The organism is Paracoccus onchidii, from assembly GCF_028294535.1.
GTDB classification, from domain to species: domain Bacteria; phylum Pseudomonadota; class Alphaproteobacteria; order Rhodobacterales; family Rhodobacteraceae; genus Paracoccus; species Paracoccus onchidii.
Genome location: NZ_JAQBIE010000008.1, coordinates 57672 through 115342, shown reverse-complemented (window position 1 = coordinate 115342; position 57671 = coordinate 57672). Strand labels below are relative to the sequence as shown.

At 62.0% G+C, this 57671-nt stretch carries 52 protein-coding genes (2 of these 52 cut by a window edge); 29 read left to right on the top strand and 23 right to left on the bottom strand.

What is annotated here, in order from left to right:
* The 3 genes in view from PAF17_RS07515 to PAF17_RS07505 are tightly spaced (each overlapping or abutting the next) and all read left to right on the top strand, a layout consistent with a single transcriptional unit that may run on beyond the window.
* Positions 1-502 carry the 3' portion of a carbohydrate ABC transporter permease gene (locus PAF17_RS07515; protein WP_271888483.1) on the top strand. It extends 338 nt beyond the left edge of the window, so only the last 502 of its 840 coding nucleotides appear in the window; its start codon lies off the left edge, out of view; its stop codon occupies positions 500-502.
* Entirely contained in the window at positions 499-1527 is a 1029-nt protein-coding gene (locus PAF17_RS07510) for a Gfo/Idh/MocA family protein (RefSeq protein ID WP_271888482.1), read from the top strand. The genes PAF17_RS07515 and PAF17_RS07510 overlap by 4 nt, the downstream gene beginning before the upstream one ends.
* Positions 1524-2519, top strand: a complete 996-nt coding sequence (locus tag PAF17_RS07505; protein WP_271888481.1) for an ABC transporter ATP-binding protein — start codon at positions 1524-1526, stop codon at positions 2517-2519. Before PAF17_RS07510 ends, PAF17_RS07505 begins: the two co-directional genes overlap by 4 nt.
* Positions 2520-2564: 45 nt before the next feature.
* On the opposite strand, the gene PAF17_RS07500 is transcribed toward PAF17_RS07505, so the two are convergent.
* The 4 genes from PAF17_RS07500 to PAF17_RS07485 are packed head-to-tail and all read right to left on the bottom strand — an operon-like array spanning position 2565 to position 6155.
* Positions 2565-4058 carry a tripartite tricarboxylate transporter permease gene (locus tag PAF17_RS07500; protein ID WP_271888480.1) on the bottom strand — a complete coding sequence of 498 codons (1494 nt, stop codon included), beginning with the start codon at positions 4056-4058 and terminating at the stop codon, positions 2565-2567.
* 1 nt (position 4059) lies between these two features.
* Positions 4060-4491: a tripartite tricarboxylate transporter TctB family protein gene (locus PAF17_RS07495; protein WP_271888479.1), complete on the bottom strand. Its 432-nt coding sequence runs from the start codon at positions 4489-4491 to the stop codon at positions 4060-4062.
* Complete coding sequence (locus PAF17_RS07490) at positions 4488-5453, bottom strand: Bug family tripartite tricarboxylate transporter substrate binding protein (RefSeq protein WP_271888478.1); 966 nt, start codon at positions 5451-5453, stop codon at positions 4488-4490. The genes PAF17_RS07495 and PAF17_RS07490 overlap by 4 nt, the downstream gene beginning before the upstream one ends.
* Positions 5454-5474: 21 nt before the next feature.
* Positions 5475-6155 carry a GntR family transcriptional regulator gene (locus PAF17_RS07485; RefSeq protein WP_271888477.1) on the bottom strand — a complete coding sequence of 227 codons (681 nt, stop codon included), beginning with the start codon at positions 6153-6155 and terminating at the stop codon, positions 5475-5477.
* Positions 6156-6227: 72 nt separating this feature from the next.
* On the opposite strand from PAF17_RS07485, the gene PAF17_RS07480 reads away from it, so the two are divergent.
* From PAF17_RS07480 to PAF17_RS07445, 8 genes are all read left to right on the top strand, one after another.
* Complete coding sequence (locus tag PAF17_RS07480; RefSeq protein ID WP_271888476.1) at positions 6228-7181, top strand: hydroxymethylglutaryl-CoA lyase; 954 nt, start codon at positions 6228-6230, stop codon at positions 7179-7181.
* Complete coding sequence (locus tag PAF17_RS07475) at positions 7174-8376, top strand: CaiB/BaiF CoA transferase family protein (RefSeq protein ID WP_271888475.1); 1203 nt, start codon at positions 7174-7176, stop codon at positions 8374-8376. The genes PAF17_RS07480 and PAF17_RS07475 overlap by 8 nt, the downstream gene beginning before the upstream one ends.
* 74 nt (positions 8377-8450) lie before the next feature.
* Positions 8451-9647, top strand: coding sequence for a M24 family metallopeptidase (locus PAF17_RS07470; RefSeq protein WP_271888474.1), 1197 nt, complete (start codon positions 8451-8453; stop codon positions 9645-9647).
* 174 nt (positions 9648-9821) lie between these two features.
* A complete protein-coding gene (locus PAF17_RS07465) occupies positions 9822-11423 on the top strand; it encodes an ABC transporter substrate-binding protein (RefSeq protein WP_271888473.1) in 1602 nt (533 codons plus the stop codon).
* A 74-nt stretch (positions 11424-11497) separates the two neighbouring features.
* Positions 11498-12505 carry an ABC transporter permease subunit gene (locus PAF17_RS07460; RefSeq protein WP_090733762.1) on the top strand — a complete coding sequence of 336 codons (1008 nt, stop codon included), beginning with the start codon at positions 11498-11500 and terminating at the stop codon, positions 12503-12505.
* The gene (locus PAF17_RS07455; protein WP_271888472.1) at positions 12502-13401 is read left to right on the top strand and encodes an ABC transporter permease subunit; all 900 of its coding nucleotides are present in this window, start codon (positions 12502-12504) and stop codon (positions 13399-13401) included. The genes PAF17_RS07460 and PAF17_RS07455 overlap by 4 nt, the downstream gene beginning before the upstream one ends.
* A 4-nt stretch (positions 13402-13405) precedes the next feature.
* A complete protein-coding gene (locus PAF17_RS07450) occupies positions 13406-14245 on the top strand; it encodes an ABC transporter ATP-binding protein (protein ID WP_271888471.1) in 840 nt (279 codons plus the stop codon).
* A complete protein-coding gene (locus tag PAF17_RS07445; RefSeq protein ID WP_271888470.1) occupies positions 14242-15087 on the top strand; it encodes an ABC transporter ATP-binding protein in 846 nt (281 codons plus the stop codon). The genes PAF17_RS07450 and PAF17_RS07445 overlap by 4 nt, the downstream gene beginning before the upstream one ends.
* 174 nt (positions 15088-15261) lie before the next feature.
* Here PAF17_RS07445 and PAF17_RS07440 read toward each other — a convergent pair whose 3' ends face one another.
* Both PAF17_RS07440 and PAF17_RS07435 read right to left on the bottom strand, forming a co-directional pair.
* Positions 15262-18054 carry a bifunctional aconitate hydratase 2/2-methylisocitrate dehydratase gene (locus PAF17_RS07440; RefSeq protein ID WP_271888469.1) on the bottom strand — a complete coding sequence of 931 codons (2793 nt, stop codon included), beginning with the start codon at positions 18052-18054 and terminating at the stop codon, positions 15262-15264.
* A 141-nt stretch (positions 18055-18195) separates the two neighbouring features.
* Positions 18196-19092: a LysR family transcriptional regulator gene (locus PAF17_RS07435; RefSeq protein WP_271888468.1), complete on the bottom strand. Its 897-nt coding sequence runs from the start codon at positions 19090-19092 to the stop codon at positions 18196-18198.
* Positions 19093-19241: 149 nt separating this feature from the next.
* On the opposite strand from PAF17_RS07435, the gene PAF17_RS07430 reads away from it, so the two are divergent.
* Together PAF17_RS07430 and PAF17_RS07425 are read left to right on the top strand one after the other, a co-directional pair.
* Entirely contained in the window at positions 19242-19868 is a 627-nt protein-coding gene (locus tag PAF17_RS07430; protein WP_271888467.1) for a glutathione S-transferase family protein, read from the top strand.
* Between the two features lie 30 nt (positions 19869-19898).
* Positions 19899-21560, top strand: coding sequence for an FAD-binding oxidoreductase (locus tag PAF17_RS07425; protein ID WP_271888466.1), 1662 nt, complete (start codon positions 19899-19901; stop codon positions 21558-21560).
* A 52-nt stretch (positions 21561-21612) separates the two neighbouring features.
* Here the strand turns inward: PAF17_RS07425 and PAF17_RS07420 are convergent, their stop codons facing one another.
* The 9 genes from PAF17_RS07420 to iolG all read right to left on the bottom strand — a co-directional run bounded on the left by PAF17_RS07420 (position 21613) and on the right by iolG (position 32094).
* Positions 21613-22392 carry a TIM barrel protein gene (locus PAF17_RS07420; protein ID WP_271888465.1) on the bottom strand — a complete coding sequence of 260 codons (780 nt, stop codon included), beginning with the start codon at positions 22390-22392 and terminating at the stop codon, positions 21613-21615.
* Between the two features lie 33 nt (positions 22393-22425).
* On the bottom strand, positions 22426-23220 hold the full coding sequence (iolB, locus tag PAF17_RS07415; RefSeq protein WP_271888464.1) for a 5-deoxy-glucuronate isomerase: 795 nt from the start codon (positions 23218-23220) through the stop codon (positions 22426-22428).
* 11 nt (positions 23221-23231) lie between these two features.
* Positions 23232-24128, bottom strand: coding sequence for a myo-inosose-2 dehydratase (gene iolE, locus PAF17_RS07410; protein ID WP_271888463.1), 897 nt, complete (start codon positions 24126-24128; stop codon positions 23232-23234).
* Positions 24129-24173: 45 nt separating this feature from the next.
* Complete coding sequence (iolD, locus tag PAF17_RS07405; RefSeq protein WP_271888462.1) at positions 24174-26006, bottom strand: 3D-(3,5/4)-trihydroxycyclohexane-1,2-dione acylhydrolase (decyclizing); 1833 nt, start codon at positions 26004-26006, stop codon at positions 24174-24176.
* A gap of 88 nt (positions 26007-26094) precedes the next feature.
* Positions 26095-28002 (bottom strand): bifunctional 5-dehydro-2-deoxygluconokinase/5-dehydro-2-deoxyphosphogluconate aldolase, encoded by a 1908-nt coding sequence (locus PAF17_RS07400; RefSeq protein WP_271888461.1) that lies wholly within the window; start codon positions 28000-28002, stop codon positions 26095-26097.
* Positions 28003-28107: 105 nt separating this feature from the next.
* Complete coding sequence (locus PAF17_RS07395) at positions 28108-28887, bottom strand: ATP-binding cassette domain-containing protein (protein ID WP_271888460.1); 780 nt, start codon at positions 28885-28887, stop codon at positions 28108-28110.
* A 1-nt stretch (position 28888) separates the two neighbouring features.
* The gene (locus tag PAF17_RS07390; protein WP_271888459.1) at positions 28889-29995 is read right to left on the bottom strand and encodes an ABC transporter permease; all 1107 of its coding nucleotides are present in this window, start codon (positions 29993-29995) and stop codon (positions 28889-28891) included.
* 58 nt (positions 29996-30053) lie between these two features.
* Positions 30054-30974: a sugar ABC transporter substrate-binding protein gene (locus PAF17_RS07385; protein WP_271888458.1), complete on the bottom strand. Its 921-nt coding sequence runs from the start codon at positions 30972-30974 to the stop codon at positions 30054-30056.
* Positions 30975-31101: 127 nt separating this feature from the next.
* Complete coding sequence (iolG, locus tag PAF17_RS07380; protein ID WP_271888457.1) at positions 31102-32094, bottom strand: inositol 2-dehydrogenase; 993 nt, start codon at positions 32092-32094, stop codon at positions 31102-31104.
* A gap of 184 nt (positions 32095-32278) precedes the next feature.
* Between iolG and PAF17_RS07375 the strand changes: the two genes are divergently transcribed.
* Positions 32279-33292 carry a LacI family DNA-binding transcriptional regulator gene (locus PAF17_RS07375; protein WP_271888456.1) on the top strand — a complete coding sequence of 338 codons (1014 nt, stop codon included), beginning with the start codon at positions 32279-32281 and terminating at the stop codon, positions 33290-33292.
* A 12-nt stretch (positions 33293-33304) separates the two neighbouring features.
* On the opposite strand, the gene PAF17_RS07370 is transcribed toward PAF17_RS07375, so the two are convergent.
* Positions 33305-33811 carry a hypothetical protein gene (locus PAF17_RS07370; protein ID WP_271888455.1) on the bottom strand — a complete coding sequence of 169 codons (507 nt, stop codon included), beginning with the start codon at positions 33809-33811 and terminating at the stop codon, positions 33305-33307.
* A 178-nt stretch (positions 33812-33989) separates the two neighbouring features.
* Here PAF17_RS07370 and PAF17_RS07365 point away from each other — a divergent pair, with 178 nt between their 5' ends.
* The gene (locus PAF17_RS07365) at positions 33990-35624 is read left to right on the top strand and encodes a thiamine pyrophosphate-binding protein (RefSeq protein WP_271888565.1); all 1635 of its coding nucleotides are present in this window, start codon (positions 33990-33992) and stop codon (positions 35622-35624) included.
* A 10-nt stretch (positions 35625-35634) separates the two neighbouring features.
* A complete protein-coding gene (locus PAF17_RS07360; protein WP_271888454.1) occupies positions 35635-36846 on the top strand; it encodes a CaiB/BaiF CoA transferase family protein in 1212 nt (403 codons plus the stop codon).
* A gap of 24 nt (positions 36847-36870) precedes the next feature.
* On the opposite strand, the gene PAF17_RS07355 is transcribed toward PAF17_RS07360, so the two are convergent.
* The 3 genes from PAF17_RS07355 to PAF17_RS07345 form a co-directional block, all read right to left on the bottom strand.
* The gene (locus tag PAF17_RS07355) at positions 36871-38061 is read right to left on the bottom strand and encodes an OpgC family protein (protein ID WP_271888453.1); all 1191 of its coding nucleotides are present in this window, start codon (positions 38059-38061) and stop codon (positions 36871-36873) included.
* 39 nt (positions 38062-38100) lie between these two features.
* Positions 38101-39465 carry a tetratricopeptide repeat protein gene (locus PAF17_RS07350; RefSeq protein WP_271888452.1) on the bottom strand — a complete coding sequence of 455 codons (1365 nt, stop codon included), beginning with the start codon at positions 39463-39465 and terminating at the stop codon, positions 38101-38103.
* Positions 39466-39536: 71 nt separating this feature from the next.
* A complete protein-coding gene (locus PAF17_RS07345; RefSeq protein ID WP_271888451.1) occupies positions 39537-40052 on the bottom strand; it encodes a YHS domain-containing (seleno)protein in 516 nt (171 codons plus the stop codon).
* A gap of 166 nt (positions 40053-40218) precedes the next feature.
* On the opposite strand from PAF17_RS07345, the gene PAF17_RS07340 reads away from it, so the two are divergent.
* The 4 genes from PAF17_RS07340 to PAF17_RS07325 all read left to right on the top strand — a co-directional run bounded on the left by PAF17_RS07340 (position 40219) and on the right by PAF17_RS07325 (position 43617).
* Entirely contained in the window at positions 40219-40572 is a 354-nt protein-coding gene (locus PAF17_RS07340; RefSeq protein ID WP_271888450.1) for a CidA/LrgA family protein, read from the top strand.
* On the top strand, positions 40565-41284 hold the full coding sequence (locus PAF17_RS07335) for an LrgB family protein (RefSeq protein ID WP_271888449.1): 720 nt from the start codon (positions 40565-40567) through the stop codon (positions 41282-41284). The genes PAF17_RS07340 and PAF17_RS07335 overlap by 8 nt, the downstream gene beginning before the upstream one ends.
* A gap of 111 nt (positions 41285-41395) precedes the next feature.
* The gene (locus PAF17_RS07330) at positions 41396-42886 is read left to right on the top strand and encodes an aldehyde dehydrogenase family protein (protein ID WP_271888448.1); all 1491 of its coding nucleotides are present in this window, start codon (positions 41396-41398) and stop codon (positions 42884-42886) included.
* Positions 42886-43617: a sulfite exporter TauE/SafE family protein gene (locus PAF17_RS07325; RefSeq protein ID WP_271888447.1), complete on the top strand. Its 732-nt coding sequence runs from the start codon at positions 42886-42888 to the stop codon at positions 43615-43617. The genes PAF17_RS07330 and PAF17_RS07325 overlap by 1 nt, the downstream gene beginning before the upstream one ends.
* Before the next feature lie 63 nt (positions 43618-43680).
* Here the strand turns inward: PAF17_RS07325 and PAF17_RS07320 are convergent, their stop codons facing one another.
* The 3 genes from PAF17_RS07320 to PAF17_RS07310 all read right to left on the bottom strand — a co-directional run bounded on the left by PAF17_RS07320 (position 43681) and on the right by PAF17_RS07310 (position 46795).
* Positions 43681-44934 carry an ABC transporter permease gene (locus tag PAF17_RS07320; protein ID WP_271888564.1) on the bottom strand — a complete coding sequence of 418 codons (1254 nt, stop codon included), beginning with the start codon at positions 44932-44934 and terminating at the stop codon, positions 43681-43683.
* Positions 44935-44944: 10 nt separating this feature from the next.
* Positions 44945-45745 (bottom strand): taurine ABC transporter ATP-binding protein, encoded by an 801-nt coding sequence (locus PAF17_RS07315; RefSeq protein WP_271888446.1) that lies wholly within the window; start codon positions 45743-45745, stop codon positions 44945-44947.
* Positions 45746-45814: 69 nt separating this feature from the next.
* Positions 45815-46795 (bottom strand): taurine ABC transporter substrate-binding protein, encoded by a 981-nt coding sequence (locus PAF17_RS07310; RefSeq protein WP_271888445.1) that lies wholly within the window; start codon positions 46793-46795, stop codon positions 45815-45817.
* A gap of 264 nt (positions 46796-47059) precedes the next feature.
* Between PAF17_RS07310 and PAF17_RS07305 the strand changes: the two genes are divergently transcribed.
* Positions 47060-48439 (top strand): aminotransferase family protein, encoded by a 1380-nt coding sequence (locus PAF17_RS07305; protein WP_271888444.1) that lies wholly within the window; start codon positions 47060-47062, stop codon positions 48437-48439.
* Between the two features lie 99 nt (positions 48440-48538).
* Positions 48539-49984, top strand: coding sequence for a MocR-like pyridoxine biosynthesis transcription factor PdxR (gene pdxR / locus PAF17_RS07300; protein ID WP_271888443.1), 1446 nt, complete (start codon positions 48539-48541; stop codon positions 49982-49984).
* Positions 49985-49991: 7 nt separating this feature from the next.
* On the opposite strand, the gene PAF17_RS07295 is transcribed toward pdxR, so the two are convergent.
* The gene (locus PAF17_RS07295) at positions 49992-51020 is read right to left on the bottom strand and encodes an Ldh family oxidoreductase (protein WP_271888442.1); all 1029 of its coding nucleotides are present in this window, start codon (positions 51018-51020) and stop codon (positions 49992-49994) included.
* A gap of 100 nt (positions 51021-51120) precedes the next feature.
* Here PAF17_RS07295 and PAF17_RS07290 point away from each other — a divergent pair, with 100 nt between their 5' ends.
* The 7 genes from PAF17_RS07290 to PAF17_RS07260 form a co-directional block, all read left to right on the top strand.
* Positions 51121-52635, top strand: coding sequence for an aldehyde dehydrogenase (NADP(+)) (locus PAF17_RS07290; RefSeq protein ID WP_271888441.1), 1515 nt, complete (start codon positions 51121-51123; stop codon positions 52633-52635).
* A 172-nt stretch (positions 52636-52807) separates the two neighbouring features.
* The gene (locus PAF17_RS07285) at positions 52808-53617 is read left to right on the top strand and encodes a transporter substrate-binding domain-containing protein (RefSeq protein ID WP_271888440.1); all 810 of its coding nucleotides are present in this window, start codon (positions 52808-52810) and stop codon (positions 53615-53617) included.
* A 67-nt stretch (positions 53618-53684) separates the two neighbouring features.
* A complete protein-coding gene (locus PAF17_RS07280; protein ID WP_271888439.1) occupies positions 53685-54350 on the top strand; it encodes an amino acid ABC transporter permease in 666 nt (221 codons plus the stop codon).
* A gap of 11 nt (positions 54351-54361) precedes the next feature.
* Positions 54362-55015 (top strand): amino acid ABC transporter permease, encoded by a 654-nt coding sequence (locus tag PAF17_RS07275; protein ID WP_271888438.1) that lies wholly within the window; start codon positions 54362-54364, stop codon positions 55013-55015.
* Positions 55008-55730 carry an amino acid ABC transporter ATP-binding protein gene (locus PAF17_RS07270; protein WP_271888437.1) on the top strand — a complete coding sequence of 241 codons (723 nt, stop codon included), beginning with the start codon at positions 55008-55010 and terminating at the stop codon, positions 55728-55730. Before PAF17_RS07275 ends, PAF17_RS07270 begins: the two co-directional genes overlap by 8 nt.
* A gap of 7 nt (positions 55731-55737) precedes the next feature.
* Positions 55738-56970: an NAD(P)/FAD-dependent oxidoreductase gene (locus PAF17_RS07265; RefSeq protein ID WP_271888436.1), complete on the top strand. Its 1233-nt coding sequence runs from the start codon at positions 55738-55740 to the stop codon at positions 56968-56970.
* 3 nt (positions 56971-56973) lie between these two features.
* On the top strand, positions 56974-57671 hold the 5' portion of the coding sequence (locus tag PAF17_RS07260; RefSeq protein WP_271888435.1) for a 4-hydroxyproline epimerase. It continues 304 nt past the right edge of the window; 698 of the gene's 1002 nt are visible here — the first part of the coding sequence; it begins with the start codon at positions 56974-56976; the stop codon falls past the right edge of the window.

Sequence of the window (57671 nt, the reverse complement as noted above, 5' to 3'; positions counted from 1 at the left end):
CATGGCCCTGGGCATCATGATCCCGATCCGCATCGGCACGGTTGCCATTCTGGAAATGATGGTCGCCGCGGGGCTGGTCAATTCGCTTTGGGCGCTGATCCTTGTCTATACCGCGCAGGGGCTGCCGCTGGCGATCTTCATCCTGTCCGAATTCATGCGCCAGGTCAGCGCCGATCTGAAGGATGCCGGGCGCATTGACGGGCTGAGCGAATATACCATCTTCCTGCGTCTGGTGCTGCCATTGGTGCGCCCGGCCATGGCGACCGTGGCGGTGTTCAACATGATCCCGATCTGGAACGATCTGTGGTTTCCGCTGATCCTGACCCCGGCCGAGCATGTGAAGACGCTGACGCTTGGATCGCAGATCTTCATTGGCCAGTATGTCACCAACTGGAATGCCGTTCTGGCGGCGCTGTCCATGGCGATCATTCCGGTGCTGGTGCTTTACGCCATCTTCTCGCGGCAACTGATCCGCGGCCTGACCTCGGGAGCCGTAAAATGACCCGTGTATTGATCGTCGGATTGGGCAATATGGGGCTGACCCATGCCATCGCTCATCATCGGCTTGGATCACAGATCGTCGGGCTGGTGAACCGCTCGGACATTGCCCTGCCACCCGAGCTGCAGGGCTATCCGCGCTATCACTCGTTTGATCAGGGGCTGGCCCAGAAGCCAGATCTTGTCGTCATCGCCACCTATTCCGACAGCCATGCCGATTACGCCTGTCAGGCCATGCGCGCCGGTGCCCATGTCTTTGTCGAAAAGCCGCTGGCAACGACTGTCGCGGATGCGGAACGCGTCTTGTCCACGGCACGGGATCTGGGGCGCAAGCTGGTTGTCGGTTATATCCTGCGCCACCACCCGTCATGGATCCGCCTTGTGCGCGAGGCCCGCGACCTTGGCGGCCCCTATGTCTTTCGCCTGAACCTGAACCAGCAAAGCAGCGGCGCGGAATGGGAAACCCATAAATCGCTGATGCGGACGACCTCGCCCATTGTCGATTGCGGTGTCCATTATGTCGATGTCATGTGCCAGATCACCGACGCCGTGCCGGTCAGGGTTCACGGGATCGGCCTGCGCCTGAGCGGCGAGATTTCAGAGCAGATGTATAATTACGGCCAGTTCCAGGTTGTCTTTGCCGACGGCTCTGTCGGCTGGTACGAGGCCGGCTGGGGTCCGATGATGTCGGAAACCGCGCATTTCGTCAAAGACGTCATCTCGCCCAATGGCTCGGTCTCGATCCGCGCGGACCGGCAGACGCATTCCGCCGATATCGACAGCCACACAAGGGTCGGCGCGCTGCTGTTGCATCATGTCGATGGCGATCAGGTCATCTCGCTTCCCGACGAGCCCGACCACCAGCAGCTTTGCACCGCGGAACAGGCCTATATCCTTCGTGCCATAGAACAGGATCTGGACCTGTCGCGGCACATGACCGATGCGGTCCAGTCGCTGGCCATCTGCCTGGCCGCCGATGAAAGCATCCGCACCGGCACAGCTATTTCTCTGACCAAGGCCGATACATGACCGCACTGATCCTGAAGAACGTCAACAAGTCCTTTGGCAAGGTCAATGTCCTCAGGGATATCAGCCTGACCGTCGAAAAGGGCGAGTTCGTGGTATTCGTCGGCCCCTCGGGCTGCGGGAAATCCACATTGCTGCGGGTCATAGCGGGGCTGGAGGACGCCAGCTCCGGCGAAGTGCATATCGCGGGGCGGCAGGTCGATCACGTCCCGCCCTCGAAGCGCGGCATCGCCATGGTATTTCAAAGCTACGCGCTCTATCCGCATCTGAATGTGCGCGGCAACATGACACTGGCGCTGAAACAGGAAAAGCAGCCCCGCGCCGTGATCGAGGAACGCGTGGCCAAGGCCAGCCGGATGTTGAACCTGGACGATTATCTTGACCGGTATCCGGCCGAGTTGTCGGGCGGGCAACGCCAGCGCGTCGCGATCGGGCGCGCCATCGTGCGGGAACCCGAGCTGTTCCTGTTCGACGAACCGCTATCCAATCTGGACGCGGCCCTGCGGATGAATACCCGGCTGGAGATCGCCAATCTGCACCGCGCGCTGAACGCCTCGATGATCTATGTCACCCATGACCAGACCGAGGCCATGACGCTGGCGGATCGCATCGTCGTGCTACGCGATGGCAAGGTCGAACAGATCGGCACCCCGATGGAGCTGTACAACAATCCCGTCAACCGGTTTGTCGCCGGTTTTCTGGGTTCTCCGGCAATGAATTTTCTGCCCGCATCCTTGCTGGAGGCCGGCGATCCCCGCATCATCGGCCTGCGCCCCGAAGACATGTTTCTAAGCAGTGACGGTCCCTTCAGGGCGCGTGTCAGCCATGTCGAAGAACTGGGCGGCGACACCAATGTCATCGCCATGATCGACACGCATCAGGTCACATTGCGGCTGTTCGGACAGCATCGGATCGGCGAAGGGCAGGATTTGCATCTGGGCTACAATCCCGAAAAGGCGTTCCATTTCGACCCCGAAGGCCATCGCCTGACATAAAGTCGCCCCCGAGCGGCGGCCTCAGGGGCCGCTCGGGGGCGGATCTCAGTCAAGGGTCCTGCTGCGGTCGCGGCGCGACAGATACAGCGACAACACCAGAAAACCGCCGGTCAGCACATAGATGGTCAGCGCGATCGGGCTTTGCACAAGGATGGTGAAATCGCCGCCCGAAATCGACAGGGCGCGGCGCAGGTTGTTTTCCATATCCATGCCCAGCAGCAGGCCCAGCACCACGGGCACCAGCGAAAAGTCCAGCTTGCGCAGAACAAAGCCCAGAATGCCGAAACCGACCATGACCAGCAGATCGAAGGCTGCATGGGTGATCGCATAGACCCCCAGATAGCTGATCGCCACGACCAGCGGCATCAGCCCCCAGACCGGCAGACCCAGAACGCGGGTGAACATGCCGATCAGGGGCAGGTTCAGGACCAACAGGACGACATTGGCCAGATACAGCGCCGCGACCAGACCCCAGACCAGATCAGGGCTGCGCTGGAACAGCAGCGGTCCGGGTTGGATGTTCAGCGATATCAGCATTGCCAGCATCACCGCCGTGGTGCCCGATCCCGGCACACCCAGTGTCAGCATCGGGATCAGCGCGCCACCGCTGGCGGCGTTGTTGCCCGCCTCGGGGGCCGCGACGCCGCGCGGATCGCCCTGACCAAAGCTGCCCTTGTCGCTGATCCGCTTTTCCGCGCTATAGGACATGACCGCGCCAAGCGACGCCCCGGCACCGGGCAGGATGCCGGCGATAAAGCCGATGACCGACCCGCGCAGGCTGGCGCCCAACCCCTCTTTCACGCGCGACAGGCGCGGAAAGACGCGACCCGGCGGGACCAGGCCGCTGCTTTGGGCCTTGCCTTCAAGGAAAAACAGGATCTCGGAAATGGCGAACAGACCGACCAGGGCGACGATGGCGTCGAACCCGTCATACAGGTGGAAGCTGCCAAAGGTATAGCGCGCCACACCGGTCGATGGGTCCAGTCCGACCGTGCCCAGCATCAGCCCCAGCAGCGCCGCCAACAGCGTCTTGCGCGGGTCGGATCCGGTGATCCCGCCGATGGTGGCGAAAGCCATCACATACAGCGCGAAATAATCCGCTGGCCCGAAATAGATCGCGGCCTTGGCCAGCATCGGCGCAAACAGCGTCAGCCCGACGGTCGCCAGCGTCGCCCCGATAAACGACGCCACCCCCGAAATCGCCAGCGCATCCGCGGCCTGTCCCTTTTTCGCCATGGGATAGCCGTCCAGCGTGGTCATGATCGCCGGCTCATCGCCCGGAATGTTCAGCATGATCGCGCTGATCCGTCCGCCATACATGCAGCCGTAATAGACCGCCGACAACAGGATCATCGAGGATGTCGCATCCAGCCCGAAGGCGAAGGTCAGCGGGATCAGGATCGCGACGCCATTGACCGGACCAAGGCCCGGCAAGGCCCCGATCAGCGTGCCCGCGAAACAGCCGCCGATGATCAGCGCAAGATTGATCGGCAGGGCGGCGACGGAAAAACCCGCCCAGAGAGAAGCCAGAATATCCATGTCAGGTAAACCATGTCCCGATCAGCGGCAGGGGCAGCCCCATGACCCGATCGAACAGAAGATACAGCCCCGGCGCGGCGATGGCGGCGGTCAGCAGCCCCTTGATCGGGGGCGCGCCCATCATCAGCGACAGCCCAAGGATCGCTGCAAAGCTGGAGGGCACGAAGCCAAGCGGTTCCAGCAGCAGCGCATAGCCCAGCAACAGCCCGATGGCCGCCGCCTGACGCAGCAAGCCGCCCGCGTCGGACCAGCTTGCGTTGTGACGCGGCCAGATGGCCAGCGACAGGCCAAGGATCATCATCGGAATGCCGATCACGCGGGGAAAGATTGCAGGCCCCAGCGGATCGCCGAAGCCTGCGGTATATCCTGCCGACAGCCAGACATATCCGGCTGCCAACAGGAAAAAGAACGTCCCGGCCAGTCGGTCGGTCACTGAATGACCCCGATCTGACGCGAGATTTCGGCCATCTGCTGTTCCTGTTCGGCGACATAGGCCGCGAACTCGTCCCCGCCGCGCCAGATGGGCTCCAGGCCGCTATTGGTGGCGACCTCTTTCCAGGCGTCCGAGTCATACAGCTTTTGCAGACGCTCGACCCATGCGGCATAGTCCTCGTCGCTGACATCGCCGCCGGTATAGAAACCGCGCCAGTTATAGCCGGTAACGTCATAACCCTGCGACACGGCGGTCGGCAGGTCCGGGAAGGCCGAGATCGGCTCATCCGCCAAGACCGCCAGAACGCGGATGTCGCCGGATTCGATAAAGCCCTTGATCTCGCCCATATCGGTCGAGACGACGCCGACCTGACCGCCCATCATCTGCGTCACGGCGGGGCTGCCGCCATCGAACTGCACCCAGCGGATCGCGGCGATATCCTCGATCCCGGCGGCCTGCGCCAGCATCATCAGGCGGATATGGTCCCAGCCACCCGCGCCGGTTGATCCGGCGGTCGCGACCGAGGTCACATCCTCTTTCAGCGCGGCCATCAGCTCGTCCAGCGTCTGATACGGGCTGTCGGCATCGACGGCGATCACGCCGACATCCGCACCCAGCATCGCCAGCCAGCGCATCGTGTCGATCCCAGCGGGGTATTTGCCCTGCGCGATCTGGGTCACCCCCACGGTCGAGGTGGCGACCAGCAGTTCGGCGTCATCGGCACGCTTGCCCGCGACATTGGCGAAGGCCACGGCACCGACGCCGCCGGGCATGTTGGTCACCTGCACATTGCCATCGACCAGCCCTTCCGAGGACAGGATGCGCCCGACCTCGCGGCAGGTGAAATCCCAGCCGCCACCGGGATCGGCCGGGGCGATGCATTCGGTCGCCATTGCAGGCGCGGCGAACAGCATGGCCGAGGCCAGCCCGACCGCCTTCAGTTTCGTCATCTTCCAGATCATGTTTCCCTCCCTCTGGTTATCTCAATTGCCGATGACGCCGCGGCGTCCGACGAATTTTCGCGCGTCCTCGATCGCCTCGCGCACTTCAAGGCGGACCTCGGCGGAATGGGTCAGAACGGCCTGCGCCGCGCCATCGGCATCGCGCGCCTCGATCAGGTCAAGGATCCGGCTGTGTTCGCGATGAGTCTTGTCGCGCCCCGCCTCGGATGAAAAACTTAGCCAGCGCGCGCGCAGGGTGCGCAGGGTCACATCCTGCAGCGCGGCCTCCAGGCAGCGGTTGCGCGATAGCGCGGCGCAGCGGACATGGAAATCCAGCCCCATGTTCAGCCAGCGTTCCGGCGTGAATTCATCATGGCTGAAATTGATGCTGTCGCGGATCGCGGCGATTTCTTCGGGCGTGGCCAGTTGCGTTGCCAGCCGGATCGCGGCGGGTTCGACGATGTCGCGAAAGGCGAACACCTCTTCGACCTCGGCCATGTCGAACGGCGCGACGATGTAGCTGCGCCCCTCGCGCAGGATCAGGCCGTCGCGCACAAGATGGAACAGCGCCTCGCGGATCGGCGTGCGAGAGACGTTGAACTGTGCCTCCAGCGTGCGTTCGCTGACCGCCTCGCCCGGCACCAGTTCCAGCGACAGGATCGCGAAACGCAGCCGCGACAACAGATCCTGCTGGTCGTGATTATTTGCCTCGCCTGCGGTCATTGACGCCTCCCTCATCGTTGGTATACCACTTCGGCATTCTGATGCAACGGCTTTCGATGGGAGGAAAATCGAATGCTGACCCCAATCCAGGGCTTTCCCGAACGTGCCGTCCTGACCGAGGTCGGGCCCCGCGATGGCCTGCAATCCGAACCGGTTTTCGTGCCGACCGACCAGAAGATCGCGCTGATCCAGTCGCTGATCGATGCCGGGCTGCGGCGCTTTGAAATCACCTCTTTCGTGTCGCCGCGCGCCGTGCCGCAGATGCGCGACGCGGCCGAGGTTCTGGCCGCGTTTCGCGGGCGTGACGATCTGCACCTGACCGCGCTGGTACCCAATCTGCGCGGAGCCGAGGCCGCGATCGAGGCGGGCGCCGATGCGATGGTGCTGTTCGCCTCGGCCTCGGAAAGCCACAACCTGAAAAACGTGAACCGCAGCCGCACCGATTCGCTGGCCGGGTTCGCGGACATCGCCCGGCTGGCCGAAGGCACGGGCGTCGCCCTGCAAGGCGCCATCGCCACGGCCTTCGGCTGTCCGTTCGAGGGCGAGGTCGCGGTTCAGGCCGTGGTCGATCAGGCCAAGGCCTATCGCGATCTGGGCATGAACTACATCACGCTTGGCGACACGACCGGTATGGCGACGCCCGCCAATGTCATTCAGCGGGTTCAGGCGCTGCGCCCGGTGCTGGATGGCGTCGATCTGGCGCTGCATTTCCACAATACCCGCGGGGTCGGGCTGGCCTGTGCCTATGCGGGCCTGTCGATGGGCGTCACCCATTACGAATCCAGCATCGGCGGGCTGGGCGGCTGCCCCTTCGTGCCCCGCGCCACCGGCAATATCGCGACCGAGGATCTGGTCTATCTGTTGCAGGAAAGCGGTGTTCAGTCGGGGGCCGATCTGGACGGGCTGATCGATGCCGCCGGCCTGGCCGAACGGATCATCGGGCGTGAACTGCCCGGACAGGTGATGAAGGCCGGACCGCGCCTGAAAACCGCAACCATGGACAGTGTGAGGACCGCGAATGGCTGAACCGATCAAGGGCCCGCTGGACGGGCTGCGCGTCATCGACCTGACCCGCGTGTTGTCGGGGCCGTTCTGCACCATGATCCTTGGCGATCTGGGGGCCGATGTGATCAAGGTCGAGCCGCCCAAGGGCGATCCCGTCCGCGCACAGGGCACCATGACCGAAGGACATTCCGGCTATTTCGCCGGGTTCAACCGCAACAAGCGGTCGGTCGTGCTCGATCTTTACAGCGACGAGGGCAAGGCCGTCCTGCGCCGCCTGCTGGCCGATGCCGATGTTCTGGTCGAGAATTTTCGCCCCGGCACGCTGGACAAGCTGGGCCTTGGGGCAGCGGCGCTGAAGGAACTGAACCCGCGCCTGATCGTGGCCAGCATCAATGGCTATGGCAGCACCGGACCCTATGTCGATCGCCCGGCCTTCGATTTCATCGCCCAGGCGATGAGTGGCTTCATGGGCGTCAATGGCGAGGCCGACGGCCCGCCGATGCGTGCCGCCGCGCCGGTCAGCGATCTGGTTGCGGGGATCTATGCCGCGCTGGGGATCCTGGCCTCGGTCATCGGGCGCGACAAGACCGGGCAGGGCCAGACGGTCGAGGTTGCGATGGTCAACGGGCTGCTCAGCCTGATGGCCTATCTGTCCTCGGAATATTTCGCGACCGACAAGGTTCCTGCGCGGACCGGTAACGATCATCCGCTGGTCTATCCCTATGGGCTGTTCACCTGTTCCGACGGGCAGATCGCGGTGGCGAACTCGCATGACCAGATCCTGACGCGCTTTCTGGAAACGCTGGATCTGGGCTGGATCATGACAGACCCGCGCTATGACACCAACCCCAAGCGGATGGCCGCGCGTGAAGAACTGCGCGATCTGATCAATGGCCGCATGGCCGGGAAAAGTCAGGCCCACTGGCTGGGCATCCTGAATGCCGCCGGCGTGCCCTGCGGCGTGGTGCAGGATCTGGCGCAGGTATTTTCTGACCCGCAAATCAATGCACAAGAGATGGTTCTTAAAGCTCCGTGGCAAGACGGCCCGTCCCAATCCGTGCTGGGTTTTCCCGTCAAGCTTGGCGCGACACCCTGCACCATCCACCGCCCGGTGCCGCAACTGGGCGGAGGCACCCACGACGTCTTGTCCGAGTTCGGCTTTTCCCGGTCGGAAATCGACGATCTTGTGGCCCGGAACATCGCCGGCCTAGGCTGACGGAGCATGGTGATGGCTCGACAGATCGCGGGCTGGCGGCGTAAGGCTGTCTTATCCTCAGGAAAGGACGCCCGATGACCGCCAGCCCGCAACCGTCGAACAATTCTGATCTGGATCAGGCGCTGAACCGGTTTCGGCCGGTGTTTGCGCAGCCGATCACCGATCAGGCCCATATGGAACGGCTGGCGGCCCTGCAGGCCAGAATCAAGGCAGACGGGCTGGCGGCGATCTGGCTGGATGCGTCGAGTTCGCTGACCTATTTCACCGGCCTCAGGCTGGGCCAGTCCGAGCGGATCCACGGCGCCCTGATCGGCGCCGACGGCCCGCCGACCTATCTGACGCCCGTGTTCGAGGCCCCAAAGCTGCAAAGCATGATGCGCATTCATGGGCCGATGCTGGAATGGGAAGAAGACGAAGATCCGTTCACGCTGGTGGCGGATCACCTTCGTCATTTGTCAGGATCGGATCTGGGAATCGACCCGGCAACGCCGTTCCGCTTTGCCTCGGCGCTGACCCGTGCGCGTGGCGGAAAGGTCATTGATGCCGGCCCCGCTATCGCGGCATTGCGGCAGCTGAAATCACCCGAGGAAATCGCGATCATACAGACCGCAATGGATGCCAGCTGGCGGGTGCAGCGCGCGGTGTATCAGGGCCTGCGCACCGGCATCAGCACCCCGGAAGTCGGGCAGTTCATCGATGCCGCGCACCGCGCCTTGGGGTTGAAACCGCTGTTCCATGCCGTGCAGTTCGGCGAGGCCACAGCCTATCCGCATGGCGTGCCCCATCCACAAGTTCTTGCCGAAGGGGACATGGTTCTGGTGGATATGGGTGGCACCCTGCAAGGGTATCAATCCGACATCACCCGCAGCTATGTCCACGGCACCCCCACCCCGCGCCAACAGCAGCTTTGGCATATTGAACATGCCGCCCATGCAGCCGCCTTCGCCGCGGCCCGCCTTGGGGCCACCTGCGAAGCCGTGGATATGGCGGCGCGCGACACCATCGCCTCTGCCGGATTCGGGCCGGGTTACAACGTGCCCGGCCTGCCCCACAGGACCGGCCACGGTCTGGGCATGGACATCCACGAAGAGCCATGGATCGTCAAAGGGAACCGCACGACATTGCAGCCGGGCATGTGTTTTTCAATCGAACCCATGTTGTGCGTTTACGGCGAATGCGGGGTTCGGCTGGAAGACATCGCCCACATGACGCAAGACGGGCCACGCTGGTTCTGCCCGCCGTCAAATGACCTTTCCCGACCCTTTGGGTAAGCAAAGCTGACCTGACGTCGCACTTGCACCCGATGCAGGAAAGTTATCTGTCTAACGGGTTGGCAGTAGATCACCGGTCCCTCTCGGGTATATGCCTACGTAATAAGCATCGCGAATCCCCCCATGGGGAAATCGCGGGCATCAGTTCAACAGAGAGCGAAAAGGACGATTCGCATGAAATATCTTTCCCGCAGCCTTCTGGCCGTGTCGGCGCTGGCCATGACCACCGCCGTGGCCGAAGCAAAGACCTTTGTCTATTGCTCGGAAGCCTCGCCCGAAGGGTTCGACCCCTCGCCCTATACCGCCGGCACGACCTTCGATGCCTCGGCGCATCCGATCTACAACCGTCTGACCGAATTCAAGAAGGGCACCACCGAAGTCATGCCCGGCCTGGCCGAAAGCTGGGACGTGTCCGAGGACGGCACCGAATACACCTTTCACCTGCGCGAGGGTGTGAAATGGCAGTCGAATGACAGCTTTACCCCGACGCGCGATTTCAACGCCGATGACGTGATCTTCTCGTTCCAGCGTCAGGGCGATACCGAACATCCGTGGCACCAGTATATTCCGGGCATCACCTATGAATATTACACCGCCATGGACATGCCGAACCTGGTGAAATCGATCGAGAAGATCGACGACTACACCGTCAAGATCTCGCTGAACCAGCCCGAGGCACCGTTCCTGGCCAATATCGCCATGCCCTTCGCCTCGATCGTCAGCAAGGAATATGCCGATACGCTGGCCGAGGCCGGCACGATGGAAGATCTGAACAACCTGCCCATCGGCACCGGTCCGTTCAAATTCGTGGCCTATCAGAAGGATGCGGTGATCCGTTACCAGAAGAACGCCGATTACTGGGGCACCGCGCCCATGATCGACGATCTGGTCTTTGCGATCACGCCCGATTCCGCCGTGCGCCTGCAAAAGCTGAAGGCCGGCGAATGCCACCTGATGCCCTATCCCTCGCCCGCCGATCTGGAATCGATCAAGGCTGACGACAGCCTGAAGCTGGATGAACAGCCGGGCCTGAACGTGGGCTATCTGGCCTATAACACCACCATCGCGCCCTTCGACAATCCGAAGGTCCGCAAGGCGCTGAACATGGCGATCAACAAGGACGCCATTATCGACGCGGTGTTCCAGGGCGCGGCCGAACCGGCCAAGAACCCGCTGCCGCCGACCATGTGGTCCTATAACGACGCGGTCGAGGACGATGCCTATGACCCCGAAGCCGCCAAGGCCATGCTGGAAGAAGAGGGCGCCACCGATCTGTCGATGAACATCTGGGCGATGCCGGTGCAGCGTCCCTACATGCCCAATGCCCGCCGCACGGCCGAACTGATGCAGGAAGATCTGTCCAAGGTCGGTGTCAGCGCGGAAATCGTGTCCTATGAATGGGGCGAATATCTGTCGAAATCGATGGAAGAGGGCCGCGACGGTGCGGTGATCTTGGGCTGGACCGGCGACAACGGCGATCCCGACAACTTCCTGTCGGTTCTGCTGTCCTGCGAATCCGCCAAGGAAGGCGGCGCGAACCGGGCTTTCTGGTGCAACGAGGAATTCTCGGATCTGCTGCAACAGGCCAAGGTGACCGCCGATCAGGCTGAACGCACCGCGCTGTATGAACAGGCGCAGGTGATCTTCAAGGAACAGGCGCCCTGGCTGACCATCGCACATTCGACCCAGTATGTGCCGATGTCGACCAAGGTGTCGGGCTTCAAGATGAGCCCGCTTGGCGATTTCACCTTCGAGGATGTGGATCTGGCCGAATAAGCCCTCCGCGTCACGTTTGTTGACATACGAACGCGCGGGGCCAGACCCCGCGCGTTCTTCAAGGAAAGAGGCGAATGGTCCGTTTCATCCTCTCAAAGCTGCTGTATCTGGTCCCGACCTTCCTTGGGATCACCATCATTGCCTTTGGCTTCGTCCGCATCCTGCCGGGCGATCCGGTGCTGTTGATGGCGGGCGAGCGCGGCGTTTCGCCGGAACGCCACGCCGAACTCAGCGCGCAGCTGGGCTTCGACAAGCCCTTCATCATGCAGTATTTCGATTTTCTGGGGCGCCTTTTGCAGGGTGATTTCGGCAATTCGCTGGTCACCAAGAAGCCTGTCCTGACCGAATTTCTGGCCCTGTTCCCGGCAACGGTCGAACTGGGCCTGTGCGCGATCATCATCGCCACGCTGATCGGCGTGCCGGTCGGCGTTCTGGCCGCGATCAAGCGCGGCAGCTGGTTCGATCAGCTGTCCATGACCACCGCCCTGGTCGGCTTTTCGATGCCGATCTTCTGGTGGGGCCTGCTGCTGATCATCTTCTTTTCGGGGTTCCTTGGCTGGACCCCGGTGTCGGGCCGCATCAGCCTGATGTATTTCTTTCCGCAGGTCACCGGTTTCATGCTGATCGACAGCCTGTTGTCGGGGCAGGACGGGGCCTTCATCTCGGCCGTCAGTCACCTGATCCTGCCAAGCGTCGTTCTGGCCACGATCCCGCTGGCCGTGATCGCACGCCAGACACGGTCGGCCATGCTGGAAGTGATGGGCGAAGATTACGTCCGCACCGCCCGCGCCAAGGGCATGCCGTCACGCCGGGTGATCGGCGTTCACGCGCTGCGCAATGCGATGATCCCGGTCGTCACCACCATCGGCCTGCAGATCGGCGTGCTGATGGCGGGGGCGATCCTGACCGAAACCATCTTCAGCTGGCCCGGCATCGGCAAATGGATGATCGATTCCATTTCGCGCCGTGACTATCCGGTGGTGCAATCGGGGCTGCTGCTGATCGCGGGCATGGTCATGGTCGTGAACCTGCTGGTCGATCTGACCTATGGCCTCATCAACCCAAGGATCCGCGCGTCATGAGCAATTCCGCACAAATGTCGACCGCCGCGATCCGTCGCCAGATGCTGGCCGAGTTCTGGTTCTATTTCCGCCAGAACCGCGGTGCCGTGGTCGGGTTGTTCGTCTTTATCCTGCTGGTCCTGACCGCGATCTTCGCGCCGGTTCTGGCGCCCCATTCGCCCGCGACGCAATATCGTGACGCGCTGCTGCTGCCACCCTTCTGGCAGGAAGGTGGCCGGGCCGAGTTCCTTCTGGGCACCGATGCGGTCGGGCGGGACATGCTGTCGCGGCTGATCTATGGCGCGCAATATTCGCTGTTCATCGGCATCGTGGTCGTGTCCATCGCGCTGTTCGGCGGCATCTTCATCGGGCTGGTCGCGGGGTTCTTCCGGGGCTGGGTCGATGCCGTGATCATGCGGGTCATGGACATCATCCTGGCCTTCCCCTCGCTGCTGCTGGCGCTTGTGCTGGTCGCGGTTCTGGGGCCGGGCCTGACCAATGCGATGATCGCCATCGCCATCGTCTATCAGCCGCATTTCGCCCGCCTGACCCGCGCCGCCGTCATGAGCGAGATGAAGCGCGAATATGTCACCGCCGCCCGCGTGGCCGGTGCCGGCAACATGCGCCTGATGTTCAAGACGATCCTGCCGAACTGCCTTGCGCCGCTGATCGTTCAGGCCACGCTGTCGTTTTCGTCCGCCGTGCTGGATTCCGCCGCGCTTGGCTTTCTGGGCATGGGTGCACAGCCGCCTGCGCCGGAATGGGGCACCATGCTGGCCGAGGCGCGTGAATTCATCCTGCGCGCCTGGTGGGTCGTGACCTTCCCCGGTCTGGCGATCCTGACCTCTGTTCTGGCGATCAACATGATGGGCGACGGTCTTCGCGACGCGCTTGACCCGAAACTGAAGCGGAGCTGATGCCATGTCCCTGCTGACCATCCGCAACCTGACCGTCAAATTCGCGACCGCCACCGGCAGCTTTACCGCCGTGGACGGGATCGACGTGTCCGTCGATCGCAGCGAGGTTCTGGCCATCGTGGGCGAATCCGGGTCCGGCAAATCGGTCTCGATGCTGGCCGTGATGGGGCTTCTGCCCGACACCGCCACCGTCACCGCCGATGAAATGAGCTATGACGGTCAGAACCTGCTGACCATGTCCGCCAGCCAGCGCCGCAAGCTGATCGGACGAGAGATCACGATGATCTTTCAGGAACCGATCGCCTCGCTGAACCCGTCCTTCACGGTCGGCTTCCAGATCGAGGAAGTGCTGCGCATCAATCTGGGCCTGTCGGGCAAGGCAGCGCGTGCCCGCGCGGTCGAGCTGTTTCAGGCGGTGGGCATCCCCGAACCCGAAGAAAAGCTGAAGACCTATCCGCATCAGATGTCGGGCGGGCAATGTCAGCGGGTGATGATCGCCATCGCCATCGCCAGCAATCCGCGCCTGCTGATCGCGGACGAACCGACGACGGCGCTGGATGTGACCATCCAGAAGCAGATCCTGGACCTGCTGATGAAGCTGCAAGAGGATTACGGCATGGGCCTGATCCTGATCACCCATGACATGGGGGTCGTGGCCGAAACCGCCGATCGCGTGGTGGTGCAATACAAGGGCCGCAAGATGGAAGAGGCCGACGTCCTTAGCCTGTTCGAGGCCCCGCAAAGCGGCTATACCCGCGCGCTGCTGGCGGCGCTGCCGGAACATGCGACGGGCGACCGCCTGCCCACCGTGTCCGACTTTTTCCAAGAGGAGGCCCCCCGATGACCCCAGTCGTCGAAGGACGCGCCATCGTTCAGGATTATCACGTGCCGGGCAGCATGCTGCGCAAGGCCAAGACCGTCCGCGCCGTGAAGGGCATCGATTTCAGCGTCCAGAAGGGCAAGACGCTGGCCATCGTGGGCGAATCCGGGTCCGGCAAATCGACGCTGGCGCGGATCGTCGCGCTGATCGACGCGCCCTCGGGCGGGCAGTTGCTGATCGACGGTCAGCCGGTCGATATCGCGGCGAAACGCCCCGGTCCCGAGATGCGGTCCAAGGTGCAGATGGTGTTCCAGAACCCCTATGGCAGCCTGAACCCGCGTCAGAAGATCGGCGATGTGCTGACCGAACCGCTGGTCATCAACACCGATGTGCCTGCCGCCGAACGGCGCGACCGGGCCAAGGCGATGTTGCAAAAGGTCGGGCTGATGCCTGAACATTACAACCGCTATCCGCACATGTTTTCCGGTGGACAGCGGCAGCGGATCGCGATTGCGCGGGCGCTGATGCTGAACCCCTCGTTGCTGGTGCTGGACGAACCGGTCTCGGCGCTGGATCTGTCGGTGCAGGCGCAGGTGCTGAACCTGCTGGCCGATCTGCAGGACGAATTGGGGCTGACCTATGTCTTTGTCAGCCACGACCTGTCGGTGGTGCGCTATATCGCGGATGAGGTGATGGTGATTTCAAAAGGCGAGGCCGTCGAACAGGCCTCGCGCGACGAGATTTTTGCCAACCCCCGACACGCCTATACGCAGCAATTGTTCAACGCCACGCCGGTCACGGATATCGAGGCGATCCGCGCCCGCGTCGCCCGCCGCAAGGCCGCGCGGCAGTTGTCAGGCGCCTGATCCCCAAAGTCTGGCGCAAGCAAGCGTCCCCCGAATACCGGTCACGGCCCAAAGCATAAAGAACTGCCGCGCGGATCACTCGCGCGGCAGTTCTTGTTTGTGGTCATATCGTCCGGGCGAACCCACGCCATGCCCCTCGGCGCTACCGGCAGCGAGGCAGGGCAGAACATCCGCTTAGAAATGGACCGAACGGCTGGTGCCGGGCGCTTCGGCAGGCGGCGCGAACTTGGTCAGGTCGATGCCCTTGACCGCGGATTTGTATTCCTCGGAGCTGGGCGTACGACCCAGGATCGCCGACAGGACCACGACCGGCGTCGAGGCCAGCAGGGATTCGCCCTTCTTCTCGGCCGAATCCTCGACGACACGTCCCTGGAACAGCCGCGTCGACGTTGCCAGAACGGTGTCGCCTTTTGCGGCCTTTTCCTGATTGCCCATGCACAGGTTGCAGCCCGGACGCTCTAGGTAGAGGATATTCTCGTATTCGGTCCGCGCGGTGCTTTTCGGGAACATGTCATCGAACTCGAAACCCGAATATTTCTGCAGGATTTCCCAGTCGCCCTCGGCCTTCAATTCATCGATGATATTGTAGGTGGGGGCCGCAACAACCAGCGGGGCCTTGAACTCGACCTTGCCCTGCGCCTCTTCTAGGTTCTTCAGCATCTGGGCAACGATCTTCATGTCACCCTTGTGCACCATGCAGGATCCGACAAATCCCAGATCGACCTTCTTCTCGCCGCCGTAATAGGAAACGGGACGGATCGTGTCATGGGTATAGCGCCGCGACGCATCGGTGTTGTTCACATCCGGGTCCGCGATCATTGGTTCATCGATCACGTCAAGATCAACCACGACCTCGGCGAAATACTTGGCATTGTCGTCAGGTGTCAGTGCCGGTTTCTCGCCGGTGCGAATCTGGGAAATGCGCTTGTCGGCCTTGGCGATCAGGCCTTTCAAGGTGCCTGCCTCGTTGTCCATGCCCTTGTCGATCATCACCTGGATACGGGCCTTGGCCAGCTCGAGCGAGCCGATCAGGGTCTCATCCTCGGAAATGCAGATCGACGCTTTCGCCTTCATCTCGGCGGTCCAGTCGGTAAAGGTAAAGGCCTGATCGGCCAGCAATGTGCCGATATGCACCTCGATCACGCGGCCCTGAAAGACATTGTCCCCGAACTGCTGCAACATCTGTGCCTGCGTGGCATGAACCACATCACGAAAGTCCATGTGATCGGCCATCTTGCCCTTGAACGTCACCTTGACGGATTCAGGGATCGGCATCGTCGCCTCACCCGTCGCAAGCGCCAGCGCGACGGTTCCGGAATCGGCGCCAAAGGCAACCCCTTTGGACATGCGGGTATGGCTGTCGCCGCCGATGATGATGTCCCAGTCATCCACAGTGATGTCGTTCAGCACCTTGTGGATCACGTCGGTCATCGCGTGATATCCATCCCGGGGATCGCGCGCGGTGATCAGACCGAAATTGTTCATGAATTTCATCAGGCGCGGGATGTTGGCCTGAGCCTTCTTGTCCCAGACCGACGCGGTGTGACAGCCCGACTGATAGGCCCCGTCAACCGTCGGCGAAATGACGGTGGCGGCCATCGCCTCGAGTTCCTGCGAGGTCATCAGACCCGTCGTGTCCTGTGAACCGACGATGTTGACCTTGACCCGCACATCCGAACCGGCATGCAGGGTCTTGCCCTCGGCAACGCCGACGGCATTCTTGTTGAAGATTTTTTCAACCGCAGTCAGCCCCTGCCCCTCGACCGAGACCTCTTTTGACGGCGCAAAGACCGCAGCCGCTTCGACGCCAAGCGTTTCCGCCGCGAATGTCTGCAATTTCTTGCCGAACACAACCGCATAAGAGCTGCCGGCCTTCATGAATTCGACCTTTTGGGGGGTAAAGGCGGACGACACGTCGACCAGTTCCTGATCTCCGGCTTCGTTGTAAAGCTTCTTGTCCCTGGTGTTGATGGTCAGGACCGTGCCGGTTTCAACCGAGTATTTCTGTTCGAGGATCGGGTTGCCGTCATTGTTCACCAATGGCTTGCCATCGGGACCGACCTTCTTGACCCAGTTCTTCAGGTCCAGCCCGATACCGCCGGTCACGCCAACCGTCGTCAGGAAGATCGGGGAAATACCGTTCGTACCGGCCACGACCGGCGCGAAATTGACGAACGGCACATAGGGGCTGGCCTTCTTGCCGGTCCACAACGCCACATTGTTGACGCCGGACATCCGCGACGAGCCGACGCCCATCGTGCCCTTTTCCGCAACCAGCATGACCCGTTTGTCAGGGTGCTGTTCCTGCAGCTTCTGGATCTCGGCCTGCGCTTCGGGCGAGATCATGCATTTGCCGTGCAGTTCACGGTCGGAACGCGAATGGGCCTGATTGCCCGGTGACAGCAGGTCGGTCGAAATATCACCTTCGGCAGCGATATAGGACACGACCTTGATCTCGTCTTCGACATCGGGAAGCTTGGTGAAGAATTCGGCCTTGCTATAGCTTTCCAGAACATCGCGGGCGATTGCATTACCATCGCGATATGCGGTGGACAGGCGGTCCATGTCGGCTTCGTACAGGAACACCTGGGTTTTCAGAACTTCGCCTGCCTTGGCCGCGATTGCGTCATCATCGCCAAGTGCCAGATCCAGCAGCATCTCGACCGAGGGGCCGCCCTTCATATGCGACAGCAACTCGAAGGCGAAATCGGGTGTGATTTCCGCGACGACAGCCTGTCCCAGAATGATCTGCTTGAGAAACGCGGCCTTGACACCGGCGGCGCTCGTGGTGCCGGGCAGGGTGTTATAGATAAAGAATTCCAGCGAATCCTTGCGATGGGGATGTGCGGCATCCTGAATCTGCGCGATCAGTTCCTGAACCAGTGCCCCGTCATCGATCGGCTTGGGGTGCAGCCCTTCGGCCTTGCGCGTTTCGATTTCATTCAGGTACTCGGTGTACAAGCTCATGGCGATCCCTACAGTCAGTGTTGGACGAGGCTGGAGCACCGGGCGTCAGGGCACCCGGCAAACGGCGGCAGTTCAATTGTATGCGGCTGTATACCAAACCGGCGATCAAGGCAAGGGGAGCATTGCCGTCCTGCCATGCCGTCAGTCAGGCGTTGCAAGCATTCGCAACCGCGTTCGCGCAAAATCAATAAAGCTGCGCACCTTGGCAGGCGCCCGCCGACCTTCGACATGCACCAGATGAATCGGCAATGGATCCGGCTCATACTCTACCAGCACCGGTTGCAGGGTGCCATCCAGCAAATCGTCGCCAATCTGATAGGACAGCACACGTGTCAGGCCCCATCCGGTCCGCGCCACCGCGATCGCCGCCGCGACGCTGCTCAGGCGCAGGCGCGGCCTGATACGCACCGGCAACGAGGAATCGCGCCCGAAACGCCAGTCGATCATCGGACTGACAGCACCCGCGGCCACGATCCGGTGGCCTGTCAGATCCGCAGGTTTTTCGGGCGCGCCATATGCGTTCAGATATTCGGGCGACGCACAAACCATTCGGCGCACCTGCCCGACCTTCACCGCCGTCAGGCCCGATGACGGCAGCGGACCGATGCGCACCGCAATGTCAAAGCCTTCTTCGATCATGTTCACCACACGGTCCAACATCACGACATCCGCAGTCAGATCTGGATAGCTATCCAGAAAATCCGCCAGGATGGGCGTCACATGCAGACGACCAAATTCATGCGGGCAAGTCACCCTCAATTCGCCGACCGGGTTCAGGGCCGCGCCCGCTGCCGCATCATCGGCGGCCTGCAGCTGGGTCAGGATGTGGCGCGCATCTTCGAGATAGACCCGGCCAACCTCGGTCAACCGAACACGCCGCGTCGTACGGGTAAACAGCCGCGCCCCCAGACGCGTCTCGAGCGCGTTTACCCCCCGCGTCACTGAAGGCGCACTTAACCCAAGGTGCCGCGCGCCAGCCGCAAAACTTTCGGCCTCGGCAACCGCAATAAAAACTTCCAGGCTTTGCAAGCGGTCCATCGCGCCCCGATTATTATCATTTCGCGAAATAGTGACTTTCACTATCGCCGCATTCATTCGTCGATCAAGCAGAATTAGTATCGATACCACAGCATGTGCAGCAACCCGCGCTCATGCCAATGCCCCACCGCAACGGAAAGACATGTTCCATGACCACGCCCATCAAACTGTATCGCAACCCGAAATCCGGGCATTGCCATCGTGTCGAACTGATGCTGGCCCTTCTGGGCCTGCCTTATGAAACCATAGATCTCGATATGGCCAATGGCGCGCATAAAGCACCGGATTACCTGAAAATCAGCCCTTTCGGACTGGTCCCGGCCATTGATGACAGCGGCTATACGCTGGCCGACAGCAATGCGATCCTGATCTATCTGGTCAAGACCTATGCCCCGAACTCCGATTGGCTGCCCCACAGCCCGAAAGAGGCTGCCGAGGTTCAGCGCTGGCTGACCATCGCCGCCGACAATGTCTATGCCGGCCCCTGCGCGGCCCGTCTGGTCAAGGTGTTCGGTGTGCCGCTGGATCATGGCGCGGCGGTTCAGAAAGCCCATGACCTGTTCCGCATCATGGATCTGCATCTGCAAGATCGTGAATGGCTGGCGACCGCTGATGCCTCGGTCGCCGATATCGCGGGCTACAGCTATATCGCGCATGCCCCCGAGGGCGGGGTCGACCTGGCATCCTATGCCAATATCCGCGCCTGGCTGAAACGCGTCGAGTCGCTGCCCGGATTTGTCGCCATGGCCAGTTCGCCAATTCCGGAACTGGTCTGACATTGACCGGCATCAGGATCCACGGACCTGATGCCATTTCTTGCCAAAGGTGTCGCGATGACTGTCACAGTTTCAACCAATCCCTTTCATGCTGGCGAACGCGCCGCGCAACTGCGTGCCGGGGCCGGCGATGTTTCGCAATGGGCCAGTGGTTTCGTGCGTGACCACCTTCCCGAGCAGCACCGTGAATTTCACACCTCGCTGCCTTTTCTGATCGTCGCCAGCGGGGACGAGCAAGGACGTGTCTGGACGACATTGATCGAAGGGCCCACGGGCTTCATCAACTCGCCCGACCCGCGCCATCTGACCCTGAACACATCCCTGTCGGCCCTTGACCCATTGGCGGGCCGGTTGGCACATGGCGGCAGCATCGGCGCGGTTGGCATCGATCAGGCCAGCAGGCGGCGCAATCGCTTCAGTGGCCATGTCACCCCCGAAGCGAACGGCTATTCGATAGAGATGCGCCAGACCTTCGGGAACTGCCCGCAATATATCCACGAACGCGGCTGGCATCGCGCAGCGACCACCCCGCCCCCGTCGCCACGTCATGCACAAGAACTGAACAGCGACCAGATTGCCCGCATACGCTCTGCCGATACGCTGTTCATCGGGTCCGGCCAACAAGGCCGCCCCGACAGTTCGTCCACCGGCTATGATGCGTCGCACCGCGGCGGCGAAGCCGGTTTCGTGCAGGTCACTGGCCCGACCGAGTTGCGCATACCCGATTACGCGGGAAACAATTTCTTCAACACGATCGGCAATATCATGGCGGACCCGCGTGTCGGCCTGTTGTTTGTCGATTTTCAAACCGGGGGCCTGCTGCACCTGACCGGCCGGGCGGAAATCGACTGGGCCGGAAACGACCATCACGATCCCAAGGTCCAGCGCGTGATCACCGTCAGTATCGACAAGGTTATCGACCGCCCGGCTGCGGTTTCTCTGCGCTGGTCCAGGTTGGATCACCTGTCGCGCCAACTGCGCCTTGCACGGCGCAAAACCGAGTCGCGCGACATCACGTCCTTCGAATTCGTCGCCACGAATGGCCAAGAACTTCAACCATTCCTGCCGGGCCAGCATCTTCCCATCTCGGTCGACATCCCGGGGCTTTCTGCGCCCGCCCGGCGCAGCTATTCACTGTCAGGTCCAAGCACGGCCAAGGGCGTCTATCGGATCTCGGTGAAACGAGAAACGGATGGCCTTGTCTCGCGGTTTCTGCACGACCACCTGCGCGAAGGCAGCACAATCACGGCGCATCCGCCCGCCGGGGATTTCATCCTGCCACCGGGCAAGGGTCCGGTCGCCCTGATCAGCGCGGGCGTCGGCATCACGCCAATGGTGCCAATGCTGCATGACTTGGCCACAAGGGGCCGTCCGGGGATCTTTGTGCACGGCGCGCGCCGTGGGGATGACTATGCTCTGCACCAAGAGCTGCGCAAATTGATAGCCCGGCACCATCACCTGACAGAGCATGTTTTCTTCAGCCAGCCCCGAGCAGAGGATCTGACCCAGCCTGATCGCACATTCACGGGCCGCATTTCCACCCAAGCCCTGCTGAAACTGGTGCCGTCCGCGGATGCGCATTTCATGTTGTGCGGGCCAAGTCGCTTTATCTCGGACATGCGGACCGGCCTCGAAGACCGAGGCGTCGCCCCGTCACATATCCATTTCGAAAGCTTCGGCCCCGGCGCATAGTACCGGTGCCCATGGTTCGCCTTGCCCAGAAGGGGCAAGCGAACAGGATCGATTACACGGTGAAGGCGCGAACGAACGCCTCGACCGCGCAATCGCTGTCACCTTCGGCAAAGGCCTCCATCGCGACGGGGCCGCGATAGCCCATCCTGTCCAGCGCCCGCGCGATGGCGGGATAGTTGATTTCACCGGTGCCGGGCTCGAAGCGGCCGGGATTGTCCGCCACCTGAACCTCGCCGATCCAGGGCAGGCATTTTTCACACCAGCGGATCAGATCACCCTCGCCGATCTGGGTGTGATAGAGGTCAAGGTTGATCCGCAATTGCGGCCGATCGATGGCCGACACCAGCGCCAGCACATCCGCAGTCGCCCCGAACGGGCAACCCGGATGATCCAGCAGGTTCAGGTTCTCCAATGTGAAAACCACGCCCTCGGCCTCGGCCAGATCGCAGATGCGGTGCAGGGTATCGCGCGCCTTCAGCCACATTGCGCCGCTGACCTGTTCGTGCTGCCAGATGGGAATGCCGCCATCGCCCAGACCGGTGCCATGCAGATTCAGCCGCGACACCCCCAGCCGCTTGCCGATCTGCGCGGTTTCGCGGGCCGAGGCCAGCAGCATATCGGCGCCCTCATCATCGGCCAGCCGCCCCTGAAGATAGCCGTTCATGATGGTATAGTTTGCGCCCACGGCTTCCAGCCTTGCCAGATCGTGGTCGGGCCAGTTCCACAGGCCGACGCCCAGACCCATCTCGGTCAGGCGCGCGGCACGCCATTCGATGGGGCGGTTGCGCCACAGCATTTCCGCGCAGGCGGCAAGTTGAAAAGGTTGGGTCATGGGGCAGGCTCCGGGAAACCGCGCGGGGCGGTCTTACATCAGGTGTTCGACTTCGGGTGCGGGGACAAAGCGCCAGTTTCGGCGGGGGCCGGCCATGACGTTCAGGTAATACATCTCGAAGCCGTGGGGGGCGCCGCAGGGGTGGTGGCCGCGCGGTACGCAGACGACATCGCCGTCATGGACCGCCATGGTTTCGTTCAGCGACAGATCGTCGGTATAGACGCGCTGGATGCCAAAGCCATTGGCCGGGTTCAGGCGGTGGTAATAGGTTTCCTCCAGATAGGTGATCCGGGGAAAGTCGTCCTCGTCATGGCGGTGGCTGGGATAGGACGACCAGTTGCCGGCCGGGGTAAAGACCTCGGTCACCAGCAGGCTGTCGCAGTAGTCTTCGGCCTCCATGGCGATGTTGTTGATGTGGCGCGTATTGTTGCCCTCGCCGCGCGGGGTCAGGGTGATGCCATCGGGACCGATGCGGCGGGCCTGATGGCCACCCCTGCCCGGCGCCTTACAGATGGCGATGGTCGCCTCGGTCGTGGCTTCCAGCGACCAGTCCTGGCCATTGGGCACATAAAGGCAATGCGGCGGGGTCTTTTCAAAGACATTCATCCGCTGACCCAGTTCGCCCCAATCCTGACCGGCGGCGTGGATCCGGGCCTTGCCCTCGACCATGACCAGAATGATTTCGGCCTCGTCCGTGGACTCGGCCCAGCTTTCGCCCGCGCGCAGACGGATCAAGTCGAACCCGACATAGCGCCAGCCCGCGCTTTCGGGCGTGATCTGGTGAACCTTGCCGTGGGTTCCGAAGGGGCGTTTCAACAGATGGGACATGGGATTTCCTTTCAAACAAGACCGGCTTCGCGGGCGATACGCTTTAATGTATGCAGTCCAAGTGTCTGATACAGCAAGGGATTGCGCTGATCGGGGTCCTGTTCCGCCTCGATCACGATCCAGCCCTCATAGCCATGGCCCTTCAGGATCCGCAGCAACGGTTCGAAATCGACGCCGCCCTCCTGATCGCCCGGCACGGTGAAGACGCCTGAACGCACGCCATCCATAAAGGACAGGCCGTTCGCCTCGACTTGCGCACGGATTGCGGGGCGGACATTCTTGGCGTGGAAATGCCCGACGCGGCTGACATGGCGCGCCAGAATCGCGGCCGGATCGCCGCCGCCGAAATAGCAATGCCCCGCATCGAACAGCAGTTTGGTCGCCGGGCCTGTCGCGGCCATGAAGGCATCGATATCCTCGGGCGACTGCACGACAGTGCCCATGTGGTGATGATAGACCAGCGCGATCCCCTGATCGGCGCAATATTGCGCAATTTCTTCGACCTTTGCGCCGAAATCCTTCATGCCCTGCGCATCCAGAACCGGGCGCGCGCTCAGCGGCAGGTCCTGCCCCTGAATGCTGTTCGAGGTTTCGCAGGCGATGCAGACCTTGCAGCCATTATGCTTCAGCTTGTCCAGATGCGGCTGGATCGCCTGTTTTTCCTGTTCGACCGAATGGGCCAGCACATTCATCGAATGCCAGCCCGACACGAAGGTCAGCCCATAGCCGCCCAGCAGCTCCATCAGCGCCTGCGGATCGTCCTGCGGCCACCGGTGACCGTTCTCGATTCCGTCAAAGCCGATCAGGCGGCCTGCTTCCTCCAGGATACGCTCGGTCGGGATATCTGCGCCAAGGCTCTGGTCGTCATCATTGGCCCAGGCAATCGGGTTGGTGCCAAACTGGATCATCGTCATCTCTCCGGGGATGGGATCGGGCGGGGCCGGTCCGCGAAATCAGTTCACAAGGCGCTGACGCGCCAGATTGTTCAGATAGGCGGCATGCGCCTGTTGCAGCTTGTCGCTGCGGCCCACCGCAGGGACGGCCACGTCCCACCAATGGCCGGCATCGCCAAAGCCGGGACCCGGCACCGGCGTCGTGTCGATGACGATCACGGTCGGGATGTCGCGGCCACGCGCGGCGACGATCTGCGCCTCCAGATCGGCGATGCTGGCCGCCTTGACCGCATGCGCCCCCATGCTGCCGGCATGGGCGACATAGTCGATCTGCGGCTGCGCCTCGACATTGCAATCCTTGTAGAGATTGTTGAATTCCTCGCCGCCACAGCCCTGTTGCAGCCGGTTGATACAGCCGTAGCCGCGATTGTCGGTCAGCACGACGGTAAAGGGCACGCGCCGCATCACCGCCGTGGCCAACTCGCTATTGGCCATCATGTAACTGCCATCGCCGACAAAGCAGATCACCTCGCGATCGGGCCGGGCCAGTTTCAGCCCCATCGCGCCCGCGATTTCATATCCCATGCAACTGAAACCATATTCCATGTGATAGCCGCCCTGGCTGGGCTGCCACAGCAGTTTCAGCGCGCCGGGCATCGTGCCTGCCGCGCACATGGCGATGGCGTCCTGCCCCGTCGCCCGCTGCACGGCACCAATGACCTGTGCATCGGTCGGCAGATCATTGCCCGCCCCCGGTGCCGCGCAATGGGCATCGACGGCCCGCAGCCATGCCGCCCGCGCCTCGGCATCCGCCGACATCGCACGATAGCCGTCCAACAGTCCGGTCAGCCGCGCCAACGCGACACGCGCATCGGCGACAAGGCTGGTCGCGCCATGCTTGGCCGCGTCATAGGCCTGCACATTGATCGCCACGATCCTTGCGTCCCCGAACAGCGTGCGCGATCCGGTGGTGAAATCCTGCAATCGCGTCCCGACCGCAATGACCAGATCCGCGGCCCCGGCTGCGGCATTGGCCGCCGCCGATCCATCGACACCCGCCGCGCCGAAATTCATCGGATGGGTCTGCGCCAGTGCCGATTTCCCGGCCTGGGTTTCGATGACCGGAATATTGTGACGGGTCGCAAAATCCGCCAGTGCCTGTTCGGCACCGGAATGGATTACCCCGCCCCCCGCGACGATCACGGGCGCCTTGGCCGCGCGGATCTGATCCGCCACCTCGACCAGTTCCTGCGCATCGGGCTCAGGTCGCCGGATACGCCAGACACGCGGCGCAAAAAAGCTTTCAGGCCAATCAAAGGCCTCGGCTTGCACATCCTGGCAAAAGGCCAGCGTGACAGGTCCGCAATTCGCCGGATCGGTCATCACCCGCAACGCGCGCGGCAGGGCGCTCAGCAGATGTTCGGGCCGGGTGATGCGGTCGAAATAGCGGCTGACCGGGCGGAAACAGTCATTCGCACTGACCGTTCCATCATCGAAATCCTCGATCTGCTGCAAGACCGGATCCGGGCGGCGATTGGCAAAGACATCACCGGCAATGATCAACAGGGGCAAACGGTTCACATGCGCCAAAGCCGCCGCCGTCACCACATTCGTCGCCCCCGGCCCGATCGAGGTGGTCACCGCCTGCGCCCGCCGCCGCGCATGCCCCTTGGCAAAGGCGATGGCGGCATGGGCCATGGTCTGTTCATTCTGCCCGCGCCAGGTCGGCAGTGCATCGCCCATGCCCTGCAACGCCTCGCCGAAACCGGCAACGTTGCCGTGCCCGAAGATCGCCCAGACACCTTCAATAAAGCGTGCGTCCTCTTCGGTCATCTGCACCGACAACCAGCGCGTCATCGCCTGCGCCGCCGTTAACCGAACTGTCTTATCCATGAACTCTCACTCCCGGCTTTTCTTCTTCGCCAAAACACCCCCGGGGAATCGCCGTCAGGCGATGGGGGCTGGCCCCCTTCCCCTACGCCTAGGTCGCGATCCGCGCCGCGTCCCAAATCCGGCACAGCTTTGCATAACGGCGCGCCATGTCCGATACCGCCTCGTCATCCGCAATCTGTCCCTGGAACCAGCTTCGGGCGACCGCACCAAAGATCGTGCGCCCGACGGCGAAGCCGCGCACAAGGTCGAAACCGGCGGCGACCTCGAAGCTGGCCTGCAATTCGGCTTCGGGGGCGTCGAGGCCCAGCACCACGATGCCGCGCGTATGGCGGTCGTGATCCTCGATGGCGGCGATGGCGTTCTGCCAGCCCGCGCGGGTCTTCATCGGCTCCAGCTTCCACCAGTCCGGATAAACGCCCGCGGCATAGAACTGGCGGATCAGCGTGGCGGTGGTGGTGTCGTCGACCGGGCCGACCTTCGAGGGGATCACCTCCAGCAGGAATTCCAGCTGATTGCGGCGACCGGCCTCGAACAGGCGCCTGACCGTGGCCTCTTGCGCGGCGCGGGTCTCGGCATCGTCGTCGGGGTGGCAGAAGCACAGAACCTTGATGACGTTCTCGCGGGCCCATTCGACCAGCGTGCCGCAATCGCTGCCCAGTTCGGGTTCCAGCTGCAAGGGACGCGATCCCGGCCATTCGCAGGGGCGCCCGATCCACAGCCCGCTGCCGCTGGCACGGTGCAGGGCGCTGCGGCCGATACGGTTGTCGCACAGGATCCCGTATCCCGAACCGCCATCTGCGACGCGCAGCGCCGCATCCAGGCACAGCTCCTTGAACCGCGCACCCTTGGCAAGGTCGTAACCGGGCATCTCTTCCAGTTGCAGGCGGTGGTCGAAGGCAAAGACGCGCATCTCGGACCAGTCGCCGGCATTGCGGCTGGCGCGGGTCGTGGACCAGTGGATCTGTTCCAGTTCGGGATCGTTGCGCAGATCGGGGCGGACGACACCGCGCTCCAGGAAGAAATCCAGTTCCGCAAGGCTGGGATAGGCCGGAGTGCAGCCGTGGCGGCTGACGGCGAAGGCCCCGCAAGCATTGGCATATTTCAGCGCGGTCGGCCAGTCGGCATCCTCCAACCAGCCCTTCATCAGCCCCGAGAAGAACCCGTCGCCCGCGCCCAGCACGTTGAACACCTCGATCGGGAAGCCGGGACCGGTCTCGCCGTCGTCAAGGCTGTCGGGGATATCGCCGGTAAAGGCCACGGCCCCCTTCGCGCCGCGCTTGCAGACCAGCGTCGCCTTTGACAGCGCGCGGATCGCGCGCAGTGCCGCGACCGTGTCGGTGGTGCCGCCGGCGATGTGGAATTCCTCTTCGGTGCCGACGATCAGGTCGAACAGATGCAGCGTGCCCTGCAGCTTGGCGGTGACGGCGGCGCTTTCGACAAAGCGGCTCTCGCCGTCGCCATGACCCGCGACGCCCCACAGGTTCGGGCGATAGTCGATGTCCAGCGCGGTGCGCGCGCCGTGCCTGCGCGCCAGTTCCAGCGCCTTCAGCACGGCGGCCTCGGTCTGCGGATGGCTCAGATGGGTGCCAGTCGCCAGAACGCTGCGGGCTTGGGCAATGAAGCCCTCGTCGATATCGTCTGGCGACAGCGCCATATCGGCGCAGTTCTCGCGATAGAAGATCAGCGGGAACTGATCCTCGTCGCGGATGCCCAGCAGGACCAGCGCGGTCAGGCGTTCGGGATCGGTCGCGACGCCCGTGGTCTCGACCCCCTCGCGGGCCAGCTGCTCGCGGATGAAGCGGCCCATATGTTCGTCGCCGACCCGCGTGATCACGGCCGAACGCAGCCCCAGCCGCGCCGTCCCGCAGGCGATATTCGTCGGGCTGCCGCCGATATATTTCGCGAACGAACCCATATCCTCCAGCCGTCCGCCGACCTGCTGACCGTACAGATCAACCGATGACCGGCCGATCGTGATCACATCCAGTTTCTTCATATCCTGCGTTCCGCTTGCTGACTGCCGCGCCCATCACCCGGCAATATTGATGGTCCCGCCCCGCAAGGCCGACCGAAAGGCAGGACGCGAGGCCCTCCCCGTCATTCAGATCGTACCGCCAAGCGAGCCTTCAAGCTGGGCCAGTTCCTGGCCACCGGCCATCAGGTCCTGCAACTCGGCCGAGGTAATTTCCCCCTTCACGGCGGTGCCAAGGGTCTGCCCGCGGTTCAGCACCGTGAAACGGTCGCCCACGGCCATGGCGTGACGGACATTGTGGCTGATGAAGACGACGCCCACACCCTGTTCGCGCACCCGCGCGATGGTCGACAGCACATTCGAGGTCTGGCGCACGCCAAGCGCGCTGGTCGGTTCGTCAAGGATCAGCACCTTCGCGCCGAAATAGACCGCGCGGGCGATGGCGACGGTCTGACGTTCGCCCCCCGACAGCGTGCCCACCGCCTGATCGGGCGCACGCAGATTGATGCCCATCTTGCGCATCTCTTCCATCGTGATCTCGTTGGCGCGGTCGATATCCAGCCGCTTGGTCAGACCGCGCCCCTTTGTCGGCTCGCGCCCCATGAAGAAATTGCGCGTCACCGACATCAGCGGGATCATCGCCAGATCCTGGAACACCGTGGCGATCCCGGCCTCCATCGCCTCGCGCGGGCTGTCGAAGGACAGGGGTTTGCCTTCGAAGAAGATCTCGCCCGCAGTCGGCTTGTGAACGCCCGACATGGTCTTGATGAAGGTGGATTTGCCCGCGCCATTGTCGCCCAGAAGGCAATGGCATTCGCCGGGGGTCACGTCGAAGGTCACACCGTTCAGCGCGATGACATTGCCGAAATGCTTCTTGATGCTTTCCATATGGATGATCGGTTGGGTCATCTTAACGCTCTCCCGTCACGCGCTTGCGGATCACATTGTTGAAGACAACGGCCAACAGCAGCATCCCGCCCAGGAAGATCTGGAACCAGTCCTGATCGAAATCGGTATAGGTCAGGCCGATGGTGACCATGCCGAAGATGATCGCACCGAAGAACGCCCCGATGGCCGACCCATAGCCCCCAGTCAGCAGGCAGCCCCCGATCACGGCGGTGATGATCGCCTCGAATTCCTTCATGAAGCCACGGCGGGCATCGGTCGACCCGGCGTCGATGACGGTGATGATCGCCACCAGCGAGGCCGCGCAGGCCGTCAGCATGAACAGCGAGATCTTGACGCCGCGCACCGGCACGCCCGAATTCTTGGCCGCATTGGTATCGCCGCCCGTGGCAAAGACCCAGTTGCCGACCGGCGTGCGGACCAGAATATAGGTCGCCACCAGCGCGATGGCCACGAACCACAGGATTTCGACCGGAATGCCGGGCACTTTCGGGGTGCCGGACTTGAAGCTGTCGATCACGCCGATACTGGCAAGCCAGCCGAACAGCCCGGTGAAGGCATCGCCGGAAAACAGCGGGGCCAGGAAATCCCCCTCGACCGCGTCGCGCACGCCGCGCAGCTGGGTCGATCCGCCGGTGAACAGCTTCAGCCCGACCAGCGAGGCACCGCGCAGGATGAACAGGCCCGCCAGCGTCACGATGAAGGATGGCAACCCGGTGCGCAGCACGATCGCCCCGTTCAGCGCCCCGATCAGGGCCGCGAAAGCCATGGTCAGCGGGATCGCGAAGATCAGCGGCAGGCCCAGATTGACGGTAAAGACACCGAACACCATGCCCGCAAAGGCAACCATCGACCCGATGGACAGATCGAATTCGCCGCCGATCATCAGCATTGCCGCCGCGATCCCAAGGATGCCCAGCTGCGCCGCCGGGGTCATGAAGTTCATGATGCCGGACAGGGTGAACATGGCACTGTCGGCGGTGGCCAGAAAGAACAGCGTCACCAACACCACGCCGCCGATCGCCCCCAGTTCCGGCTTCTTCATCAGTTTGGTCGCAAGGGATTCCGCGCGAATACGCTCATCCTGCTGCGAGAGATTCTCTGCAGACATGGTTTCCTCCGGTTTGGAATGGGGCCGCGCCGTGGCGCGCGACCCCGCTATGCAGGGATCAGCGGATGCCCTGTGCCGACAGGTCGATCACCTGGGCGGCTGCTTCCTGGGTCACCAGATTCGGACCCGAGGGAACATCGCCACCCGGCACCAGGCCGTATTCAGCATTCAACGCCAGAAAGACGACCGGCAGATAGCCCTGCAGGAATTGCTGCTGGTCGATGGCAAAGGCCGCATCGCCATCGGCCACCGATTGCAGAAAGCCCGCCGACAGATCGAAACTGGCGACCAGCACATCCTCGCGCCCGACCGCCTTCACGGCCTCGACGGCGGGTTCCCCGACAAGCGAGGCGCCCAGACCCAGGACCGTGTCCACATCGGGATCGGATTCCAGCGCGGCGCGGACCTTGGACTGCACTTCGGTCGGATCGTTCATGGTGGGGATGACGGTGACTTCCTGACCGAACCCTTCGGCAAAGCCGTCACAGCGCAGGTCAAGCGAGACGTTGCCGACCTCCTGATTGACGCAGATGCCCTTGGTGCCGCCCATCTCGGCCAGCTTTTCACCCGCAGCCTTGCCCGCGTCGAATTCCGACTGGCCGACATGCAGCAGCGCGCCCAGATCCTTGGCGACATCGGATCCCGAATTCATCGAGATGACGGGAATGCCCGCCTCGACCGCGCGCTGGATCGACGGCCCAAGCGCGTCTGCATCCGGGATCGACACGACCAGCCCATCGGGTTCCTGGTTCACGGCGGCGTCGATCAGCTGGCTCATCTGGACCATGTCGAATGTCTCGGGCGAGCGGAACTCGACATTGGCGCCGGTGTCCTCGCCGGCCTTGGCCACGCCGTTCTTCACGACCGACCAGAACGGGTCATTCGCCTGACCATGGGCCACGACGATGATGTCTGCGGCGGCGACGGGCAGCGCCGTCAGCGTGGCGACGGTCGCAACCGATGCAAGAAGCTTCTTCATTCCAAGTCCTCCCTTTGGGGTGATTGGCAGCGGGCCTGATGAACCCGTCTGCTGTCCGGCCATTCACCGTGCCGGATATCGTCGGACCCGCCCCGCCCTCTCCTCTGGCCGGGCGGGTCCCTGTGCCTTATCCTTTCAGATCCACGGCCTGCCCGGTCCTTGCGGATTCGGTCGCGGCCTCGGCCATGGCCAGCGCGGCGATGCCGTCCTGCAGCGTCACGGGCATCTTCGCCCCGTCCAGCACGGCATCCACGAAGGCCTGCCATTCCGCCGCATAGGCGGGCATGTAGCGTTCAAGGAAGAAATAGGTGGGCTTACCCGATACCACGCCATCGACGGTGGACCGCACGACCGTGTTTTCCAGCATGTTGCCCGCCTGCAGCAACCCGTCCGAGCCCAGCAATTCGACCCGCTGGTCATAGCCGTAAACCGCGCGGCGGCTGTTCTTGATGACCGCGATGCGACCATCGGCATAGGTCAGCGTCACGACGGCGGTATCGACATCGCCCGCAGCACCGATTTCGGGATCGACGATGCTGCTACCGACGGCGCGAACCGTCACCGGCGCCTCGCCCATCAGGAAATTCGCCATGTCGAAATCATGGATCATCATGTCGCGGAACAGCCCGCCCGACACCTTGATATAGGACACCGGCGGCGGCGCCGGATCGAACGATGTCACGGCCAGCAATTCGGCCTTGCCGATCTGCCCCTTCTGCAACGAGGCCTTGAGCGCGGCGAAATTCGGATCGAAACGGCGGTTGAAACCGATCATCACCGGCTTGCCTGTGCCTTCGACGGCTTTCAGACATTGCTGCGCACGTTCCAGCGACAGATCGACCGGCTTTTCGCACAGAACCGCCTTGCCCGCCTTGGCGGCGGCTTCGATCAGGTCGGAATGGGTATCGGTCGAGGTGGCAATCAACACGGCATCAATTTCGGGATCAGCCAGGATGTCATCTGAACTGCGCGCTTGCGCGCCATAAGCAGCAGCCAGTTTCTGCGCCGATTCCGTATGGACATCCGAGACGGCAACCAAAGACGACCGCGCGTTCCCCGCAATGCCGACCGCATGAACCTGTCCGATCCTGCCGGCCCCCAACAACCCAACCCTGAGCATTCCATCCTCCCGAATCTGCGGCAATTCCCTTGCGGCTCGACAGGTTAATTACAGCTTTTGCACTCGCGTGCAAGAACTTTCTGCACCCGCGTGCAAAACTCGTGCAATTCCCGTCGCCGGCCGCTATGCTCGGGGCAAAGACAACGCACCGGACCCAGGCCCGGCAATGACGAGGCATAGGAACGTGGCGAAGACCGAATATCCTGACAACGTCACCGCAGATGATGTCGCAACTGCGGCGGGTGTGTCGCGCTGGACCGTGAATCGCGCGTTCAAGAAAGATGCTTCGATTTCACCCAAGACGCGCGCCAAGGTCATGACGGCCGCCGAAGCCCTAGGCTATGTTCCGGACCTCAGCGCCGCCGCGCTGGCTTCGGCGCGATCCAATCTTGTGGCCTTGTTGGTGGATGATTTCGCCAATCCGCACAAGCTGGTCATGCTGGAACGCCTGACGCGCGCATTGCGCAGTCGCGGCTGGGATACGCTTCTGGTGAACACGCTTGACCGCGACGACACGACGCCGGCCCTGTTGAATGCCAGTCAACGACGCGTCGATGCGACCATCCTTATCGGGATCCAGTTCAACGATGATGTGCTGAACGCGGCACATGGCGCGAGACGGTTCAAGAAGCTGATCATTTTCGCACGAACATCGCTGAACCCCGACACGATCTCGATTGCCGTCGATGACGAGGCCGCGACACGCGAAATCGCGCAATATGTCATTGACCGGGGCTATCGCCGCCCGTTGTATATTGCCGGGCCGCATACGGTTTCGGCACATCTGCTGCGCAAGGAAACCTTTGCGGCGGCTTGGCAGGATCGCTTCGGACATGCCCCCGAAAGTGTTTCAGTCCCGCGATATGATCCGCTGCTTTCGGCCCAGATCACGCAGGCCACGCTCCGGGCGCGAAAGCCTGGGAACATGCCCGATGTCATCGTTTGCGAAAATGACGCATTGGCATTGGGGGTCATGGACACGATCAGGCACGAATTCGGCCTGAAAGTGCCGGATGACATCGCGGTCGTCGGTTTTGACGATGTGCCTCAGGCCGCCAGCCCGAACTATCGGCTGACAACATACCGACAACCCCTGACAGAAATGGCGAACTATCTGGTTGATGTTCTGGAAAGCACGGACAGCACGGATCTTGACCGCAAATTCCTGGGACAACTGGTCATACGGGACAGCGCCTGACCCGTGCGCCCGTCACCGCCTTGCCAGATGGTCAAAGGTCAGGGCCGCCGCCACCGCATAAAACACATGACCGACCAACGCGACCCAGGTTATGCCCTTGAAGCCCAAAAAGAATTTCAGCCCCGCAACCGCCGTGACGCCGCCGATGGCAAAAACCCACAAGGCGATGCCGTAAAGAACCGCCGACAGCAAAGCCGGCATCGAAGGCAGCAACCTTTGTTGGGCAGGTCGGAAAAGAAACAACCACCCGATCGGGTAAGCCAGCAGGCCGACAAGAAAATAGTGCATCAGGTTTCCGGCCGGCGCACCATTTGGCAGGCCAAGGGCACCCAACAGGGAACGCGCCAGGCCGACGGGCGCAAGATTTGCGAAACCCAGCATCGGGCTGATTGCCTGTCCCCACAGATCAAAGCTGACAGTTCCAACCGCACCACTGATGACAATGGCTTTCAGCGTCTCGGCATTCAACCGGCGGGTTGCCCCGTTTACGTCAGGCAAAGCAGTATTCAAATCGGACATCTCGTGAACCCATGTGATTGATCTTGGCAGTTACCTGTTCCAATTCTGTCGAACCGATCGCAATGTTACGCTTTCCGGCCCCACTCACGGGTTTGTGATGTTACGAATGAAAGAAACATGACCTCGGCTGCGAATGGAAGAACTGACCTGGAACCGGATGACGAACTGGACCGATTGCATGACGCGTGACGAAACCCTTTCCTTCCCGACTGCCGCTGATGTTGTGGCAAGGCGCCTGTATGAAGCGGGCTGTCGATATGCCTTCGGAATGCCCGGCGGCGAGGTGCTGGACCTGATCGATGCGCTCCGGCGCGCCGGAATCGCCTTCGTTCTGGTGCGTCACGAAAATGCAGCGGGCTTCATGGCCGAAGGGGTCTATCACCGCACCGGCGCGCCTGCCCTTGTCGTGACAACCGTCGGCCCCGGCGCCTTGAACGTGGTGAACGCGGTCGAGAATGCCCATCAGGATCGGGTTCCGATGATCGTGCTGACCGGTGCAATCGACGCCGATGTCGCAGCAACCTATACCCATCAAGTGATGGATCAGCGCGCGCTGTTCCAACCCATCACCAAGGCCGGTTTCACCTTCTCGGCCGGTTCCGCCTCAACCTTGGCCGACAAGGCGATAGCTATCGCCACCGAAGGTCGACCCGGCCCGGTGCATATCGACATCCCGATCAATACGGCCAATGCGCCGGCCGCAGATATCGCAATGCCACGGCGACCGCCGGCCGCCCCCCTGCAACCCGCCGAATCCGGACAGCTGAACAAGGCGCGGCGCTGGCTGAGGCAGGCACGACGCCCGGTGATGGTGGTCGGCCTTGACGCCATGAACCAAGGTGCCGGCCCCGAAATCCTCGATTTCGCGGAAACCTTTGGCCTGCCCGTCATAACCACATACAAGGCCAAGGGAGTGATCCCCGAGGACCACCCGCTTGCCCTGGGCGCGGCCGGGTTGTCGCCAAAGGCCGATCGTGTGCTGTTGCCGTTTCTGGGACAGGCGGATCTGATCATCTGCGTCGGCTATGACCCGATTGAAATGCGCAGCGGATGGCAAGACCCGTGGCACCCGGACAAGACCCATGTGATCGACATCACCGCCGCACCCAACCATCATTACATGCATCAGGCCAGCGTGAATTTTCTAAGCGATTGCGGCCCTGCCCTTGCGGCGCTGGCACTTGGCGCAACGCCGAACGCGACATGGACCGACGCAGAAATCGCGACGACCCGGCAGGCCCTGACCGCGGCCTTTCCGACAGATGAAGACTGGGGCCCCGCAGCGGTGATCGACACCTGCATGACAACGCTTCCGGAAGGCACCCTGGCCACGGCGGACAGTGGTGCGCATCGCATCCTGTTGTCGCAGATGTGGCGCTGCACCGAACCGCGCGGCCTGATGCAGTCTTCGGGGCTTTGCACAATGGGATGCGCGGTTCCACTGGCCATAGGGGCTGCGCTTGCGGCGCCCGAAAGACAGGTCGTGTCCTTTTCCGGCGATGCGGGGTTTCTGATGGTCGCGGGCGAACTGGCGACCGCAGCCGAACAGCAAACCGCGCCGATCTTCGTCGTCTTTGTCGATACCAGCCTGGCCTTGATTGATCTCAAACAAAGGCAGATGGGGCTGCCTTCTTGCGGGGTGGATTTCGCCGGGCCCGACATTGCGGCCATAGGGCGGGCTTTTGGTGGCGCAGGCCATACGGTAAGAAATCGCACCGAGCTGGCAGCGGCGCTGAAGGCGGCTATGATCGAAAAAAGTTTTTCCGTCATAGCCGCCATTATCGATCGTCAGGCCTATGACGGGCGCATTTAAGGGGACGGGCATGCAGGACAAGACAACGGCGATGGCGCTGGACGGGTTGGTTGTGCTGGATCTCAGCCGGATCCTGGCCGGACCTACGGCGACGCAACTTCTGGGCGACCTCGGGGCCACCGTCATCAAGATCGAGAACCCGCGCACCGGCGGCGACGACACCCGCGGTTGGGGGCCACCCTATGCAGCGTTGGCGGATGGCGACCGGGGTGACCTCAGTGCTTATTTCATGTCCGCCAATCGCAACAAGCAATCCGTCGCCGCCGATCTTGGCACCGAGGAAGGCCGTGATCTGGTCACGGCACTGGCCGCCCGCGCCGATGTCGTGATCGAAAATTACAAGCCCGGCGGATTGGTGAAGTTCGGACTCGACCACGAAACGCTGCTGTCACGACATCCGGGCCTTGTCTATTGTTCGATTTCCGGCTTCGGGCAGCAGGGGCCAAATCGTGACAAACCGGGCTATGACCTCATGGCGCAGGGATATGGCGGCATCATGAGCCTGACCGGCGCGCCTGACGGACCACCGATGAAGGTTGGCGTCGGCATCGCGGACGTGATGTGCGGCATGTATGCCAGCGTCGGCATTCTGGCGGCGTTGCGCCATCGCGACCGTACGGGCGAAGGTCAACATATCGACCTGTCGCTGGTCGACACGCAAATGTCCTGGCTGATCAATGAAGGCACGAATTTCCTGACCAGCGGCGTGCCCCCGCAACGACGGGGCAATGCCCATCCCAATATCGTTCCCTACGAGGTGTTCGAGGCCTGGGACGGACATGTCATCGTGGCCGTCGGCAATGATGCGCAATTCGCACGTTTCTGCGATGTGTTTGACGCAGCGCATCTTGCCACGGATCCGGCCTACGCGACCAATTCGGCAAGACTGGCCAACAGGGATGCGCTGATCGCAATCTTGCGCCCGCTTGTGGCGGCCCGACCTGTCGATTGGACGGTCGCGCAGCTCGAATCCGTCAAGGTGCCGGTCGGTCCGATCAACGATGTCGAACAGGCCCTGAATTCGGATCAGGCGCATGCCCGCGCAATGACCGTGGACATCGAGGCACCGGAAACTGCCGCGGGGCATGTGCGCCTGCTGGGCAACCCGTTGAAATTGTCGCGCACACCGGTGCAATACCGGCGTCCCCCGCCCCGGTTCGGGGCCGATACCGACATGGTGCGCGATATGCTGGAACAGGACGGGTCCACCAAGGGATCCTGATATCCCCGCCCAAGCCGGCGGCAGCTAGGCCGCCCGCTTGCGCCATGGATGTGACTTGAACCAGCCCGCCAGATAGGCCACGCCGATCAACAATGCGATGCCCGCCGCGTTCACGCCCAGCATCGTGCCATGGCTGCGCCCCAATTGGTCCAGCGCAACGCCCATCAGCCGTGCCATGAACATCGAGGCGATGAAAACCGCCAGTGATTGTTGGCCGACCTTCATGATCATCGCAAGACAGCGCCGCCAGACCAGGGTGAGCGCGCCCTGCCCTTCGGGCGGCAGCAACCGATGCCCGGCAACGCCTGCGGCGACCCAGGCCAGATAGGCCACAGCCAGAAAATGGACATACCGCAAGATACCGAAATCGGACTTCTGGAACAGAAAGCGCCATTCGGACCGCCAGGCGCTGATTTCGGGCACCGCGTTGATTACACGGAAATAGGCCAGCGGCACCGTCAACAGGACGATGGCGGCGGCCAGAACGACCAGTCGGCGATCAACCGGGGGGGCGGGAATCCAGCCGGCCGAAAAGGCAAACCCGGTGAAAAAGATCAGTTGCCAGCCAAGCGGGTTGAAGAACCATTCCCGTTGGGACCAGGGTTCGGCGGGAAAACCGACATCCAGAAGATTGGCCGTCAGCCACAGCCCGACCACAAGCAGCAACGCCAGCCAGCGCGACATCTGGCCAAGACCGATGACCACCGGCATCAGTGCCAGCAACACCAGATACATCGGCAGGATGTCAAAATAATTGGGCACATAGACCAACCCCAGCAGCGCCGGCAGGTTGGTCTGCGGATCATTGAAGAACGGGTGCAGGTTCAGTGAACCGATATAATCCTTGGCGAATAGCCCGCTGCCGTTCAACAGCGCCATCGTGGCCGCAATGGCCACGAACAAACCGATATGGGCCCAGTAAACCTGCCACATCCGAAAACCGACCCGCGCCGTCCCAAGCCCCCAGCCACGCTGGCTGAACACCTTGCCGAAAGCAATCGCCGAGGCGGCACCGGAACAAAAGACAAAGGCCTCGGTCGCGTCGGAAAACCCGAACCGCGCCGGGATCCATCGGGTCAACCAGTTTCCCGGCACATGGGCGATCAGGATGATGAACATGTTCACGCCGCGAAAGAAATCCAGACGTGGGTCGCGCATCGCAGAAACGGCGGAAGCGCGGGCGCCAGCCGTTGTCTGGTGGCCGGAATCGGACATCGGTTGCACCATTGTCATTCGGGATCTGGTCCTGTTACCTCAAGGCGCGGCGACGTGATGCATCGATGCCCGTGCCGCGCTGAGTTGTTGCAGTCGTATAGCGGCAAAGCTATCCTCGAATCCGCCCCGTTTCGCTGTTCTCTTGCGGATCAGGGCCTCGGTTTCCGCCAGATATCCCGCACGCATTCCGGCGTCGATGGTGATGCGCTCGAATACGTCACGCTGTGCATGGCTTCCGCCCACAGATTGCATGCGGGGTTGCGCCAGCGCAAGGTTGCGAAAGGCTGCCCCATACTGACCTTCGCCATAGGCCGCCAAGCCCTCGGCCGCGATCAGGCCCGGCTCGGCCAATATCCGGAGGCTTTCGGTTTCCGGAGCCGCCGAGTCACGGTGAAACCGCGCCAACATGGCCTGCGCCGCATCCTGTCGACCACGCCGCACAAGGGCCAGCATGTAATGCAGATCGGCAAAAGCCAGACAGGCATCCCCGGACCGGCTTTCTGCCAGTTCGGCCAGTTCTTCCCAACGACCTCCGACATCGACGCCCTCCAGTTCAAGGCGCATCAGCAAGGAACTGGCATTCGAGAAATCGCGGAAATCGTCGGTGCGATCGTGGCGGATCTCGTTGTCATACAGCGCCAGCACATGGTCGGTTTCGTGCCGGTCAAGATGCAGCAGCGCCTTGTGCCACCACACGTGATAGCGAAAATTATTGCAATGCAGCCAGCTGCCGCCATTGTCGTCGATCAGCGCGATTCCCCGGTCGGGTTGATGCGTCATGTCATAGACATGCGCAACCGCGTGCAACCCCCAGGCATCATCGGGCGCAAGGGACAAACCTTCCAGACCGGCCTGTTCAGCGCGCGCGTATTCGCCTGTTTCTTCCAGTGTAAACGCATGACATCCCAACAGAAATCCGCGCATTGGGTGGTTTTCTTCATGCGCGCTCAGCAACCTTTCGACAGAGCGCCGCATCCCGTGCCGATCCCCCATCATGAACCGGATCGCATGGGACAGCTTGGCCGAAAACGTATCGCGCGGATTGTGGACCAGCACCTCTTCGACCAAGGCGACCGCCCCGGATGGGCGCCCCGCCAGCCATGCCGCCAAGGCCCGGCACCAAAGCTGTTCGCGCAGGCTTGAATGCCCCTGGGACAGCGCCGTTTCCGCATCTTTCAGCGCTGCGGCGGCCACGTCTTGCAGTTCCCGCCGTGCCAACATCAACGTGAACAACCCGCGTGCCGCATGGCCCATGGCAAAGCCGGGCTCGCGCTTCAATACCGCCGCCAGATATGTCGGAGTCTGGCTACCATGCGCCAGAAACGCCCTGATCATGGCATTCCAGTCCTCCAATGCGATTGGATCGGTGATACTAACGCTGCCGTCACAGATGTCATTCTTCATTGAAAATTCCCTTTGGCGTCAAAATCTGCCGACCCCGCCCGCAGGATCGCGGTCGGGGGTTGTCACCGATCTCAGTTCGGGGTGGTCGCCGTGAAATCCGGGATCTTGCGGTCCGACGCGGCGTCGGGTTCAATCCCATCCCAATTCTGTTCCGCCAGATCGATATTTCCGGGAATGTCCTCTTCCCAGAATCCGACAACATTGCGGGTGATGTTGAGATACAGCTTGTCATCGACGATCCGCCACAGGTTCGGATTGCCCGGCACCTTGCCGCCCTTGGCGACACCATAGGCGCAATGACCATCATATTGCGGCGCGAATGCCGCCGGATCATCCAGGAACCGGTCGCGATTTTCGGCCGAAGCGAACGCAAACCGCGCGCCATTATATTCAGCCGTGTAATCCGCCTTGCCCTTCAGCGGCGCGGGCTGAGCCTCGCCCACAGATGCTTGCGGCAGATCGAAATACGACACCACATCATATCCCGACACCGCATATCCGGTGCCATCGACATATTGCTCGCCCGCGAACCCACCGGTCGCCAGCGTAAGAGACAGCGCCGTTGCGGCGATCGCCATTCGGAACATCGTTAACCTCCAGCATGATCCATGACATGCGTTTCGCAGGCACATGAGACGACGTTACAGTTACGGCGCAAGATAACAAACTCGTGATTACGCCGTGTGACACCCCGTCTGCTTGCCCACCGACCAGCCCTGACGTATTGCGCGACAAACCACGAAAGCCAAAGCCATGCTTGCACCCGTCGCGATCTTGTTTGTCTTCCAGCTGGTCGGAGAGGTCATCGCACGGTCGTTTTCCTTGCCCGTGCCGGGCCCGGTGATCGGCCTTGCCCTACTGGCGCTGACATTCACCGCCAGACCTGCGGTCAAGCAGCGGGTCGAACCGGTTTCACGCGTGATCCTGTCACATCTGTCGCTTCTGTTCGTTCCCGCCGGCGTCGGCGTGATCGCCAGCATCGACACGCTGTCGGAAAACTGGGGCGCATTGACCTTGGTGCTGCTGGTCAGCACCGTCATCGCCTTGGCGGCGACGGTGGCGACATTCCTGCTGGTCCTGCGCTGGACGGGAAACGGCCATGAATGATCCCGTGGAAATCTGGAGCTATCTGTCCCGTGCACCGCTGTGGTGGCTAAGCTGCACCCTGCTGGTCTATATGGGTTCGGACAGCCTGGCCGCACGGTTGGGGCGTCCGGCGCTGGCCAATCCGGTGCTGATCGCGGTATGCGCCATGTCGGCCATTTTATGGACAACCGGCACCCCTTATGCTGATTACTTTGACGGCGCCCAGTTCATCCATTTCCTGCTTGGACCCGCAACCGTGGCGCTGGCCGTTCCGCTGCATTCGAACCTTGCGGCCATTCGCCGGCTTGCGGCCCCGATACTGGCCGCGCTGCTTGTCGGTTCGGCGGTGGCCGCAATTTCAGCGGTCTTATTGGCACAAGCCGTCGGCCTGCCGGAAAATGTGGTCATCTCGATCAGTCCGAAATCGACAACGGCACCGGTTGCCATCGCCATTTCCGAAGCCCTGGGCGGCCTGCCCTCGCTGACCGCAGTGCTGGTCATCCTGACCGGCATCATCGGGGCGATCACCGTCACACCACTGATGAACCTGCTGAGGATCCGTGACTGGCGTGCGCGTGGCTTTGCCGTTGGGGTCGCGGCACATGGGATCGGCACGGCGCGGGCGTTCCAGGTCAACGAGACCGCAGGTGCCTTCGCCGGAATCGCAATGGCCCTGAATGCCCTGATGACCAGCTTGCTGGTGCCGATCATTGTCTCTTGGCTGCTCGGCTAGGCGCAATACCGCCAGATCTGGCCCTATAAAAGAACAGCTCTGGCCCTAACGTCCAATGCGGTCGCGCGACTATACCCATCTTGCCGATTTCCTTTGGTCAAGGGCCTGAACATGACGACACAGAACCAAATCCAGACCGCGCCGGACGAGGTGTTTGAAACCTATCGCGAGGTCAATCTGATAGATGGCAAGCGGGTGCCGGCCCGCGCGGGTCTGGACGTGATCAATCCGGCCACGGGTCTGGTTCTGGGGCGCGCCGCCGCAAGCGATGCCGATGAAACGGCAGGCGCGATCCGGTCGGCCAAGGCCGCACAGACCGAATGGGCCAGCCTTCCCGCGCGCGAACGCGGCAAACGCGTCGCCGCCGCAGCCCGCGCCGTGGCCGAACATGCCGAACTGATCGCTCAGGTTCTGGCCCGTGAAACCGGCAAGGCCATTCGCACCGAATGCCGGGGCGAGGTCGCGGTCGCAGCGGATATCATGGAGTTTTACGGCGGCCTCGGGTCCGAACTGAAGGGCCAGACCGTGCCCTATAATCCGCGCATGCTGACGATGACCACACGCGAGCCCCTGGGGGTGGTCGCCGCGATCGTTCCGTGGAACGTGCCGCTGGTGCTGTTTGCGCTGAAGGTCGGGCCGGCGTTGGTTGCGGGCAATTCGGTCGTGGTCAAGTCATCCGAGGAAGCGCCGTTTGCAACCTTTCTGATGGCCGAAATCATGATGGCCCATCTGCCGGCAGGCGTGCTGAACATCGTGAATGGCACCGGCGCGATCTGCGGGAATGCGCTGACGGGCCATCCCGACATCGCAAAGATCACCTTTACCGGATCCGAGGCCGTCGGCGAAACGATCTACAAGGTCGGGGCGGCGCGCATCATCCCTGTATCGCTGGAACTGGGCGGGAAATCCCCCATGATCATTTGCGAAGATGCCGATCTGGACAAGGCGGTTGCCGGAGCGATTTCGGGCATGCGCTTTACCCGTCAGGGTCAAAGCTGCACCGCCGCAAGCCGCATCTATGTTCATGACAGCCTGATCGCCCCCTTCATGGATCAGTTGGGGGATGCGCTGAACCGGTTGGTCATCGGCGATCCCCTGGATGAAGCAACAGATATCGGCACGATCATCAATGCACGTCAGGCGGACACGATCAAAGCCTATGTCGCCGGGGCCGAAACCACACCCGGCGCGAAAGTCATCCGCTTCGGCACGCTGCCGCAGGACGCGGGCCTGTCGCCCGACCTGTTCCTGCAGCCGACGATCCTGACCGGCCTGCCCGATGACCACCCTTGCGTGATGGAGGAAATCTTCGGACCGGTTGCCGTCGTACAGGGGTGGAGCGACTACGAGAAAGTCATCAGCCTTGCCAACAGCACCCATTACGGGCTGGCTGCCTCGGTCTGGACACGCAGCCTGCAAACCGCGCTGGACAGCACATCCCGGCTTGACGCGGGTTATGTGCAGGTGAACCAGAACCTGACCATCCAGCCAAATGTCAGCTATGGCGGGTTCGGACGATCAGGTCTTGGCAAGGAAGCCTCGCTCGAGGCGATGCTGGAACATTTCACACGGTCCAAGACCATCGTGATGAATTTCGACTGATGCATGACATTCTGGTCTTGTCTGCCGCCACCCTGGCGGCGGGCTTTTTGCGGGGCGTGACCGGTTTCGGTTTCGCCCTTGCCGCCGTTCCGCTTTACAGCCTGACAATGGCACCACTGCAAGCCATCGTCGTCGCGCAGATTCTGCAAATCGCGGCTGCCCCGACCGATTTCCTGCAAAACCGTCGCAGCGTGGATCGCAGGGCCTTGGGGCGGCTTTGTGGTGGGGCGCTTGTCTTCGCGCCAATCGGCGCCGTTTTCGCGACACGACTGCCGGCCGATGCGCTGCGGCTGGCGATTGCGGCAATTGTGCTGATGGGACTTGCCGCGCTGATGGCCAGGGTCACCATACGCGATGGCAAAGCACCCGCCGTGACCGCGGGTGCGCTGGCGGGGCTGCTGGGGGGGCTGGCCGCAATGCCGGGCCCGCCAGCCGTAGCCTACTTTCTTGGACGGGGCACCGAAAAATCGGTCAGCCGCGCGTCCCTGTTGCTGTTCTTTGCCTTCACGGCATCGATCGCCCTTGCTGCACTGGCGCTGGAATCCGAAGTCGTCGATTGGGGCATCGGGGTTTCCGCCCTGGCCGCATACCCATCGATGCTGTTTGGAAACTGGATGGGAACGCGCCTGTTTCAACGCCTTGGCGATGGGCATTACAGGGTTGCAGCCCTTGCCGTGCTGTTCCTGTCCGCCGCATTGACCGGTGCCAAGGGGATCGCGGGCCTGATCTGACGATCCCCTGCAACAGCAAAACGCCGACCCGAGGGGCGGCGTTTTCCGCAACTGCGGCAAGGCTCAGGACCGGCCCTTCCAGGGCACCAGCCAGTTTTCTGCCTTGCGCATCAGGATATCGATGCCAAAGCCGATCAGGCCGATCAGCACGATACCCATGATGACAATGTCGGTGGCCTGAAACTTGGACGCCGCGACGATCATCTTGCCCGCACCCTTTTCCGCCGCCACCAGCTCGGCTGCGACCACGGTGCCCCAGCACACGCCCATTGCAACCCGCGCGCCGGTAAAGATTTCGGGCAGCGAGTTCGGCACGATCACATGACGCAACACCTGCCATTTCGACGCACCCAGCGAATAGGCCGCGTGAACCTTGGTGATATTCACCCCCGAAACCCCGGCCCTGGCCGAAATGATCATCACCCACAGCGCCGCCAGGAACAGCAACACGATCTTGCCGTTCTCGCCGATCCCGAACCAGATGATGACCAGCGGGATCAATGCCAGAGGCGGCACCGGACGCATGAACTCCACGATCGGATCAAACCAGCCGCGCGCCCAGCCAGACAGGCCCATTGCATATCCCAGCGGAATCCCGATCAGCGACCCCAGCACGAAACCTGCAATCACGCGCCAAAGTGACCAGCCGACATGTTCGGCAAGCGCAACGTTCTGATACCCGTCCTTCGCAATCTCGAACAACCGGGCAACAACAGCTTCGGGCGATGGCATCCAGATCGGCTCCATCTGCAAGCCCTTGTCCGGCGAAAAATTGAGCGAACCCTTGGCCGTCATCGTCACCGATCCATCCGGCACCGCGACCGTCTGACCCGGCGCAATGGGGGTGCCTTCGACTGCGGTGATCCGGGCGCCTTCGCCATCATTGCGCTGCGCACTGATCAGCACCGAACGCCAGGCAGCAACCGTTGCGCTGTCATTGGCCGCAAAACCGGATGATGGTGCGGGTTCCGGTTCACTGACCTCGGCCCCGTTTTCATGCACAATCACCGTGACCGTCGCGTCAGCCGTGGCGCCATCAGGGGCGGTCGCGGTATAGGTAAAGGATGTCGCGCCCGTATACGGGCCGGGCACATGCAACGGCACCAGACGGGATCCGGTGAACGCACCCCAGACAAGAAACACGACCACCACAGAAATGACAGATGCCCACCGGTCGGGCCGGACGGCGCTTTCATCACCAAACGTCACGGTCTTGAGCGAGGTGAAATCAGTGCTTCTGGCCATCGATGCCCGCACCAGCGACACAGCCATGAATGCCCCGGTAAACAGGGCCGCATAGACGGCAAGTATGATCAGACCCGTCATCTCAGTTCTCTGCCCCGCTCATGATTTCTTCTTCCATCTCCCAGATCATTCCCAGAATCTCGTTCTTGGTCGCGCCAAAGGCAGGGTCTTCCTTGATTGATCGCAAATCCGCACCAACCGCGTGATCGGCGAATGGCAGGCGGTATTCCTTGTGAATGCGGCCCGGACGGGGGGCCATCACCAGCAGGCGCTCACCCAACAACAGGGCTTCGTCGACCGAGTGGGTGATCAGGATGATGGTCTTGCCCGTCTCTTTCCACAGCTTCAGCACAAGGCCCTGCATCTTTTCGCGCGTCAGCGCGTCAAGCGCGCCAAGCGGCTCGTCCATCAAGATCACATCCGGGTCATTGGCTAGGCATCGGGCCAACGCAACGCGCTGCTGCATGCCGCCGGACAGTTCGTAGACTGCCTTTGACTTGAAGGCCCCCAGTCCCACGGTATCCAGCAGGTTTTCAACTATGGTGTTGCGATCGGTTTCGTTCATGCCCTTCATGCGTGGACCGAATTCGACGTTCTTGCGAACATTCATCCATTCAAACAACGCCCCCTTCTGAAACACCATGCCGCGTTCGGGGCCTGGTCCTGACACCGGGGTTCCGTCCAGCGTGACCTGCCCCGCAGTGGGGGCCAGGAAACCGGCCAGAATGTTGAGCAAGGTCGATTTGCCGCAGCCCGAAGGCCCCAGCACGGACAGCAATTCGCCCTTGCCGATATCAAGCGATACATCCTCCAGTGCCTGCACATGCCCACCCTTGGGCAGATCAAATCGCATGGACAGGTTGTCGATGCTGAGAAAAGCCATGAACCGTTTCCCTGATTGCTGGATTTCATGAAACAGGCCGGGCGCTGCGCACGGCCTGTCGATTCGGGATCACTGGGCCGCGGCCAGGGGGCCGGTGTTCACCGCCGCCTCATAGCTGTCCAGCGCCTTGCCGATGCTGCCGGCCTCGACGAACACATCGGCGACCCCTTTCATGAAGCTTTGCGCGTTGCCGCCAAGCCATTTGGGCGACAGCTGTTCTTCGACGGGCAGGAACGCGAACGTGCTGATCGATGCCTCTGCCGCATCAACCGGCATTCCCGATTCAGCGGCGATCTTGGCCAGCATCTCGGGCGAATGTTCGGCGTTCCATTCGGCATTCACCGCCGCGGTCACTGCAAGAAAATCGGAAACAAGCTCTTCGTTCTCGACCACGAAATCGGCAGGTGCGGACGTAACATCGAAGACCAGGATGCCCAGTTCTTCCTTTTCCGCACCGGTCAGCAGAACATTTCCATGTTCCTTCATCCGCGCCAGACCTCCGCCATAACCGCAAGCGAAATCAACCTCGCCCTGCGCCAGGGCAGCCGCGCCATCCGTCGGTGCCATGTCGACAATGGTCAACGAGGCGGGGTCCACCTTGAAATGCGCCATTTGGCGCAGGAACCCGTAATGCGCCGCGGTTCCCATCGGCACGGCGACCTTCTTGCCGGCCAACTCCCCGGCGCTGTCCTTGTCGATTTCCAGCGCGGTGGCGACGACACAATTGTCATTCTCGGAATAGCTGACCGCGACATCCAGCACCTGCAAGGCCTGCCCTGCGGATGCCGCGACCACGAAGGGCGGCACCCCTTGCGAGATCGAAATCTGCACATCACCGGACGCCATCGCCGCCGACATTGCCGTGCCGGTTTCAAAGGCGACCCAGTTGACCTTCATGCCAAGCGCCGCGTCATAGGCCCCGTCAGCCTTGGCCGCCAGAAACGGCATCGGCCATTCAAGAAAATACCCGACCGTAAGGTCCTGTGCGACCGCCATACCTGCGGTCAGGGCCATGGCGCTTGCGGATATCATCGTGGCGAATTTTCTCATCTTCGGTCTCCTGAACGGATCTGTGGCGGCCTGGGGCCGCGATGCTTTTCCCTGTTGTCAGTCTGAATGCCGGTTTCGGGCATCCCATGAACAGATGAAGAAAGATCGCGAAAGCTGGCTCAATACGGCGATGAAGCTGGACCTATCTGTTGGAATGTTCTGGCCCTACACCTGCCGCAAGTTTGGGCACAATGTCAGGCCAGACGCGCAGTCGCAAAACCCTTTGCCGCCGTGCGATTCCCTTTGCCCCGATGGAGAACGACCGTGAATCACCTCACCCCCGTCAATGATTTCGATGACATCATCAGCGCAGATCGCAGCCATGTCTGGCATCACCTGACCCAGCACAAAGCTCATGAAACAGCCGATCCGCGCATCATGGTCGAAGGCAAGGGAATGCGGGTGTGGGACGCGACCGGGCGCGAATATCTTGACGCGGTGTCCGGAGGCGTCTGGACCGTCAATGTCGGATATGGCCGCGCCAGTATCGGGCAGGCGATCAACGATCAGGTCACCAAGCTGAACTTCTTTGCGCAGAATGCCGGATCGGTTCCCGGGGCGGTCTTTGCACAGAAGCTTATCGAGCGCATGCCCGGCATGAGCCGCGTCTATTATGTCAATTCCGGCTCCGAAGCGAACGAAAAAGCCTTCAAGATGGTGCGTCAGATCGCGCAGAAGCGCTATGGCGGAAAGAAGCACAAGATCCTGTATCGCGAACGCGACTATCACGGCTCGACCATTTCGACGATCTCGGCGGGCGGGCAATATGAACGCAACGCGCATTACGGCCCCTATACTCCAGGCTTCGTGCAGGTGCCCCATTGCCTTGAATATCGCGCCCAGTGGGATGTCGAGGACTATGGCCGCGCGGCAGCCGATGCCATCGAAGAGGTGATCCTGCGCGAAGGTCCCGAAACCGTCGGCGCCCTGTGCCTTGAAACCGTCACCGCGGGTGGCGGCGTCATCACGCCGCCCAAAGGCTATTGGCAACGGGTGCAGGAAATCTGCCGGAAACACGACATCCTGCTGCATCTGGATGAAGTCGTTTGCGGCATTGGCCGGACGGGGAAATGGTTCGGCTATCAGCACTATGGCATCCAGCCCGATCTGGTCACGATGGCCAAGGGGGTCGCGTCGGGCTATGCGGCCATTGCCTGCCTGGTCACGACCGAAGCCGTGTTCGAGATGTTCAAGGATGACGCATCCGATCCGCTTGGTTTCTTTCGCGATATCTCGACCTATGGCGGTTGCACCGCCGGCCCGGCCGCCGCATTGGAAAACATGCGCATCATCGAAGAAGAAGGGCTTCTTGAAAACACGCAGGCCATGGGTGCGCGCCTGATGGAAAACCTTCACACCCTGAAGGATCGTCACGACGCCGTGGGCGATGTCCGGGGGCTGGGCCTGTTCTGCGGCGCCGAGCTGGTCAGCGACCGCGACAGCAAGGAACCCGCCCCCGAGGCCAAGGTGCAGGCGGTCATTGCCGAATGCATGGCACAAGGCGTGATCATCGGCGCAACAGCCAGGGCAATCACCGGTTACAACAACACGCTGTGCCTTGCGCCCGCGCTGATTGCAACGGCCCAGGACATTGATGCCATCACCGATGCGATCGACATCGCCCTGACGCGGGTATTCGGCTGATCCGTGCAGATTGCGCCGGGGGTTCAGACCGCCTAATCTGGTGGCTGAACCTTCGGCGCAACAGGTCGGCAATTGGCGATACCTCCGGAAATCTTTCTGTTGCCCGCAAAAAGCGATGCAACATTGCAGCAGCAGATCCAGCAGATCGTCGCCGAGGCAATTGTCTCGGGGCGCTGCGCGCCGGGCGAGAAGATGCCCTCGTCCAGACGGCTGGCGCAGCATTTGGGTGTTTCGCGCATTACCGTCACGTTGGGCTATACCGAACTGGTCGCCAATGAATACCTGGTGTCGCGCGACAGGTCAGGATATTTCGTGGCCGACACCGCACCGACCCGCCCCGTCTTCGCCGATCAGACCGTCATCGACAGCGGCGGTGTCGATTGGAACAGCAAACTGGCACGCCCGTCACGCCTGCGCGAAGACATCCTGCGCCCGCCCAACTGGCAGGATTACAAATATCCGTTCATCTACGGCCAATCCGACCCCGATCTCTTCGATCACGGCAACTGGCGCAACTGCGCCCTTCGCGCCGTCGGTCGGCGCGACTTTGACAGCCTGGCGCAAGACCACTATCAGAATGACGATCCCATGCTGGTCGAATTCATCCTGCGCCATATCCTGCCCCGGCGCGGGATCCGGGCCAATCCCGATGAAATCCTGATAACGCTGGGGGCGCAGAACGCGCTCTGGATGATTGCCCAGCTCTTGCTGTCCGAAGGACAGAAGGCGATCGTCGAGAACCCCTGTTTTCCGGGCCTGCGCAAGATATTCGACCAGATGCGCTATGTCGCGGCATCAGTGGATGTGGACAGCGACGGCCTTGCGCCAGATTCGATCCCGCCCGATGCGGATGTGGTTTTCACAACGCCCAGCCACCACGCCCCGACCAATGTGACCATGCCCCTGACCAGACGCCTGCAAATGCTGGAACGGGCGCTGCAGGACGATTTCCTGATCGTCGAGGATGACTACGAATTCGAAATGTCTTTCCTGCATTCCCCGGCGCCGGCCCTGAAATCGATGGATCAGGCGGGATCGGTGATCTACCTGGGATCGTTTTCCAAATCCATCTTTCCGGGGCTGCGCCTTGGATACGTCGTTGGTGCACCTGCGCTGATCCGCGAGATGCGCCAGCTGCGCAGCGTCGTGCTGCGCCACCCGCCCAGCCACATCCAGCGGACCACGGCCTATTTCCTGTCGCTTGGCCACTATGACAGCCAACTGGCCCGCATGGCGCGGATCTATGGCAAGCGCCGCGCCATCATGGAGGGATGCATTCGCGAATTCGGGCTGGAACCCGCCGGGCGCGAGATGCATGGCGGATCATCATTCTGGATGAAGGCCCCCGAGGGAATCGACACCACACGCCTGGCATTGGACCTGCGACGCGAAAGCGTTCTGATCGAGCCGGGAAACGCGTTTTTTGCCCGCCGTGCGCCGGACAGGTCGCATTACCGGATCGCTTATTCATCGATCAATGCCGGCGCGATCCGCGACGGCATGGCGTTGCTTGCCGACGCGATCCGCACTGCGCCGCGCGGCTGACCCGGCGTCAGCCGTCCTGCGCCCCGGCAGTTTCCAGGCGGTCCAGCAACGCGACCTCGGCTTCGCTCAGGACGATACCGTCACGGACCGATGCCTTGCGTGCCGCAAACCGGCGCTGTGACGGCAGGCGCGCACCCTGACCGACGATCGCATCAATCAATGCATCCGCGCGGGCAAACGGATCGCCGGGCCGTCCTGCCGAGAACCTTTCGGGCGAGAACGCCAGAATAAGCTCGCCGTGATGGGGCAAGATCGAAGTCGTGCCCAGATAGGCAAGCGCCTCGTCACTGGTCAGGTCGCCAATCATTGCCCCCGCCAGCAATTCGATCATCGTGGAAATCGCCGAGCCCTTATGCGCACCAAAGGGCAGCATTGCCCCGGCCAGCGCCGCTTCCGGATCGGTGGTCGGGTTTCCTTCGACATCCACCGCCCAGCCTTCCGGCAATGGCTTGCCGGCCTGGCGATGCAGCTCGATTTCGCCGCGCGCGACAACCGAGGTCGCAAAGTCGAACACATAGGGCGGATTGTCGGGCCTTGGCCAGCCGAAGGCAAAGGGATTGGTGCCCAGCAATGCCGCATTCCCACCCGACGGTGCCACCGAAGAATAGCTGGGGCACATGGCCATCGCGGCCAGTCCGGCATCGGTCAGCACCTCTATTTCCGGCCAAAGGGCCGAAAAATGCGTGCAATTATTGATCACCAGCGCGGCAACGCCCAGTGTTTTCGCGCGTTCGACCAGAACCGGCGCGCCCAATTCGAATGCCGCCGGTGAAAATCCGCCATCGGCATCAACCCGGATCACCCCGCCGCCATCATCCGCCAAGGCAGGCTGCGCCAATGGCTGGACCTTGCCGGCCCGCAGCGTGCGCAGGCACCCATCCACGCGATAGACCCCGTGGGATTTGCAGCCATCCCGTTCACCGGCGGTAATGACCCTGGCGACAGGTTGGGCCTGTTGTGGCGACAGGCCGGCATTCAGGAAAATCCGGGCCACTTTCTGGTGCAGCGTATCGATAGAGAACGACGTTTGGGGCATGGGTTGCTCCGATCACAAAGCTTTGGTTGCGAGAATAATATACTACATGTATGCACGATCAAGACATCCACTACACTCCTCTTTCAAACGGAGACCATCGATGACATTCACCCCTCATGGCAAGCACCTGATCGCAGGCGAATGGGTTGAAACCACCGAAAAATTCGCATCCGCCCCCGCCAACGGTGCCGCATATCGTTTCTGTGCCGGTTCGATCGATCTGATCGACCGCGCCTGCAGCGCCGCCGAGGACGCCTTTTGGGATTACGGTTATCGCAGTCGTCAGGATCGCGCGACGTTCCTTGACTGCATCGCTGATGAAATCGACGCCCGCGCCGAGGCCATTACCCAGATCGGCAGTCAGGAAAGCGGCCTGCCAGAAGCCCGGCTAGAGGGCGAGCGCGGGCGGACCACCGCGCAGTTGCGCATGTTCGCCGAACATATCCGCAAGGGCGACTATCTTGACCACCGTCATGATCCTGCATTGCCAGATCGCCAACCGATGCCGCGCCCCGACCTGCATATGATCCAGCGCCCGATCGGGCCGGTTGCGGTCTTTGGCGCGTCGAATTTCCCGCTGGCCTTTTCGACGGCCGGGGGCGATACGGCTGCGGCGCTGGCTGCCGGATGCCCCGTCGTCGTCAAGGGGCATGACGCCCACCCCGGCACTGGTGAAATCGTGGCCGAGGCCATTCACGCCGCAATCGCCAAATGTGACATGCCCGCCGGGGTGTTTTCGTTTGTTCAGGGCGGAAATCGAAAAGTGGGCCAGGCATTGGTGCAGCATCCGTTGATCAAGGCCGTCGGCTTTACAGGCAGCCTTGCAGGTGGCCGCGCCTTGTTCAACCTGTGCGCCGCCCGCCCCGAACCGATACCGTTTTTCGGTGAACTGGGCAGCGTCAATCCGATGTTCATCCTGCCCGATGCAGCCAGCGCACGCGGCACCCAGATCGGCACCGGCTGGGCCGCCAGCCTGACGATGAGCGCAGGGCAATTCTGCACGAATCCGGGCATCGCCATCGTGGAAAAAGGCGCGGCTGGCGATGCCTTTGTCGCGGCCACTACCGAAGCCCTGAGCAAGGTCGCACCCCAGCTGATGCTGACCGACGCGATCGCCAATGCCTATCATTCTGGCAACGCCGCCTTGAAGACACGCGATTCTGTTCGTGCCGTGCTGACGACTGATGGTTCGGATCGCAGGGCCAGCCCGAACCTGTATGAGACCGATGCAAACAGCTTCCTGCGCGACCGCAGCCTTGGCGAAGAGGTATTCGGCCCGCTTGGCCTGATTGTTCGAGTCGATGGCATCGACCAGATGGAAGCTCTGGCCAGGGGGCTGGACGGTCAGCTGACCGCGACACTCCACATGGATGATGGCGATGCCGCCGATGCCCGCCGCCTTCTGCCGGTTCTGGAACGCCGGGCCGGACGGGTCTTGGCCAACGGCTTTCCCACCGGGGTCGAGGTCGCCGATGCCATGGTGCATGGCGGCCCCTATCCCGCCAGCACGAATTTCGGCGCGACATCGGTGGGAACATTGTCGATCCGGCGATTCCTGCGCCCGGTCTGCTATCAGAATATTCCCCGGAATATCCTGCCACAAGACTGCGCCTGACCGAATTGCGGGCATCGCGACCTGCGATGCCCGAAGCTTGTGATTGGGGCAATGCAGACGAGATTTTTGCATACAACAAGTATTTAATGTTTGCTTTTCGATCTCGCAGGGCAGATAAAAAACGCAGAATCGGTCTTGTCACCAAGCCGATCCACAACAGGGAGACTTAAAAATGAAAACCTCCGCTCTCACGCTTGCCGCATGTGCGGCCACCGCCCTGACCGGCCCGGCCTTTGCCGACAAGTTGGACGACATTATCGGTTCGGGCACGCTGCGCTGCGCCGTGGTGCTGGATTTCCCGCCGATGGGTTCGCGCGATTCCGACAACAACCCACAAGGTTTCGATGTCGATTACTGCAACGATCTGGCCGAAGCCCTTGGCGTCGAGGCAGAGATCGTCGAAACAACCTTTCCCGAACGGATTCCCGCACTTGTTTCCGGTCAGGTCGATATTGCCGTCGCCTCGACCTCGGACACGCTCGAACGCGCCAAGACGGTCGGGTTCACCATCCCTTACTACGCGTTCGAAAACGCCGTCGTCGCGAATGACGGCGTCGAGATTTCCGACTGGGAAGGCATGAAGGGCAAGACCGTCGGCGCCACCGCCGGCACCTATGAGGCGATCTGGCTTCAGGAAAAGATCGAGGAATGGGGCGAAGGTGAGTTCCGTCCGTATCAGAACCAGGCCGATGTGTTTCTGGCGCTGTCTCAGGGGCAGCTGGACGTGACCGTCTCGACGGTCGAGGTCGCGGAAGCCAATGTCGCCTCGGGCAATTTCGAAGGGATCAAGATCGTCGACAAGGCGCCAATGGTGCCCGACTATGTGGGCCTGATCACGCTGCGCGAGGAACAGGGCCTGCTGAACTATATGAACCTGTTCATCAACCAGCAGGTTCGCACCGGCCGCTATGCTGAACTGTATGCGAAATGGGTTGGAGAAGGCACGCCCGCCGATCTGACCATTCCGGGGGTCTATCGCTAAGGCATCCGCCTGACGGGGCGGCGCGGCTTGCATCGCGCCGCCACCATATCCGACATACGAGGCGGACATGTTCAATTACAGATTCCAGTGGCGGCAGGCATGGGCGCGCCTGCCCGAAATGCTGGATGGCGCCATCATCACCATGCAGGTGGCGGTGCTGTCGATGGTCATCGGCATTCTTCTGGCCATCGCCCTGACGGTATTTCGCAGGTCCGGCAGCCGTGTTCTGTCGGGCATCGCGACAACCTGGGTGGAAATCGCGCGCAACACGCCCGCCCTGTTCCAGATTTACATGGCCCATTTCGGGCTGGCCGGATTGGGGCTTCACCTCAGCCCCTATGCGTCCCTGCTGCTGGGCATCACCTTCAACAACGCCGGCTACCTGGCCGAGAATTTCCGAGGTGCGCTCAAGGCGATTCCGGATACGCAAACACGTGCAGGCCGATCGCTTGGTCTTTCGGACATCCAGGCGTTCCGCCATATCGTGCTGCCGCAGATGATCCGGATTTCCTTTCCCACCATCACCAACCAGATGGTCTGGGCCGTGCTGATGACATCGCTTGGGGTCACGGTCGGGATGAATCTGGACCTTTACGGTGTGACGCAGGATCTGAACGCATTGACGTTCCGAACCTTTGAACTGTTCGCGATGGCGGCTGTCATCTTTTATGTGATCGTCAAGATCATCCAGGCCGGAGCCTGGCTGATCTCGCGGCGCCTGTTCCGCTATTAAGGGGGCCAAGGATGCTTGATACAGCCTTGAGCGCAAATGATTTCCTGTTCCTCGCAAAAGGCGCGGGCATGACGATCTTTGTGACAATCCTGTCCGTGTTCTTCGGCACCATTCTGGGGATCATCTTCGGGGTGATCCGCTACCAGCTGGGACCATATTGGTCGGCGCCGCTGATGATCGTTCTGGATGTGTTCCGTTCGATCCCGCTGCTTATTCAACTGGTTCTGACCTATGCATTTCTTGGAACGGTCCTTAGATTGGGCCTGTCGGGCCTGACGGTCGCCTGCATTGTCCTGACCATGTATACCTCGGCCTATTGCGCCGAAATCGTCCGGGGCGGAATCGAAGCAGTACCGATGACGCTGCGCCGTGCGTCGCGATCGCTCGGGATGACCTGGGCACAGGACATGCGCAACATCGTGCTGCCACTGGCGACGCGGGTGGCATTGCCAAGCTGGATCGGTCTGGCCCTTGGCGTCATGAAGGATTCCGCGCTGGTCTATGTGGTGCAAGTAACCGAATTGCTGAAATCGACGCAGATTCTGATCACGCGCCTGCAGGAACCCCTGCTGTTGCTGATGATCTGTGGCGCTTTCTATTTCCTCATCAGTTTCCCCGTCGCGCGTTTCGGCGGCTATCTGGAAAAACGGTGGTCCAATGATTGAGATCGAAAACGTCCGCAAATCCTTTGGCACGCTCGAGGTGCTGAAAGGAATCGACCTGACCGTCAACAAGGGCGAAGTTCTGACCGTTATCGGCGGTTCCGGATCGGGAAAATCGACCTTGCTGACCTGCATAAACGGGCTTGAGCCGATCAATGCGGGCAAGATCGTGGTTGACGGAACAGAGGTTCACGCAAAATCCACCGACCTGAACAGACTGCGCCAAAAGATCGGCATCGTCTTTCAGCAATGGAACGCGTTCCCTCATCTGACGGTGCAGGAAAATGTCATGCTGGCGCCGCGCAAGGTCAAGGGAATGCCCAAGGCCCAGGCCGCGGAAATCGCCTCGAAGCAACTGAAACATGTCGGGCTGGGCGACAAGCTGGATGTCTATCCGGGTCGGCTGTCGGGCGGACAGCAACAGCGCATGGCGATTGCGCGTGCGCTGGCGATGTCGCCCGATTACATGCTGTTTGACGAGGTGACCTCGGCGCTGGACCCGCAGCTTGTGGGCGAGGTTCTGGATACGTTGCGCCTGCTGGCCTCTGAGGGGATGACAATGATCTGCGTCACGCATGAAATGAAATTCGCGCGCGAGGTTTCTGATCGCGTTGCGTTTTTTCATCAGGGAGTGATGGCGGAAATCGCGCCTCCGGCGGATCTGTTCGGAAACCCCAAAGACCCAGAACTGCAAAAGTTCCTGGCCGCAACGCATTGAGGGCCTGATGCAATCGCATCCCGATGTGATCGTGATCGGCGCTGGTGTCGTCGGTCTTTCGGCTGCCATCGCCCTGCAGGCACGCGGCCTCAGGGTCTGTGTGCTTGATCGGGAAGGACCGGCGGCGGGGGCCTCTGCCGGGAATGCCGGGGCCTTCGCCTTTACCGACATCCTGCCGCTGGCCTCGCCCGGAATCCTGAAGAAGGCCCCGAAATGGCTTTTGGACCCGCTGGGGCCGCTGTCGGTCCCGCCCGCCTATGCCCTGAAGATCGCGCCGTGGATGTATCGCTTCTGGCGCGCCTGTTCACCCCGGCAGGTGGCGCAATCGACGCAGGCACAGACCGCGATGATGGATCTGTCCCGGGCCGAGCTTGAGCCGTTCCTTGGCGCCACGGGCACGCTGGACATGCTGCGCAAGGATGGCAATCTGCAGGTCTATGAATCCGAGGCCGAGTTTCAGGCGTCACTGCCCGGATGGCAGGCCCGCGCGGATCACGGCATCGAATTCCAACATGTCGATGCGGCGGGCATCGCCGCGCTTCAGCCCGGTCTGGCGCCACGCTTTGTCAAGGGAACCTTCACGCCCGGCTGGTTTTCGATCGCGGATCCAAAGCTTTATACTCTGGCGCTTGCCGAGCATCTACGAAATTCCGGCGGAGAGATATCGCGCCATGCCGTCACCTCGTTGCGGGCGCTGGATGGAGGCATCGAGATCGACGGGCAGTTTCGTGCGGCGCATGTGGTCATTGCAGCGGGCGCACATTCCCACCGCATCGCCGCGTCGCTGAACGAAGCGATCCCGCTCGAAACCGAGCGCGGCTATAACACCACCCTTCCCGCCGATGCGCTGGATCTGCGCACCCAGATCACCTTTGGCGGGCACGGTTTCGTGGTGTCGCGCCTGTCCAGCGGCATCCGCGTCGGAGGTGCAGTCGAACTGGGTGGGCTGGACTTGCCTGCGAATTTCAAACGCGCCGAGGCGATGCTGGCCAAGGCCAAAAACTTCCTGCCCGATCTGGACGTCACCGGCGGCCGGCAATGGATGGGCTTTCGACCGTCCCTGCCCGACAGCCTGCCGGTGATCGGCCCGGCCCGGGCCAGTTCGCGCGTCATCTATGCCTTCGGTCACGGTCATCTTGGCCTGACACAATCCGCAGGCACCGCCCGGCTTGTCGCTGATCTGGTCACCGGACAGAAAGCCGCGATCGACCTTGCCCCCTTCTCGTCCCAAAGGTTCTGACTCATGACGACCCATACATTTTCCTGCATCGACGGGCATACCTGCGGCAATCCCGTGCGCCTTGTGTCGGGCGGCGGGCCGCGTCTGGACGGCGCCACCATGCTGGAGAAACGCGCCCACTTCCTGCGCGAGTTCGACTGGATCCGCACCGGCCTGATGTTCGAACCGCGCGGTCATGACATGATGTCGGGGTCGATCCTGTATCCGCCGACCCGCCCCGATTGCGACGTCGCGGTGCTGTTCATCGAAACGTCGGGCTGCCTGCCGATGTGCGGACATGGGACGATCGGCACGATCACCATGGGGATCGAGAACGGCCTGATCCAGCCGCGCGAACCGGGAAAACTGTCGATCGACACGCCGGCGGGCAAGGTCGACATCACCTATCGCCAGGAAGGCCGCTATGTCGAGGAAGTTCGCCTGACCAATGTGCCCGGCTTCCTCTACGCCGAAGGGCTCAGCGCCGAAGTCGAGGGTCTGGGCGAGATCATCGTCGATGTGGCTTATGGCGGCAATTTCTATGCCATCGTCGAAACACAGAAGAACTTTCGCGACATGGCCGATCACAGCGCCGGAGAATTGGTCAACTGGTCACCCAAACTGCGTGCCGCGCTGAACGAGAAATACGAATTCATCCACCCGGAACACCCAGAAATCAACGGCCTGTCACATATCCTCTGGACCGGCGAGCCGACGGTTCA

Bases quoted from the DNA above. Each gene is read 5' to 3' on its own strand.
- PAF17_RS07490 (WP_271888478.1), bottom strand. From the start codon at position 5,453: ATGATCTGGAAGATGACGAAACTGAAGGCGGTCGGGCTGGCCTCGGCC.
- PAF17_RS07440 (WP_271888469.1), bottom strand. From the start codon at position 18,054: ATGAGCTTGTACACCGAGTACCTGAATGAAATCGAAACGCGCAAGGCC.
- PAF17_RS07420 (WP_271888465.1), bottom strand. From the start codon at position 22,392: ATGACCCAACCTTTTCAACTTGCCGCCTGCGCGGAAATGCTGTGGCGC.
- PAF17_RS07390 (WP_271888459.1), bottom strand. From the start codon at position 29,995: ATGTCTGCAGAGAATCTCTCGCAGCAGGATGAGCGTATTCGCGCGGAA.
- PAF17_RS07500 (WP_271888480.1), bottom strand. From the start codon at position 4,058: ATGGATATTCTGGCTTCTCTCTGGGCGGGTTTTTCCGTCGCCGCCCTG.
- PAF17_RS07280 (WP_271888439.1), top strand. From the start codon at position 53,685: ATGTTCAATTACAGATTCCAGTGGCGGCAGGCATGGGCGCGCCTGCCC.
- PAF17_RS07290 (WP_271888441.1), top strand. From the start codon at position 51,121: ATGACATTCACCCCTCATGGCAAGCACCTGATCGCAGGCGAATGGGTT.
- PAF17_RS07450 (WP_271888471.1), top strand. From the start codon at position 13,406: ATGTCCCTGCTGACCATCCGCAACCTGACCGTCAAATTCGCGACCGCC.
- PAF17_RS07275 (WP_271888438.1), top strand. From the start codon at position 54,362: ATGCTTGATACAGCCTTGAGCGCAAATGATTTCCTGTTCCTCGCAAAA.
- PAF17_RS07435 (WP_271888468.1), bottom strand. From the start codon at position 19,092: ATGGACCGCTTGCAAAGCCTGGAAGTTTTTATTGCGGTTGCCGAGGCC.
- PAF17_RS07480 (WP_271888476.1), top strand. From the start codon at position 6,228: ATGCTGACCCCAATCCAGGGCTTTCCCGAACGTGCCGTCCTGACCGAG.
- PAF17_RS07465 (WP_271888473.1), top strand. From the start codon at position 9,822: ATGAAATATCTTTCCCGCAGCCTTCTGGCCGTGTCGGCGCTGGCCATG.
- iolD (WP_271888462.1), bottom strand. From the start codon at position 26,006: ATGGATAAGACAGTTCGGTTAACGGCGGCGCAGGCGATGACGCGCTGG.
- PAF17_RS07285 (WP_271888440.1), top strand. From the start codon at position 52,808: ATGAAAACCTCCGCTCTCACGCTTGCCGCATGTGCGGCCACCGCCCTG.
- PAF17_RS07295 (WP_271888442.1), bottom strand. From the start codon at position 51,020: ATGCCCCAAACGTCGTTCTCTATCGATACGCTGCACCAGAAAGTGGCC.
- PAF17_RS07505 (WP_271888481.1), top strand. From the start codon at position 1,524: ATGACCGCACTGATCCTGAAGAACGTCAACAAGTCCTTTGGCAAGGTC.
- PAF17_RS07460 (WP_090733762.1), top strand. From the start codon at position 11,498: ATGGTCCGTTTCATCCTCTCAAAGCTGCTGTATCTGGTCCCGACCTTC.
- PAF17_RS07360 (WP_271888454.1), top strand. From the start codon at position 35,635: ATGCAGGACAAGACAACGGCGATGGCGCTGGACGGGTTGGTTGTGCTG.
- PAF17_RS07510 (WP_271888482.1), top strand. From the start codon at position 499: ATGACCCGTGTATTGATCGTCGGATTGGGCAATATGGGGCTGACCCAT.
- PAF17_RS07455 (WP_271888472.1), top strand. From the start codon at position 12,502: ATGAGCAATTCCGCACAAATGTCGACCGCCGCGATCCGTCGCCAGATG.
- PAF17_RS07325 (WP_271888447.1), top strand. From the start codon at position 42,886: ATGCATGACATTCTGGTCTTGTCTGCCGCCACCCTGGCGGCGGGCTTT.
- PAF17_RS07400 (WP_271888461.1), bottom strand. From the start codon at position 28,002: ATGAAGAAACTGGATGTGATCACGATCGGCCGGTCATCGGTTGATCTG.
- PAF17_RS07395 (WP_271888460.1), bottom strand. From the start codon at position 28,887: ATGACCCAACCGATCATCCATATGGAAAGCATCAAGAAGCATTTCGGC.
- PAF17_RS07270 (WP_271888437.1), top strand. From the start codon at position 55,008: ATGATTGAGATCGAAAACGTCCGCAAATCCTTTGGCACGCTCGAGGTG.
- PAF17_RS07385 (WP_271888458.1), bottom strand. From the start codon at position 30,974: ATGAAGAAGCTTCTTGCATCGGTTGCGACCGTCGCCACGCTGACGGCG.
- PAF17_RS07310 (WP_271888445.1), bottom strand. From the start codon at position 46,795: ATGAGAAAATTCGCCACGATGATATCCGCAAGCGCCATGGCCCTGACC.
- PAF17_RS07370 (WP_271888455.1), bottom strand. From the start codon at position 33,811: ATGTCCGATTTGAATACTGCTTTGCCTGACGTAAACGGGGCAACCCGC.
- PAF17_RS07330 (WP_271888448.1), top strand. From the start codon at position 41,396: ATGACGACACAGAACCAAATCCAGACCGCGCCGGACGAGGTGTTTGAA.
- PAF17_RS07425 (WP_271888466.1), top strand. From the start codon at position 19,899: ATGCCATTTCTTGCCAAAGGTGTCGCGATGACTGTCACAGTTTCAACC.
- iolG (WP_271888457.1), bottom strand. From the start codon at position 32,094: ATGCTCAGGGTTGGGTTGTTGGGGGCCGGCAGGATCGGACAGGTTCAT.
- iolB (WP_271888464.1), bottom strand. From the start codon at position 23,220: ATGTCCCATCTGTTGAAACGCCCCTTCGGAACCCACGGCAAGGTTCAC.
- PAF17_RS07315 (WP_271888446.1), bottom strand. From the start codon at position 45,745: ATGGCTTTTCTCAGCATCGACAACCTGTCCATGCGATTTGATCTGCCC.
- PAF17_RS07265 (WP_271888436.1), top strand. From the start codon at position 55,738: ATGCAATCGCATCCCGATGTGATCGTGATCGGCGCTGGTGTCGTCGGT.
- PAF17_RS07365 (WP_271888565.1), top strand. From the start codon at position 33,990: ATGACGCGTGACGAAACCCTTTCCTTCCCGACTGCCGCTGATGTTGTG.
- PAF17_RS07485 (WP_271888477.1), bottom strand. From the start codon at position 6,155: ATGACCGCAGGCGAGGCAAATAATCACGACCAGCAGGATCTGTTGTCG.
- PAF17_RS07475 (WP_271888475.1), top strand. From the start codon at position 7,174: ATGGCTGAACCGATCAAGGGCCCGCTGGACGGGCTGCGCGTCATCGAC.
- PAF17_RS07350 (WP_271888452.1), bottom strand. From the start codon at position 39,465: ATGAAGAATGACATCTGTGACGGCAGCGTTAGTATCACCGATCCAATC.
- PAF17_RS07430 (WP_271888467.1), top strand. From the start codon at position 19,242: ATGACCACGCCCATCAAACTGTATCGCAACCCGAAATCCGGGCATTGC.
- PAF17_RS07340 (WP_271888450.1), top strand. From the start codon at position 40,219: ATGCTTGCACCCGTCGCGATCTTGTTTGTCTTCCAGCTGGTCGGAGAG.
- PAF17_RS07470 (WP_271888474.1), top strand. From the start codon at position 8,451: ATGACCGCCAGCCCGCAACCGTCGAACAATTCTGATCTGGATCAGGCG.
- iolE (WP_271888463.1), bottom strand. From the start codon at position 24,128: ATGATCCAGTTTGGCACCAACCCGATTGCCTGGGCCAATGATGACGAC.
- PAF17_RS07345 (WP_271888451.1), bottom strand. From the start codon at position 40,052: ATGTTCCGAATGGCGATCGCCGCAACGGCGCTGTCTCTTACGCTGGCG.
- PAF17_RS07445 (WP_271888470.1), top strand. From the start codon at position 14,242: ATGACCCCAGTCGTCGAAGGACGCGCCATCGTTCAGGATTATCACGTG.
- PAF17_RS07355 (WP_271888453.1), bottom strand. From the start codon at position 38,061: ATGTCCGATTCCGGCCACCAGACAACGGCTGGCGCCCGCGCTTCCGCC.
- PAF17_RS07335 (WP_271888449.1), top strand. From the start codon at position 40,565: ATGAATGATCCCGTGGAAATCTGGAGCTATCTGTCCCGTGCACCGCTG.